This window comes from Natrinema salinisoli, assembly GCF_020405205.1.
Lineage (GTDB): Archaea > Halobacteriota > Halobacteria > Halobacteriales > Natrialbaceae > Natrinema > Natrinema salinisoli.
In genome coordinates this window covers 1,016,775-1,072,978 of record NZ_CP084469.1, presented here as the reverse complement: position 1 = coordinate 1,072,978, position 56,204 = coordinate 1,016,775, and the positions used below count along the sequence as shown (strand labels likewise).

Genomic DNA, 56,204 nt, shown 5'->3' with positions numbered 1-56,204 from the left:
TGGACGATGTCGGAGGCGTGATCGACGCGCCTGTCGATCTCCTCTTTGTCGAACTTCCGGAGTCGCAGCCCGAAGGAGATGTTGTCGTAGACGTCCATGTGCGGGAACAGCGCGATGTTCTGGAAGACCATCGCGACGCCCCGGTCCTTCGGCGGGAGTCTGGTGACGTCGGTGTCACCGATCGTGATCGTTCCCTCCGTCGGTTTGGTGAGGCCGGCGATGGTCTCCATCGTCGTCGACTTCCCGCAACCGGAGGGGCCGACGAGACAGACGAATTCGCCGTCCCTGATGTCGAGATCCATCTCGTCGACGGCGACGATGTCTTCGTAGCGTTTCGTGACGTTGTCGAGTTGTACTCGTGCCATAGTTATTCCTTGAGTGCGCCGTCAGTCAGTCCGCTGACGATTTTTTCCTGTGCGAAGATGACGATGATGAGCATGGGCAGGACACCGACGATGCTCGCCGCCGCCATCAGGTTGTAGTCCGTCGTATACTGCGTCTGATAGCTCAGAATGCCGCCCACCAGCGGAGACCACTGGGTGGGTTCGTTCTGTAGCGACATGATCGAGCTAAAGAAGTACTCGTTGTACACCGCGATGAACGTCAACACGGCCGCGGTCACGACGCCGGGTGCCGACAGCGGCATGATCACCCGGAACAGCGCGCCCAGCCGCGTCGTCCCCTCCACGCGAGCCGCGTCCTCGAGCCCGTCCGGGATCTGCGAGTAGAACGTGGTGAGGATGAAGATCGACAGCGGGAGGAACAGCGCGCTGAAGGGCATGATCATCGACGGCGGCGTGTTGACCAGCCGCGGCGGCGTGAACAACTCGATCCCCAGAAACGGCACCACTACCGGGTTCCCGAGGAACGCTTCGAACAGCGGGATCAGGAACGCCGCCGGCGGGAAGTACGAGATCGCCAGGATGCCGAGCATCATCACGCCGCGGCCCGGGAACTCGAGGCGACCGAAGACGTAACCCGCGAGACTCGCCAGGACGATGACGATGGCCGTCGTGGAGATCGCGAGCACGAAGCTGTTGAAGACGTAGAGGTGGAACGGCACCTGCTGAAAGACCTCCACGAACGCCGCGACGTTGAATCCCTGCGGCGTCGGGAACGGCACCTGGCCGAGTAGCGGAACGGCCACGTTCCAGCCACCGGACGTGATCTCGCCGCTCGGCGTCAGGGCGAGTACCAGGAGCCAGTAGAACGGGAACAACGTCGTCACGAGGAAGAACCCGGTGATGACGTAGAACAGTGCTCTGTACAGCCGCTTGCGCTTGTCGGGCTCGGTGACGACGCCGTTGACCCACCGCTCGAGTGGCCCCCTGGTCTCGTCGTCGCCCGATTCGGACGTGGTGTCGGTCGGTGGTGTCATTTCAGAATCCCTCCTTGTACTGTTGGTAGATCACGCCGAGCACGGCGATGGCGATGATCCCCGCGGTGACGAACGCGATCGCGGCCGCGAGGCCCCGGTTCGTGTTGAACGTCGTGACGACCATACACGACAGCGACGGGACGGTCGAACAGGTCGAAACCGAATCGATGAGGCCGTAGATCCGCATCGCCTGGATCGTCCGGAACAGGATCGCGATGCCGAGCGTCGGCAACACCAGCGGAAACGTGATCAGCTTGAACTGTTGCCACTTGGTGGCGCCGGCGACCTCCGCGACGTCGTAGAGGCTGCGGTCGATGCTCTGGAGCCCGGCGAGGATGAGCAACGCCATGAACGCCGTCGTCTTCCAGATGTCCGACACCATGATGATCAGCAGCGAACTGCCCGGATCGTTGAGGGTGTTCGTCGGTTCGACGATCCCCAAATTGGCCAGCGGTTCCGTCAGGAAGCCGGCGCTCGGGTGGAACATCAGGAAGAACATCATCCCCTGGACGACGATCGGGATGGCCCACGGGATGATGATCGCGGCGCGAACCCACCGGCGGCCGCGGAAGTCCTGGTCGAGTACCAGCGCCTGTCCGAAGCCGATGATCGTCTCGAAGAAGACGCTCACGACGGTGAAGACGAGCGTCACCGCGAGCGCGCTCCGCAAAACCCCACCGACGTGGATGAACGGGAACGTACCGTCGACGCTGATCGACGGCAGGAACGTCGTCGACCCCGGCAGTCGGGAGTCGGCCGCACCGGTAAACAGCTGCACGTAATTCTCGAGCCCGACGAACTCCGGGTCCGATAGGACGCCCTGATACATCGACAGCTCGAGCGTCCGCAACAGCGGATAGAGTGCGATCGTCGTCAGTAGTACGAACACCGGCGTCAACAGCAGATAGGCGAACCCCGTCTCGCCGAGGTTCTCCATCCACCGCGTGAACGCGACGATCGGCCCCGATCGATTCGATTCACGCGCGGGGCCGGGCGTTCGGTCTTCGGTGCTCATCGTTACTCCTGAGATTCGATGTCCTCGAGGCCGGTCTGGAGATCCGCGGCGGCGTCTTCCGGACTCTTGTCGCCGGCGACAGCCGCGTTGACTTCCTCGGCGATGAGGCTGGACTCGTTGGGCCAGACCGGCGTTACGGGCCGTGGCATCGCGTTCTCACCGGCGACGCGGAGCGTCTGCATGTAGTTCCCCATCGGCTCGACCGATTCGGCCTCCTCGGTCTCGAACAGGCTCGGCTTCGGGGGGATCCAGCCGTAGAGTTCGAACATGCCGAGGTTGAACTCGTCGGTCATCGTCGCGCGAATGACCTCGAGGGCCTGCTCCTTGTTCTGGGAGTTGGGGTTGAGGACGATATGCCAGCCGCCGAGCGCGGCCGTGGTGCCGCCGGTCCCGGGCTGGGCTGCTTCGTCTTCGCTCACGGCGTAGGGAATCGGCATGGCGCCGTAGTCCTCGACCGGGATCGGGTCCTCGGCACCGTCGGTGTTCAGGTTGATCGCGTAGGGCCAGTTTCGCTGCATGGCGGCCTCGCCGTCGAGAATGGCTTTACGAGCGTCTTCCTCCGCCCACGAGGTGATGTCCGGGGTGGCGATTCCGGTCGGGTACTCCTCGAGGGTGTGTTCGCCCTGCTCCTCGGCGACGAACGTTCGCATCATTTTCAGTCCCTCGATGAACTCCGGTTCGTCCGCGGTCACCGGACGATCACCGACCGGACCGAAGAGATTGTCGCGTCCGCCGAAGTAGGCGCCGCCGAACGACGACATGACTTCGTTCCACGTACAGCAAGACGTCCCCTCGTAGATGTCCCACTGAGTCGCCAGACCGTACTCCGCGTCGGAGGCGGCGACGATCTCCTCGGTGATCTCGGCCCACTCCTGCCAGGTCATCGGCTCGGTGGCCCACTGGTCGAAGTCGGACTCGTCGTAGCCGGCTTCCCGCGCGTAGTCCTTGCGGTACTGCATCGTCGGGTAGTCCGGGAAGATCGGCACGCCGAAGAGATCGCCCGATTCCGGATCGCGCGCCGTATCGGTAAACGCCTCGAAGTACTCGTCCTGGACCGTCGAGAGGTCGTCGTCCTCGAGTTCCTCACTGAGGTTGGCGATCTGGCCGCGCTGGATGAAGACGTTCACCCACCCGTTGTCCATCAGGAACAGGTCCGGCTGCGTCTCGCCGGCCTGCAGCAGGTTCGTGTACGTGTCGCGTCGCGCTCCCGTGTCCTCGTCGCCGGGCTGGAGCTCGATGTCGATCCCGTCCGCGCCGTTTTCCTGCAGGAGGGATACGATCTCGTCACCGACCGCCTCTTCGGCGTTCGGGTCGATACCCCAGACGACCGAATCCTCCGACGAGGACTCGCCACCGTAGATACAGCCGGCGAGGCTGGCCGTTGCCCCGCTCGCGCCCGCTGCTTTGACGAACGTTCGCCGCGAGACGCTCGATCCAGTGTCGTCACCATGAGAGTGTGTATCACTCATATACATCCGTATGATAGTCACTTATTATATAATTAATGGATGGCTTACAACAGGTGTTGTTAACAAAATAGCGACCATCGCTCGCCCCAGCGCGAGCCCCCATCGACGATCGCGTCGGGGCAGTCGCTACTGGATCAGAAATCCAAACGGCGGCAATTAGAGACGTCTAACGGCGGTTCCTCAGTCGACCGCCTCGATCGTGATCCGCGTCGCTTCGTAGTCCTCGAGCATCGCTCCCCAGCCCCCGACGGAGTACGTTCCGTCCTCGGTGGTAAGGGTCAGCGACGCTTTGCCGGCGAGTTGGTTGAGCGGCGTCGTCTTTCCATCGCTCGCAGAGACGCCAGCATAGGTGATATCGGTGACCGTTCCGCGGCACGACACTTCCCGTCCCGTCTCCGTCTCGAAGCCCTCGACGGTCGCTTCGATCGTTCGCCCGTCCTCGAGCAGTGGTTCGATATCGCGGAGACAGTGCCGAAGGTCGACGTACGTCATCGGCGGCTCGTCACTGCGCGCCGAGTACAGCACCTCGTGGACGTCCCAGAGACAGGTGAGGAAGTACCAGTTGAAGACGTAGGCGTGGGTCCGATCGTTGACGATCACGCCGTACTCGTTGGTCGACCCACCGTGCGGGGAGAAACAGGTCCAGGATCGGTCGACGAGTGCGACGAACGGCGACGGAACGTCGCGGTACCGCGCCTCCGAACACGCCCGGGAAAGCGCGTCCGTCGACGGAACCGGGGACTCGTCGCTCAGTATCGGAAAGAGACAGATCTTGATGTCGACGCCGTTCTCGTGGGCCTCTTCCAGCGCCGGCGAGAGATCGTCGAACTGCGGGGGAGTGAGTCCGATCTGGACCTGATTCGTCGCGGACCGAATCAGCTCGTCGGCTCGTGTCAGGACCGTATCGAGCCGCTTGACGATGCTCACCTTGTGTTCCTCGATGTCCGGGCGACTCCAGCGATCCTCGATCTCGTCCGCCGCCGTCTCGAAGCGGTTCGCTCGCGATCGGAGGTCGGCCAGCACGTCGGCCGGATCGTGCGCCCGGGCGTGGAGGCTGTCCTGTTCGTAGGTCTCGATGTACCCCTTCTCCTCGAGTCCCCGCAGGACGTCGTAGATTCGCGGATCCGGGACGTCGCTGGCCTGCGCGATGTCGGTCGCCGACGCCGATCCCAGCCCGAGCAACGTGACGAACGCGTCCGCCTGATACGGCGATAGTCCCGCGTCCTCGAGGATCTCGACCAGTTCGTCACCGTCCATCGGTTCTCACCTCGCGTGATCGTTCGATCGACGCCGACAGCGCGGACAGCCCGGTCAGCGCCTCACGTCGACCGGTCCGTCGCGTTCGATCGGAGCGGGGTACCAGTGTTCGAATAGCAGTTCCGCCTGTGTGCATCTCGACTGTATATAACACCCGTTGTAAAAAAGACTGGCTGTGGTGGCCATATTCAAGGTGACCGAATCGCAACTGGCCCGCTATGGACGACACGACGGAGCGGCTCCGGCGGCCGGAGTACACTGGCGACAATCGGTGCTGGCCGTGTACGGTTACGAACAGCGTTCTACTGACGATCGCCGTCGGGATACTGACGATCACCGGCCGCCGCCTCCTGGCCGCGCTACTCGCCGTCGTCGGTACCGTGGCGCTCTGGCTTCGCGGCTATCTGGTGCCGTACACCCCGAAATTCGCGCCGCAACTGGTTGCCGCGCTCCCGTTCGACGGCTTCGAGTACGGCACCCACACCGATCGCGACGCCGACTCGCTGTCGAAAACCGGCATCGCCACCGACGGGACCGCCGAGACGAATCCCCCATCCGGTGACGCAGTCGTCACCGCACTGCTCGAGACAGGTGTAGTCGTTCCCGACGGCGAGGAGCTTTCGCTCGAGGACTCGTTTCGTGACGACTGGCGCCACGAGATGGCCCAACTCCGCGGTCGCGGCCTCGACACACTCGCCGCCGAAGCCGACGAACTGACCGACCCCGCTATCGACGCCACGGTCGGGCTCGACTGGCGCGGCCGGGAGTCGACCATCCGTCTCGAGGGGAACGGAAGGCAGACCGGCACGCTCGACGAGGGAGTCGCGATCGCCGAACTCGCCGCCGCCCGCGCTCTCGAATCGCGAATCGACGACGAATCGGTGCGCCTCGCTGCCGGCCGGCCGTTGCGGTCGCTCCTCGAACGGTGTCCCCGCTGCGAGGGGGAACTGACGGTCTCGCGAGCGACCTGTTGCGGTGAAGTGACGCCCGCGGGGTCGACGCCGCAGGAAAAGCTGTTCTGCCCCGACTGCGACGTTCGACTGTTCACGTTCGACTAGCGGTGCATCGGCGGATCGGACGACGCTATTCGAACCCGGATCGACCGATAGCGCGTCGCGATGAATCAGTGAAATCCGTTCGTCTGCGAACACGTCTGTTCCGTGATCCACGATAACGTTTCACCCACTCGGGTCCTACGAGGAGGTACGAGGACCGAATGAGCATCCGAATCGACCCCGACGAGCACGAGAGTATCCGATTGAACGGCGTCGACATCCGGACCGAGCCACCGAACCGTCTCGAGTTCGCCATCGAAGGCACCCTGACGGTCGTTTCCGCCTTGCTTGCCGAATTCGAGGGAGCGACGCTGAATCCGGTTGGAGTCACGGTCTCAGCCGCGGAATCGGACCCCGTCTCGATCGACCTGACGGGGCCGGCATCGCTCCGCCTCGATGACGTCGACGTCGGCATCGCCAGGCCGGACGGGGAGGACATCGCGGACGATATTCGGGCGGCCCGTCCGTCGACTGACGACGCCGATTCGGTCGATTTGTCGTCCGGTGTGATCGCGTTTACCGTCGAGGGGACCATCCGAGGCCTGACTGCGACGACGTTCGAGCCGATCGCGGACGACGGACAGGCGATCGAGTCGATCGAGTTCGCCGTCGACGAACCGATCCGCGGCGACGGCGGGTCGGAGACCGACGTGATCTTCGAACTGACCCTGTTCGGCTACGGGATCACCGTTCGACGGGACGGCGCGATCGGCATCGGGACGGGCGGTCGATCGTTGGATGTCGATCCTCGCGACTGGGAGCACGGTCCCTGACGCCGTCCCATCGTCGCTCTCGAGGAGACGATACCCCGTTACGGGACCCGTTAACGGCCTGGATGGCCCCGATCCCGTTCTCGCCCGCGCCCGCGTTTCCCTCGTCGCTTCCGGCGCTTGAGTCGCCGGTAGAGGGCCATCACGTCCTCGAAGTCCTCTTCGCCGTCGCCGTCGATGTCGTACCGGCCGGGTACCGGTTCGGGGTCCGTGATCGACGCCTCGTTCTCGACGGTCAGCGTCGTCGTCTCGTCGCCGACCGAGAGTTCGTACTCGCCGGCTTCGACGACCTTCGCTCTGTCACCGGGCACGTCGCCGGGGACGACCTCGAGCGTCGCGAGGTCGAGTTCGACATCGACGGTCGCGGACTCGCCCGGCTCGAGGGCGACTCGCTCGAACCCCATCAGCCGACGGTGGGGCTGCAGGACGGACCCGTAGAACTCGGTGTTGTATACCTCCACGATGTGCTCGCCGGCCCGATCGCCGACGTTCTCGACGCCGACGGTCGCCGTGACGGTCGCGGTCGACGCGGGGTTTCTGATCGAGTTCGTCGACAGCGAGAGCCCCGAGTACTCCCACTCTGTGTACGAGAGGCCGTGTCCGAACTCGTACTGGATCATGCCGTCGGCCGCGCCGACGGATTGGCGCGGCGGATAGTCGTCGTAGAACAGCGGCACGTGACCGACGTTCGACTCCCAGGTGAACGGGAGCCGCCCCGAGGGATTGTAGTCGCCAAAGAGCGCGTCGGTTACCGCGACGCCGGTATCGCTGCCGGGCTGACCAGCGAACAGGATCGCGTCGAGATGATCGAACGTGTCAGCGGTTCCGCGCGGGCTGCCGGCGAGGATCACGCCGATGATGGGAACGTCGTCCGCGGTTTCCCCGTCGACCAGCGCCACGAGTTCTCGCTGCGCCTTCGGGAAGCCCATCTTATCGCGGTCCCCGAATCCCTCGTTGTGGGGCCCTTCGCCGAGAACGACGACGACGGCGTCGGCCGTCCCGGCGGCGTCGACGACCGCCGCCTCCTGTTCGTCGGTCACGTCGAAGAACCCGTTGTCGAAGTTCTCGTAGATACTTGTGTAGGGTGCGGCCTCGAACTCGGTCGGGACGTGCGTGAACCGCTCGTCGAGCCGGTCGGAGAGCTCGTCCGCGATGGTGTTCTGTCGCGGCCGCGGCCCCTCCTCGGTCAGGTCTCCGTCCTCGATCCCCTGCCAGCCGAGCGTCCAGCCCCCGTGTTGCATCAGGAACCGGTTCTCCGTTCCCGCCTCGATCCCCGGCCCGGTCAACAGCAATGATTCGGGACCCTCGAGCGGGAGCGCGTCGCCCTCGTTCGCCAGCAGAACCAGCGACTCCTTGGCGAGTCGCTCGGAGACCTCCTGCGCACCGCCGACGAGGTCGCCGATCTCGTCCTCCGGGACCGTCGGCTGCTCGAACAGACCGAGGTCGCGCTTCAGTTCGAGGATCCGACGGACCGATTCGTCGATTCGCTCTTCGGGGATTTCACCGCTTTCGACGAGATCGATCGTCGTCTCGATGAACTTCGTCGGCGGCGTCTCCCCGCCACACATGTGCATGTCGATCCCGGCCTCGAGTCCCTGCCTGACCGCCTCGCGCCAGCCCGCCTCCGTATCGGGCAGGTACTCGTGGTTCGAGAGCATCCGTTCGAAGTCGTCCCAGTCGGTCAGGACGACGCCGTCGAACCCGTACCGCTCCCGCAGCACCTGCGTCAGCAGCCACTGCGAGGCGTGGGCGGGCTTGCCGTTGACGGCCCCGCTGTTGACCATCACTGTCTCTGCCTCCTCGAGCGCTCGCGCGTAGGCCGGGAGTTGACGTGTGCGGAGATCCCGCATCGATGTCCGAGCGTGTGCGCGATCCTTGCCGGTATTGGGCGTTCCGTAGCCGGCGAAGTGTTTGACCGTCGCGGCGACGCGATCGCTTCGCTGGAACCCGCGCGCTCGCGCTCGCCCCAGTTCGCCCAGCAGCATCGAGTCCTCGCTGTGGCCCTCGAAGTACCGCCCCCAGCGCATGTCGCGGAGCACGTCGACCGTCGGACCGAAGATCCAGTGGCCGCCCATCGCCGCGATTTCGTTTCCGGTGTGTGTCGCCGCCGCCTCGACGAGTTCGACGTCGCGGGTCGCTCCCATGTTGAGCCGCTGGGGGAAGCTCGTGCAGCCGTCCAGCAAGGTGTTTCCGTGGAGGGCGTCCCCGCCCCAGAGGAAGGGGATCCCGTGATCGGTGTTCGTCACGGCGTACTCCTGAAGGCGGTTGAGTCCCGCGACGAACTCCTCCCCGTCCCACGTCGGGCCGGACGCGCCGCCGTTGAGGACCGATCCGACGTGGAGATCGGTAAACAGCTCGCCGAGCGTGTCGACGTCGTCGTGATCGTTGAACTCGGTGTCGGGACCGAACCCGTCGCCGAGGTCGTCGATCGCTACCTGCGTCATCTGGCCGACCTTCTGCTCGAGGCTCATCTCGCCGATTAGACCGCCGATGTCGTCGGCATCGCCCTCGGCAGCGGCTGTATTCGTTCCGACGCCAATCGTGGACGCTGCGGTCGCCACACCGGTCGTTTTCATAAACGTCCGTCGAGAGTCATCGATTGATTCCGAACCGTGTACCGATCGGTTATTATCTGACATGCGAGACAATACTGCAACTCGTATCTAAATAAATATTTTCTATGAAAAATGACAATCGTCAACAAGAGTACCGAACGGAAGAGGTATCACGGGATCAGTGAGGAGCGCGGACTCCCAACTTGGACCCGCGACTATCGGGCAAGACGATCGATTTGACGGAGAAACAGTACACGGAGCGGACTGTCGACTGCGTCGAAACGCCGGTCAGTCGTCTGCTGGCGTCGGCGCACCGCGTTCCACGTCGATCTCACCCGCGTCGAGATCCGCCTCGACGTTGCGAGCCGCCTGCACCATGTTCGCCATCTTGCCGTAGGCGACCTCGCGGGGCAGCAACTTCACGCCGCAGTCCGGCGAGACGACGAGCTGTTCCGGCGGGACGACCTCGAGGCCCTTCTTGATGTTCTCCTCGATCTGCTCGACGGACTCGACCTCGGCGACGTGGGCGTCGCAGACGCCGAGGGCGAGGTCCTTGCTGAACTCGGGGTCTTTGAACACGTCGAGCTGGTCGTAGTCGCCGTTCGCGAGTTCGAGGTCGAACTCGTCGACCGGGAACTCGAGGATCTCGGGGTAGATACGCGAGTAGTCGCCGTAACAGACGTGGAGGCCGATGCGGACGTCGTCGGGAATGTCGGCGACGATGTGCTCGAGCGCCTCGCCGACGATGGCGTGGTCGTCGGGCGTGGTCGCGAGCGCGGGCTCGTCGATCTGGATGTAGCGAGCGCCGGCGTCGACGAGCTTCTCGATCTCCTCGTTGACGAGGTCGGCGAGCTCTAAGGTGAGCTCGTCGTCGTCATCGTAGGCCTCGTTGAACGACCAGTTCGCGAGGGTGTAGGGGCCCGTGATGGGGACCTTGACCGGACGATCGCTCGCTTCGGCGGTGAACTCGTACTCGTCGACGAGCCAGCTTTCGTCGTACTCGACCTCGCTCACGACGCTGGGCTTGTCGAAGTAGTTGTGTCCCCAGACCTTGACGGGGCCGTTGAACTCGTAGCCCTCGATGCGGTGGGCGAAGAACTCGACCATCTCGTTGCGCCGCATCTCGCCGTCGACGACGACGTCGAGGCCGGCGCGCTCGTGTTCGTTCGTGATGAGCCGCGCCGCGTCGTCTTTGGCCTCCTGATAATCGTCCTCGTCGAAGCCGTGATCGTCGTCCTGGTAGAGCTCCTTCGCGCGGTTGAGCCACTTGGGCTTGGGGTAGGAGCCGACGACGGTCGTCAGCAGGAAGTGGTCGGACTCGTGATCGGGCCGTCGGAACTGGTCTTTGTTTTCGTTGCTCATGCTGCTTTCACCTCCGCGAGGTCCGCTGCTTCGGCAAGGACCTCGAGTTTCTCCACGTACTTGCCGTAGGGCAGGTAGAACGTCTCCGTGTTCGTCGTCAGGTAGACCGTCTCGAAGTCGGTGACGCCGAGCTGGCCTTCGACCCACTCGGTCCGGTCGCGGATCGCTTCGGGGTCCTCGACGAGCGTGTTCTGGCCGTCAGCCAGGCCCAGCGCGATGTCGTCGGGTGCGCCGTACTCCTGAATGTTGTAGAGGTTGTCGTCCTGGTTTGCGACGAAGTCGAAGCCGACCGCGTCGATATCGGCGTCGAGCAGGTGCGCGTAGACCTTCTCCTCGAGCGCGCCCCAGTAGGGCTGGACGACGACGTCGGCGTCCGTCGCGCTCGCGACGCGATCGATCGCCTCGCTGGCTCGCTCGTCCCGCCCGTCCTCGGGTGCACTCTCGACCAGCGAGGGCTCGAGCAGGAACAGCGTCTCGTGTGCGGGGAAGGCGTCGACCTCGCCCTCGAGGAACTCCGCGATGGCGCCGAGGAACTCCGCCTCGTCGCCGTAGTGTTCGTCGGTGGCGAGATCGGCGAGCGAGTACGGACCGGGGAGGACGGCCTGCAGATCGTCACCGTCGGCCAGTTCGGCTGCCGTCTCGAGTTCGTCGGCGACGTCGCCGGTGGGCTCGAGGTCGTCCTGTACGACCGGCTCTCGGTAGAAGTTGTTGTTGTCGTAGTAGCGGACGATCCCGCGCGTTTCGACGGCGTCGGCGACCGCCAGCGGGTGGGCGAGCATGTCGTCCCAGCGCAGCTGGCCTTCGACGATGCGGTCGAGACCGGCATCCTGCTGGACGCCGATCACTTCCTCGCGAGCCTCCTCGTAGGCCGTCGTAATTTCCTCGCCTTCATCGCCGCTGATGAGGTCGTGTTTCTGGTGCCCTTTCAGATCCGAAAGGTCGTCTTTCGCCCAGTCCGGGAGCGGATACAGCCCCGGCGTGGTCGAAACGTACTCAGTCATCGTGTCCCCGGCTAGGCTATACCGACGCTTAATATTTTCCATCCGTTCTAATACACAGCAGTAATTTGCCCGGGTTTCGGCCGATTCCGGGCCCGATTTCGAGACGTGCGTGAACAAGCGCCACACTCCTGCTACCCGACGAACGGCTGTCGGCCCGACACCGAGAGGGGCCGCTATCGGTGGGCGAGTCGATTCGGGTGTATCGGACTCCGCGAGGGGATCCGCAGTATCACTCCAGTGCCAGCAGGGCGTACGTCTCGTCATCGACCTGCGCCACGACGTAGATCGTGCCGTCGTCGAGGACCGGACCGGGGCCGACGCGGCCCGCGAACTCTCGCTCGAACCGGACTGCAGGGCCGCCGCCCGGACTGTCTCCAGGCGTCGGGTCCACTGCGTGAAGACGGTCGCCGCCGACGAAGACGGTGTCGCGACCGTACGCCGGCGCAGTGTGTCGCCAATCGCCGATGCCGTGTTTCCAGTGTCGATCACCGGATTCGGTATCGACGGCGTGAAGCCCCTGCCCGTTCGCGACGAGAACGAGACCGTCGGCCACGGCAATGCCGCGGTCGGCCCAGCCGGTATCGGCCGTCCAGTTCCGAGTCGGGTCCGATAACCCGTCGTCCATCAGCGCGTACGTGGTTCCGTCTCTGCAGTTGACGTAGACCGAGTCGGTGTCCGCGCTGGGCGGCGCCGTCGGCTCGGCGGGTAGTTGCCACCGTCGTCCACCCATTCCGTCCCTGTCCAGCAGATACACCATCCCGGCTCGAGTGGTGATGACGAACCAGTGGGCCTTGAAGACGGCTGGATGGTCCTGTATCTGTCCGAAGACCTCGCGGTCCCACCGAACCGTCCCGTCGTCGGGATCGAGTGCGACGACTCGTTCCCCTGCGCCACAGATGAGTTGCTCACCGGCGCGCGTCGCCGGCGCCGTTACCGCACCGGGCGTCTCGAATTCCCGTTCCCAAAGTTGCTCGCCCGTGTCGGCCTCGAGCGCGCGAATCGCATCCCCGGTCGAAACGTAGGCGACGTCGTTCCAGATCAGCGGCGCCCTCTCGACGCTCTCATCCGTCCAGAGTTCCGTCCCCTCGGCGGCGTCGAGGACCCGAAGCGTGTCCACGTCGGGTTGATAGACGCGTCCGCCGGCGACGACGGGTGCCTGATAGGTGAGTTGTGCGACTTCCACGCGCCAGCGCTCGGTGACGCCATCGACCGGTGCTTGACCGTCAGCAACCTCGCGGGTGTTGGCCGCATTACAACCGAACGTCGACCATTCGCCGTTCGCACCGCGGGCGCTATTCCCGGGATCCGGTAGCTCGTCGACACCGGACGGCGGCGGGTCGTCGGGGCCCCTGACTCGCGAGAGCAGCGAACAACCGGCGAATGCGACGCTCCCACCGGTCGCACCGACGGTCGTCAGCAGGGTTCGGCGGGTGGAGGGCATCACTCGAAACCTCTCACCCATCGGAAAAGAATCTTCGGATGACGTATTTTCGTTGCCAGCTTTTCGGCCGCTACCGGAGCAACTCGAGCACCGTCAGCGTCTCGAACGGGAACGACTCGTCGGCGACGGCGACCGCACTGAAGCCGGCCTCGCCGGCCCGCTCGACGACCCCGTCGACCCCGGTGAGGCTGCTGACGAGCAGGTAGACGACCCCATCGGGAGCGAGGACGCGGCCGACGTGTTCGAGGAAGGGATCGATGACGGCCCGGCCGTCCTCGCCGCCAGACAGGGCGTGTTCCATCCAGTCGTCCCACTCGTTCTCGGGGTCGGTCGGCAGGTAGGGAGGATTGAACACGACGGCATCGAACGTCTCGTCCCGAAACGGCGAGACGAGATCCGCCCGCACCGTCTCGACCCCCTCCCTACGGGCCTGTCGCACGGCGTGTGGGTTGAGATCCGACGCGATCACGCGAGCGCTCGTCTCGTCGGCGATCCGTCCGGCGACGTAGCCGGAGCCGGTTCCGACCTCGAGGACGAGTTCGCTCTCCGCGAGTCGTTCGCAGGCCGCCTCGGCGAGCAGCTCCGAGTCCTCCGCGGGCTGGTAGACGTCCGGTTCCCGATCGCGGCGCTCCTCGAGCCCCATCTACGTGTCCTCCGGTGACGTCATGCGGTGTTCCGTCCCGCGACTGTCTCGCTCGTCCGACGGCGGGTGTCGGTCCTCGTCGGCGATCCGGAGGCCGTCGGTTTCCGCACGGCCGGAGAGTTCGCGCTGCGGGAACGGAATCTTGACGTCCTCGTCCTCGAACGCGCGCTTGACGGCGTCGATAGCGGCGGTTCTGGCCTTCCAATAGCGTCTGGCACTCGGCTTGTCGATCCAGAACCGGACCCCCAGCACCACCTCCGAGTCGCCGAAGGACTTGCCGACGACCTGCGGCGACGGTGCGGTCATCGCCTCCTCGACGTCTTCGACCGCTTCCGCCGCGAGCTCTGCCGCTCGGTCGACGTCGGTGCCGTAGTCGACGCCGACCTCGATCTCGAGTCGTAGCCGGCCGCGCTTCGAGCGGTTGGTTACCATGCTCGAGGCGATGACGTCGTTGGGGATCATGATGTACTCGCCGTCGAACGACCGGATGCGGGTGTTGACGATCGAGATGTCGGTGACGATCCCCTCGTTGTCGTCGACCTCGATCCAGTCGCCGATCTCGAAGGGGCGTGCGAACATCAGGACGAATCCGGACAGCATCGTTCCGAGGGTCTGCCGGGCGGCCATCCCGAGAACGATCCCGAGGAACCCGGCCCCGACGAGCAGACTGCCGAGGTCCTCGATCCAGATCCCCAGGATGATGACGAGCGAAGCGGACCAGATGGTCACCTGCGAGAGCCGATGCGTGACCTGTCGCTGATGTTCCGTGACGGCCGCCGCCGAGTTCATCACCTCCTCGATGATCCGTCGGACGAACCGCGAGACGATGACGGTCGCGACGAGCAGGACGAAGGAAAACACGGCACGGGGAACGGTTTCGGTACTGAGATTGAGACCGGCAAAGAGTTGCTGAATCTCGTTCGTCCGACCCCACACGCCCGTCACGACGACGAGGCTCACCAGACAGCTTCCGATGAGCAGCGTCATCGAAAGCACGTCGGCGTACATCGGCCTCGTCCGGTCGGCCAGCCACGTGTGGTGCCGCCGATAGGAGACCAGCACGGCGATGACGAGTCCGACCGCTACGACCGACACCGCCAGTTTGAGGGGGGTCGTCGGAAACAGCTCCGACAACCAATCGGGCCCAGTCAGTAGTCCGGTCATGCGTTCGTCTCTCAGCCTCTCGTCAGTGCAGCTTTGAGTATCCGTTGGTTGGGGGTTCGGGTAGTCGCCGGCTCCGACGGGAGTCTTTCGCCCATCTTCGGCCGCGACGGGGATTAGCGATCGTCGGGCTCGCCGACATCCCACGCGAGTTGGGCCAGTGCGGCGAAATCCGCCGGCGCCATCGCACCGGCCCGCTTCTGGAGCACGTCGTCCTCGGCCGCGTCCACGACCGCCTCCGGCTCCTCGAGTCCGGAGATGTGAGCCGTATTCCGAATCCCGTTCCGGATGGTCTTTCGCCGCTGCGTGAACAGCGCCTTGACGAACCGCAGGAAGAACTCCTCGTTCTCGACCGCGTAGTCGGGCTCCCGCGGAACCGCTCGAATCACCGCGCTCTGGACCGCTGGCGGCGGCGAGAACGCCTCCTTCGGGATCGATTCGACGAGTTCGATATCCGCGTAGTGCTGGCTCGAGACGGACAGTCGCCCGTACTCCGACGTATCGGATTCGGCGACCATCCGCTCGGCGAACTCCTGTTGAAACATCAAGACCAGCGGCTTCTTTTCCGGAAAGAGTCGAAACGCGATCTCGCTCGAAACGCCGTAGGGGAGGTTCGAGACCGACGCGGTAAATTCGGGGAGCTCGACTTCCAGGGCGTCGCCCTCGATCACGGTCAGTTCGCCGGCGTCGATCTCGTCTGCGAACTCTTCGCGGAGGAACGCGGCGAGTTCGCGGTCCCGCTCGACGACCGTGACCTCGTCGCCGATCGCGAGCAGTCGATCCGTTAGCGCGCCCGTTCCGCCGCCGATCTCGAGGAGGTGGCTCGTGTCGGCGTCGATCTCTGTCAGATAGGTCGGCAGTCGGTCCAAAACGCGATCGTCGACGAGGAAGTGCTGATCGCGGTTCGGATCGCCGCGCACGCCCGCGCGGGCGATCAGTCCGTCAGGATCTCTCATTGCCGACGATTCGGCTGGGGGGCGTGTAAACGCACCGTCTCACACGTCCCTTTTTCCGCCTCGGGTTCGCTCGCTTCGCTCACGGTGGTTCGAGACGCCTGCGGCGTCTCGTCATCACGCGAAACCGTCGGTTTCGCGGACCTCGCGGATCGCAGATTCGCTCGGTCACGAGAGGTGCAAAGCGCCTCTCGAACGACTTCGCCGTTCGCACTTGACGCGGTTCTCGCTCACTCCGTTCGCCCCGAACCGCGCACCGCTCGCTCACCACTCGGCGCACAAATCTACGCTAAAACGGCCGCCTTCACGGGCGTCGCCCGTTCCGGCGGGAAACCGCTCGCTTCGCTCGCGGATGCTCGTCGCATTTGCACGTTCACTCGTACTCATCATCCGAAATTGCTATCAATTGTGGACGTCGCTCTCACCGGACTGCTCAAGCACTTCGTCCGGCGCAGCATTCCTCCATAACTTTCGGACGATCGAACTCGAGTCACGCCGTTCCGTCCAACCGATCGGTTCGAAGACTTCCAGCTGCACCTCCCTCAGTGTGGCCACGACTGTGTCTCTGCGCAACGACATCGGCGTGGAAAATCCGACTCGTCCTCGGCGGCCGCCGTTGGCCTACTGATTCTGTTCCTGTTCGCGCCGGCCCACGAACGTCTGGTACTTCAAATCGTCGTCGCGAAGCTCCTCGAGGATGCGGTCGACGAGGATCTGATCGGGATCGTGCAGCCCGGACACCCGCTCGGAGAGTTCCTCGAAACTCTCGAAGGGCTTGCGCTTTCGTTCGTCGAGGATGCTGTTGCGGAGTTTCTTCCCGATCCCCGGCAGCAGGTTCAGTTGGTGGAGTCGCAGCGTGATCGGCTGGGCGTCGTTGTAGAAGTCGACGAACCGTTCCTCGTGCTCTTCGACCAGATCTTGGACGACGTACTCGAGTTCCGACTGCGCGCCCGAGGAGAGGTCGTCGTACTCGACGCGGTGGCACTCGGTGACGATGTCCCGTTCACCCTGCGGTTCGACGACGACCTCGCTCCCGATGGTCAGGCGCTCGTCCTCGTCGAACGCGACCTGGTAGAGCTGGAAGTCTTCGATGCCGACAGCGTAGCCTGCCGGGGACTTCGCGTACTGGGGTCGGCCGTCGTCCGACAGCCCGTGTGCGAGGTAGTCCAACACGACCGCGCGCCGAACGTCCGTCTCGTCGCCATCGGCTTCGCTCATTGCGGTATGATACGGTGACGGCGTACTTAAAGAGTCGGCTCGCTCTCAGGCGTACTTGGCGACGACGTTGAGAATTTCGTCGAGTTCGTCCCCCGACAGCGAGTACCGCTGCTTTGCGTACACCGACCGGAGTTCGTCCCGGTCGCGCGGCAGGAGGTTGGCGATCTTGTAGGCCGTCGCTTCGTCGACCTTCTCGATGTCCTGCAGGTCGTCGACCAGCGCCTGTGCCTCCTCGGGCTCGAGGACGGCAAAGCGGTTGGCGTGTTCGATCGCTCGCGCGAGCTCGTAGCGCAGCTCGCGATCCTCGTCCATCGCGCGTTCGGCTTCGATGTCGGCGAGCAGCTCCTTCGTTTCCGAGACCGTCAGGAACTCCTCGTCGACGATCTCTTTGAAGATCGTCATCCCTGATCAGATCCGGTTCTTTTCCTGGTTCTGTGCGCGCATGTGGGCCGCGGTCACGAGCAGGGTCTTGTCCTTCCCGCCGTCGTTGATCGCGACCTTGAACGCGTCGCCCTGTTTGCCGACGACTTCACCGGTGCGACCGTCGAATCGCGGGTGGAAGCGACCGTCCGGGATACTTGGGTCGATCTTCAGGTGGACCTTCTCCCCTTCCTCGTACTCCTGAATCGCGCGCTGTGGCGGCGAGGTACCGCGGTCTCGAGGACTGTTCGCGAGCTTCTTCCGGGTTCCCTGACGAGGGCCATTAGATTTCGGCATAGTCGTACGACCGCTTTGTCCGGTGACGGTTATAAAACACACGTATTCCCACGCACCTTTTTCCTCCTCGGGATGCGCTCACTTCGTTCGCGCACCGCTCGGAGCAAAAATCTGCGCCAAAAAGGCCGCACTCGCTCCGCTCGCGCGGTACTACTGCTTGCAGCCGACCGCGAGCGCGGGCCAATCGTCCCAAACAGTCATCCGGCAGCGAATCGCCTATATCAGTATGGACGACGACTCCGACCACCGGATCGAGACCAGATCCATCCACGCGGGCCAGGAACCCGACGCCGACACCGGCGCGCTGATGACACCGATTCACGCGAACTCCACCTACGAGCAGGACGCCCCGGGAGACCACCGCGGCTACGAGTACTCGCGGACCGGTAACCCGACCCGAACCGACCTCGAGGCGAACCTCGCGAGCCTCGAGAACGCCGAGTACGGCCGCGCCTTTGCCAGCGGGATGGCCTCGATCAACACCGTGCTCAATCTGCTCGAGGCGGGGGATCACGTCGTCACCGGTAACGACGTCTACGGCGGTACGCATCGGATTTTCACGCAGGTCTACGAGGATTACGACCTCGAGTTCAGCTTCGTGGACATGACCGACCTCGACGAGATCGAGGCGGCGTTCCGGGAGGAGACGGCGCTGCTCTGGCTCGAGACGCCGACGAACCCGCTCATGTCGATCGTCGATATTTCGGGAGCGGCCGAGATCGCCCACGCTCACGACGCGCTCTGCGCGATCGACAACACGTTTGCGACGCCGTACCTGCAGCGGCCGCTCGATCTGGGTGCTGATATCGTCTCCCATTCGCTAACGAAGTACCTCGGCGGCCACTCCGACGTCGTGGGCGGGGCCCTACTCACGAACGACGGGGATCTGGACGAGCGACTGGGCTTCTACCAGAACTCCGTCGGCGCGACGCCCGGCCCCTTCGAGTCGTTCCTCGTCCTCCGTGGCACCAAGACGCTGCCCGTCCGGATGGACCGCCACTGCGAGAACGCCCGGCGGATCGCGGGCTGGCTCGACGACCACCCCGACGTCGACCGCGTCTACTACCCCGGGCTCGAGTCCCATCCCGGCCACGAGATCGCCGCCGAGCAGATGGACGACTTCGGCGGCATGCTGAGCTTCGAACTGGACGCGAGCCTCGAGGAGGCCAGCGAGGTCGTCTCGAACACCGAGGTGTTCACCCTCGCCGAGAGCCTCGGCGGCGTGGAGAGCTTGATCGAACAACCCGCGCCGATGACCCACGCCGCGATTCCGCGCGAAGAGCGGCTCGCGGCCGGCCTTTCGGACAGCCTGATCCGCGTCAGCGTCGGGATCGAGCACGTCGACGATCTGATCGCGGACCTCGAGGGCGCGATCGAAACGGCGCTCTCGTAGCTACTTCTTCCCTTCGCTGGCCATGTGGTAGCGCAGTATGGTTTCGAAGCCCTCGAGGTACGCATCGATGTCGACGCTCTCGATGTCGGGTTCGAACCGGCTGGCGTCTTCGTATTCGGTTCGCCAGCGATCGAGGAAGTAGTCCTCGACGCCGGAGTCGCTGATCGCGTCGACGACCGAATCGATCGATGCGTCGGTCGGCTGCTGCCGGATCGACTGCAGTTGGTCCTGGGAGATGATGCCGCTCTCGAGCGCGTGGACGACGACGCCGGAGCACCAGTCGCCCTCGTCGAGTTCGCGCTTCCAGGTCGAGAGCCAGTTGCCGATACGGGCCATCCGCTCCGTTCGATCGATGACCTGGCGCAGCGAGGAGAGTTCGCTCGAGTCGAACGACGACGCGTTCGCGAGGTCGATGTCGGCGTAGACGAACATCAGCATGTTGCGTGCGTCGTACCGCCAGAGCTCCTGCTCCGAAACGAGGCTGGGATGGCGATTCGCGAGATAGGAGTACTCGATCGCCTGGAGTGCCTGTCGAAGGTCGAACCGGAGCAGATCCGCGAACTCGGCCGCGCGCGGTCCCGCGTCGTACGCCGCTTCGAAGCGGTCCCAGAGATCCGTCAGGAATCGAACCACGTCGCCGTCGACGGCGGATCGATCCGGATCGGGACGGCGACCGTCGAACGGGATCGCCGCGAGTTCGTCGAACGTCGCCCGATCGGCGTGGCGTTCCGCGACGTCGTCCGCGACGACGATGTACATCGTCGCAATCAGCTTCGTGTCACGGACCATCCGACCCCGGTCGGCGTCGACGCACGACAGCCGAAACGACGGAAACAGGTGATAGAGCCAGCGCCAGAGGAATCGATCCCTGTCACCGACGATTTCCTCGTAGGTATCGATCAACGGAACGACCGTCTCGGGAAGTCCCTGCTGCCGAACGGCAGCGAGCTGCGCATCGTCGTCCTCAAGCAATGGCACCTGAACCTCGTTTTGCATCACGCTCGACTACATAGCCGATGGTAATAAAACAGTTGTAATTAAATATTTTACTGTGAAATAAATTTTTTTTCGGCGGCAACTCGAACGTGGTTGGCGTTCGCGGAGGGCCAAATCTATCGTACCGGCACCGAAAACCTCCTGTATGCAGAACGATGCTGGCGTTCATACGCTCCCGATCACGGTCGAATACGGCGACAGAGAAATTACGGTCACCCCGACGGCCGTCGAAACTGATCGCGGACTCGCGTTGCTCGACGTGGGTCCCCAGGGTGCCGTGGGCGGCCTCGAGACGCATCTGCGATCACTGGGATACGAGCTGACGGACGTCTGGCTGGTGATTTTGACTCATCACGACGCGGATCACGCCGGCGGTCTCGCGGCCCTGCTCGAGCGGGTCGATGCGATCGTCGCAACCCATCGCGACGAATCGGCGTACGTCTCGGGCGAGGAGGATCCGATCAAGGGTGACGGTGACCGATATCCGCCTGCCCACGTCGATATCGAACTGGCCGACGAGATCCGGTTCCCGACGCTCGCGGGGCCGATGGAGGTCGTCGCGACGCCCGGCCACTCGCCCGGGCACGTTTCGCTGTACTTCCCAGACGGGTCGTTGCTCGTCGCCGGCGATGCCCTCGTCGCGGACGGAGCGGAGCCGCTCGCCGGTCCGAAACCACACTTCACGCCCGACATGGACCGCGCCGTCGAGTCTCTCGGGACGCTGGCGCAACTCGAGATCGAGCACACCGTCTGCTATCACGGCGGGTACGCGGACCACGGAACCGAACGGATCCGGGAGATACGCGATCAGTTAGAGGAGTGACCCGAGGCCCCCGGATCACCGTCTCGGAGTTGCGACGGGTGAGCGCACGGTCGCGACGGGGCGAGTAGAAGCGGAATTCTCATCGGTATCCAACGCCAACGAACGTGTAATGCGAATCGAACTCCGCGTCTGTCAGCACTGTCTCAACGGTGAGCACGGCAACGAGCGTCGGACCGCCCTGCTCAACGACATGGTCGACTGCGCCGAGCAGATCAAAGAGTACAAGGAGGTAATCGACCTCGACGAGGTTCACATCCGCAAAGTCAGGGACGACGAGCCGGGGAAGCCCGCAGCCCTGCCGGTCGTCTCGGCGACGATTCAGAACGACCAGGTCGTCCTGAACGATACCCAGCTCGTCGCGGAGGGACAGGACGGGAACATGCTGGTCTACACCAGTCCCGACGACGTGGTGACGGTGCTCGCGGGGAACCTGGACGAAATCAGTAAAGCGGTTACCGAGGACGTGACCGTCGATCTCTCCCCCGTCGGGGCAGAGATCGTCTCGGAGGCCGATCTGGGAGCGAATCGGGATCGAGATCGATAACGCGGTTCCGAACCCCTCGCCGTGTCGGCGAACGGGATTCTCGAGCCGTTCGTCCCGTCGAAATACGCACCTCCGACGCGCTGGGAGCGCGCGTTCCCGATAGCCACTCTCCCGTCAGTATGCAGCTTTCGTCGATGACCACGCCAGCGGTTCGTCGCGATGACGGTCGACTCATCCCACCACTGAGACCAGCGTCGTCCCGAGTACGACGACGGTCGCAGCGGCAGTAACGCGCCACGTGACGCGCTCGAGTCGCCGCGGGAGAAAGAGTAGGGAGAGGACGACGACGAGCAGCGGCGTGAGCTGTAACAGCGGCATGACCACGACGACGGGAGCGACGGTGAGCGCCGCGAAATACGCGAGGAAGGCGACGGTAGTCGAGACGCCGCCTGCGACGTACCAGGCAGTGGACGCGCTGCGAAGCGGAACTCGGTCCAACGTACCGATCCAGGCGAGGTAGCCCGTAAAGCCGGCCGTTGCGACGGTCGCCATGACTGCGAGTCCGGGCAGAATCGGGGTCCCTTCGGCGAGCCCGGTTGACACGAAGATCGGTTCGATACCGATACAGACGGCGGCGGCTACCGGAAGCGCCAGCATCGTCCCGGTCTCCCGCACCGACCGGTCGGGACCCGTCGCGGTCGTTTCCCAGGAGACGACCGCGATCCCGGAGACGATCAGCACGATCCCCGCAAAGTGACTGGCGGTCAGCCGTTCCCCCAGCAAGACGACGGCGAAAATCGTCGCGAAGAGGACGTTCGAGGCGATCACGGGCGAGGTGATGCTCGCACCGAGCGCGTCGATACTCGTGAACATCAGTAGGCGGGCGACGAACATCCCGGCGATGCCGGCCGCAGCGAACGACACGGCCGAGAGCGGCGTGAACAGCGCCGAATACGGCGGCGAGTGCGAGAGGAACGCGGCCGGAACGACGATGGCGACGTTGCAGAGCAACACGACGAGAACCGCGTCGATGACCTCGCCGTCGTCGGTCCCGAGCCGAACGCAGAGAAACTGACCCGCGAACCCGACGGCAGCAACGCTCGCCAGACCCACACCGAGCAGCGAGTTCGACGCCTCGAGAACCATACACCCAGATCCCGCTCGCAACTCATAACGCCTCTGAAACCGCTTCGAAACCGTCGAGTCGGAAGTTCGATTCGATGTGATCAGATCGGTTATCGTAGCAACTGAAGCGAGTTACAACCAATCACAATGTCATCATGCGATTCGCCGCAACCGTGACTCACGGCTCTGGAACGTCGCTATCGGTCGAAGAAAATCAACGGTTTCGAAGATGTACCGTCACAGTGGTTGGGATCGAATCGGTTCGAGTGGCCAGTCGGCGTGATCGAGTCGTATCGTTTCTCCCACCTCTATGATAGTCGGTAGCACACCACACAACATTAAACATTGGTGTTGAGGCAGATCTGGCCCCGGTTTCGAGATCCGTCCGATCACTCGGTATCTCAAAACTGTCTCTCATCACACTATTCCGGAGTCTTTCTCACAGCGACGAGAGTTCTCTCCGACCGAGGTGTCCGGAAACCACGCCGGAGTCACGTCACGATCGGGGACCCACATCTGGGCTTCGCCGAGGGCGATATGGCCGTTAGTACACCCCAGAACGTCGATCTGATGTGGGTGGGAGGGCGACTGCCGATCCCGATCTTCGCGCGGAGACACGCCAGCGGGTCCTCGATGAGTTCGGAACTCGTCACCGGCGACAGGTCTCACGAATCGGTGGGGCCGTCTCGAGTGCGGCGGCGTCTCCACCGGTTCGATACGGCCGTCGCTATCGGGGAGCGACGAACGGCTGCAAAACGCGAGAACGGCGGCTTATATCCGACCGACGTTTTCGACGGCGACGCTCTCGACACCGTCGACGTCGGCGAAGCTCTCCTCGACGGTCTCCGTGCCGCCGGATCCGTCGGGAACGATCACGGTCGGATAGAGCGCGACGAGGCCGAACGCGACTTCGTCGCGTTCGACGCCGTTGATCTTCGCGCCCTCGGGGAGGGCGCTCTCGAGGCGCTCCTGGAGCGCGTCGAGGTCGATTTCGGGGCTGTCCGGCATGACCTTGATTTTGGCAGCGACTTTTCCCATTGTTATGGTCCGGTGAACCCGCAGTCGGGGCACTCGTAGAGGTTGCTCTGTTTGCGACACTTGGCACAGCGGTAGATCTGCTGGCCGCAGTCGGGACACTTGAACGCAGCGGCGTTCGTGCCCGCGATGTTGAGCCCGCAGGAGACGCACGAGCGCGTCTCTCGGTCGTCGGTCGTACTCATACGTCTCCTTTTCCGCCCGCCGTTTTTAACGGTTGTCTTTCGGCGGCCGTCCGAGCGACGATCGACGACCGACTGCATCACACCACCCGATGGTGTACTGCTGTTTGACTGTTTTCAGCCTCAGAGAATGCGCTGCTGGATATTTTATACACCGGATCGAACACGAGAGTGAGGTTCGGTCGCCCGCCGGACCTCTGCCTCTGACACGTTCGTGGTCGCCAGGTGGACGAAACCGGCGGCCCGAAACTCAACATTCAACACCGTGCCCTCCCTCTTTCGAGTGAATGCGCCTCGACGACTACATCGAGGACCTCGAGCCCGACGAGGAGGCCGAGCGTCGCCGCCTCGCCAAGGAGAAGTCCTACGCGATCACGGATCACCTGGCGGATTTCGAACGGAAATTCGACGACGCCCTGAGTGGCGACACGCTCGTCGGCTCGACCGCGCCGTCAATCTTCGTCGGCCGGTCGAACTACCCGGACATCCCAGTGGGACTACTCTCGCCGGTCGGGGACGAGGACGCCGCCGCGGAGTACGTCACCGACGGTGACTGGTACCAGCAGGGGTACGCGATCGACGACGTGCTCCAGCGCCGGACCGGACTCCTGAACTCGAGCAAGCGCGCGAACGTCGATTCGCCGAGCATCGCGAGCCGGATGACGCCCTCGGTCGACGACGTCTGGGACGGCTTCGTCGGCGTCCAGCGCGAGGTCGCCATCGCGGATCGTCCGGTCGACCTCGAGATCGGACTGGACGACAAACCCGACCTCGGACTGGACGCGGGCACGGACGTCGCCACGCCCCGCGGTCCACGCGCGAACGCCAGCAACGCGGAGCTGCGGGAGAATCCCTACGTCCCGCGACCGGTCAAGAAGACGCTCGAGGACGACGACTGGCAGGCTCAGGGGGCGATGACCTACCTCTACCGGCGCGGCTTCGACGTCTACGAGATCAACTCGATCCTCTCCGCAGGCGCGCTCGGGCAGACCAAACAGCGGCGGCTGGTCCCGACGCGCTGGTCGATTACCGCGGTCGACGACACCGTCGGCAAATTCCTTCGCGGCCGCATCCGGAACGCACCCAGCATCGACGAGGTGCAGGTCTGGGCCAACGAGTACGTCGGCAACCGCTACTGGATCGTCCTCGCGCCCGGCAACTGGGAGTTCGAACTCGTCGAAATGAAGGCACCGGGTAGCATCTGGAACCCCGACCCCGAGGACAACATCTGGATGGCGAGTGCCTCCGAGGGCTACGAGGGCCGCTCGAGCTACGTCGAGGAGACCGCCGGCGCCTACTACGCCGCTCGACTGGGCGTCCTCGAGCACCTCGAGTCGATCGGCCGGCAGGCGAAGTGTCTCGTCCTCCGGGAGGTGAGCGACGACTACTGGGCGCCGGTCGGCGTCTGGCAGGTTCGGGAAAGCGTTCGCAACGCCTTCGAGGGCGAGCACGGTGAAGCGGAAACCTTCCACGACGCGGTTTCGGGGGTCGCTAACCGATTACCGGTCTCCTACGCGCGACTGCGACGCAAATCCGAACTCGCGGCCGGGTTGCAGTCGAATCTGAGCGCCTTTTCCACCTCTGAGTGAGCGACCGGTATCTCACCCTGTAAAAGACAAAACAGGTAGCCGCCGGCGCTTCGAACCTGACGCCGCTCGGGGACTGTCGTAACTCCCGTCGCGTCACGGGCGCTATCGCCCGGGATCCCGGCCGCCTCGAGTTCGAGCTATTTCGACTGATTTAGAGACCTGACTGTCTCTCCGGCAGTAATATGTCCAGTGGTATCGCAAAACATACGTTTGGGTAATAAACCGTTCTACTTTTATGCCCCAAATGCATACTGCGGATGATGACATTCGACTTTACACCGACATCGATCGACGATCTCGACCCCGAGCGACGGCCGTCGTTCGGTCTCGCGCTCGTCCCAGTGCTTGCGGTGATCGTGTTTCTCGGCATCGGGTCGGCCCTGCTCGGGCTGGCCCCCCACGTGCCACTCCTCTGGAGTATCGTCTTCGTCGGCGCGTTCGGTCGCTACCTCGGCTATCGGTGGACCGACCTCTCCGAGGGAATCTCGAACGGCCTCCTGATGGGAATACAGGCCCTGTTGATCCTCTTCACGATTTACGCGCTGATCGCCACCTGGGTCGACGCCGGGACGATCCCGGCGATGATGTACTACGGCCTCGAGCTGTTGACCCCGACCGTGTTCCTGCCCGTCACAGCCGTTCTGGCGGCGGTCGTCGCGTTCTCGATCGGATCCTCGTGGACGACGGTCGGGACGCTGGGCGTCGCGTTCGTCGGGATCGGCGCGGGGCTCGGCGTCCCGGCTCCCATGACCGTCGGCGCGGTCATCTCGGGTGCCTACGCCGGCGACAAGCAGTCGCCGCTGTCGGACACCACTAACCTCGCGGCCGGCGTGACGAACACGCCGCTGTACGACCACATCTATCGCATGCGGACGGGCACAGCCATCGCGTTCGGCCTCGCAGTCGCAGGATTCGCCGCCCTCGGTTTGCGACGGAGCGGCGAGATCCCCGTCGGCCGCGTCGCCGATATTCAGACCGCGCTCGCGGGCACGTACGATCTCTCCGTCCTCGTCTTCCTGCCGCTCGTGGTCACGTTCGGCCTCGCGCTCTACGGCTACCCCGCGCTCCCGACGCTCGTGGCCGGCGTCTTCGCCGGCGTCTTCACCTCCATCCTGGTCCAGGGCACCGGCTTCGTCGCCGCCTGGGAGGTCTTCATGAGCGGCACCGCCCCCGAGACAGGGACCGACCTCGTGAACGACCTCCTCGCGACCGGCGGGCTCACCGGCTCCGCCTGGACGATCACCGTGGTCGTCGCGGCGCTCTCGCTGGGTGGCCTGCTCGAGCACACCGGCGTGCTGGCCGTCCTCGCAGATCGCCTCTCGCGGGGCGTCCGGAGCTCCGGCGGTCTGATCGCCGGCACCGGCGCGTCCGCCATCCTGATCAACGCGCTCACCGCCCAGCAGTACATGAGCATCGTCATGCCGGGACTGACCCTTCGAAACCTCTACGAGGAGTTCGGCCTCGACAGCGAAGAACTCTCACGGGCCGTCGAAGCCGCCGGGACGCCGACCGGCGCGCTCATTCCGTGGCACGCCGGCGGCGTCTTCATGGCCTCCGCGACCGGCGTTCCGACCCTCGAGTACGCGCCGTTCTACCTGTTCGGGCTGCTGTCGCCGCTCGTCCTGTTCGCGATGGCGCTGACCGGTCGCGGCGTGCCGACGACCGATCGAGCCGAGCGAGCGCAAACGGCCGACTGACCGACAGAAAAACCGGTTCGTATCCGGTCACTGCTCGGTTTCTGGCAGCGCTGGGTCGCGTTCGATACCGGCGTTGGAGTCGCCTGGAGCAGTCCACTCGAGCCGATCGACGACGGTCACGCAGGCTTTGAACGTCGCGAGGATAACCGGGCCGACGAACAGTCCGACGACTCCAAAGAGGTAGATCCCGCCGACGACGCCCAGCAGGACCGTCGGGGGATGCAGCCCCGATCCCCGATCGACGAGATACGCACGCAGGTAGTTATCCGTCACGGTGAGAACGGCGACTCCGTATCCCAACACGAGAGCCGCGCGCGCGGGACCGCTCGAGGCCGCGTGAGCGACCGTAACTGGACCCCAGACGAGCCAGACGCCGATCGTCGGCAGAAACGCCGCGACGACCAGAATCACCGCCAGCGTGGTCGCGTACGGGACGCCGAGCAATGCGAGTCCCAGCCCGCCGACGATCCCTTGTACGACCGCCACGAAGACGTGACTTCGCAGCACCGCCCGGGTTACGTTGTGGACCTCCGCGAACAGTTCGTCGAGTACTCGAGGATCGAGCGGTGTGACCTCTCGAACCCAGGCGACGAAGGTTGCACCGTCGACCAGCAGATAGTACACCAGGAAGACGAGGACGAGTATCCCGACCCCGACGTCCATGCTCGTCGTCGCAATATCGACAGTCCGACTCACCGTCAGCTCCGCAGCGCCCGGAATCGATCCCTCGAGTTCCGATCGGACCGCTGCTTCGAAGGCAGCGACCGACTCGTCGCTCATCCCAAGATCGTTCCGCGCGATATCGCGTCCGTGTGCGAGGATCCGATCAGTATCGACCGACTCGAGGGTCGAGACGGCGGTCCGAAGCACGACCACCGAAATGAGGACCAACGGGAGGATGCCGGCGACGACGGCGACACCGGTCAGCGCGAGCCCCGCCACCCGCGGGCCGATTCGCGGTGCCAGTCGCTCGTACGCGGGCTGGAGGACGACAGCGAACAGACAGGCCGCCAGCACGTACTCGACGAGAGGCAGGACCAACAGCGCGGCGAGTCCGCAGAGGACGCAAAGCAGGAGGGCGAAAAACGATGCACGGGCGTCCATAGTTCGACGTCACGGATCGTCACTATAAGTATTAATATTTCTGACTGTAAATTTGGCTAAGGTGACAACGTTCACCGAGAGACTGTCGCCGCAACGAGTCGCCCGACCGGAACCGGGACCTAGAGGTTCGCGTACGCCTCGTCGACCATCTCGCCGGTCGTGTCGACGATCTCCTGCCAGTTCTCGTCGTCGGGTGCAATGCCGAGCAAGCGCGCGATCTTCATGATCGAAACGTGGTAGACGACCTGTCGGCCGGGTTCCTCCTCCCAGACGACGACGTTACAGGGGAACAGCGCGCCCATCCGTTCCGTCACGTCCAGCACTCGGTCGGCCATCTCGGGATTGCAGGCGCCGAGCACGTAGTAGGGATCCCGATCCGCGTCGACCTTCTCGTTGAGCAACTCCGAGGGAGAGAACTCGGCCGGCACGCCGAAGCCGGCCTGGGTGAACACCTCGCGGGTGTGTTCGATGGCCTCCTCGTGGCCCATCTCGAGCACTGCGCGGTGTTCGCCGTAATCCTCCGGGTCGATCTTCGTCGGGTCGATGGGAAGCGTCATATCGGACTGTTGGCCGTCCAGTTTCTTATACTGGTCGCTGGGGACGCCTGGCAGACGGAACTGACCACATCATCGGCTACACTGGAATCGGCAGCCACTCGAGGAATCGCACCACGAGTATCGGATCGAACACCGGCTCGTGGAGGACCAGCCAGTCGAGGAGGACGAGACCGCCGCCGTGGGCGACGACAGAGGGGAGGATGGAGTCGGACTTGTAGTCGATTGCGCCGAACAGGACGTCCGTCGGCCCCGATAGCACGAACTCGATCGGGGGTTTCGAGGCGTGGTGGAGCATGTAGACGACGGGACTGATGAACACCGCGCCGAAGCCGATCTTCTTGACGCCGACACAGAGCAACCCGCGGTAGTAGGTCTCGGCGGCCAGCGCGAGAATGAACAACTTGATCGCGTGTGGGACGAACGCCGCCGGCGCGGCCGACGTCGGCCAGATCGGGTAGAACGCCCGGATCGTCGGTAACGTCGACCCGACGACGTAGAAGGGGAGGACGAACAGTGCGAGGAGGACGGTGTTTCGAACGGCGGTTCGATCGACGCGCCAGCCGATGCGGTTCCCGTGTGACAGCCCGAGCGCGAGCGGGCCGCCGATCAGGAGCACGCTGTCGACGACGACCCGGCGGGTCAGGTCGCTGGGGACGAATCGCATCCACAGTACCGTCAGTACGGCACCGAGCAGTAACGCCCGCTGGACCCAGGAGAGTTGCAGGCGGTCCCGGAGCCAGCGACCGCTGCCGCGACCTGACTCGGAGGCCACGGTGTTACTCGTCGGCGGTCGGGACGGGACCGGTCCCGATCACGTCGCGGACGTGGCCCTCGAACTCCTGATGGCGCTGGAAGTACGTCTCGTCGACGGCCTCGAGCACGCCGGATAGCTCCCGGGGGCCATCGGGCGTCCTGATGACGGCGTCCCCCTCGAGACGGTCGACCTCGCTCTTCTCTTTGGGCCAGGTCAGCCGCGAACTCACGCGGGCGAGGGGGGCGCCCTCGACGGGGGTGTGCTCTCCGAGCGAAACCGCCGGTTCCGCATCCTCGTCCTCGTCGCTCATGGGCGGTCGTTTGCGAGGGCGGCGATTCAAGCTTTCGTTTCCACGGGTCGCGATGAAGTGACTCCTTCGCCCCACGTATACGGCGTTAGGTGCCGCGACTCGGTCTGGCTGGCCGATCAACCGAATCAACTAGTTCCGGACCCCGACTGAATACACCTCCGAGAACCGAGATGTGTCTGACGTATCGTTTTGTGATGGGACGCCGAACGACCGGGTATGACAAGCCTGACCGAAGCCTACGATGGGACCGCACCGGGGGTGACGAGTCGCCGGTTGTACGCGGGGACGGCGCTCGTCTTCCTCGGCGCGCTTCTCGCCGTCGTGGCCGTACTGGTGGCGACGACCGATCTCTTCGGCGGGTACGCGGTCGACCTCTGGGGAGAGATGGCCGCCCGATTCGCGACCGTCCGGGCTGCGGGAATCCTGGCCGGGCTCAGCGTTCCGATCGTTCTGATCGGCGTCTTCGTCGTCTTGCCGGCCAGCCGTCGCATTCAGGCCACGGCCGCGATCAGCGCGAGCCTCTGCCTGCTCGGCGTCGTCCTCTTCTGGCACGCTTACCCCCACCACTGGCGCTACGGCGGCGACCAGCTCACGTTCGAGGTATCCGCGATCTACCTGCTCGGGCTCTTACCCGCGCTCTGGTGTCTGTTCGTCGCCGTCGCCACGTTCAAACGGCGCAACGACCCCGGCGGTCACCTCGAGATGAACGTCACCCGTCACAACAGGACGGTCCTCGAAGTCGACGAGTCTAACGAGTCGAGCGGACTCGGCGGCATCGGTTTCTTCGGCGGCACGCCGGACGGGGAAGTCGAGACGCAGACCAACGGGGACGACGATAGCGGGACGTCGCTCTCCTACGACGAGAACGCAGGGAGCCGATCCTCCCAGCGCACGTCTCAGTCTTCGCGAACTGGATCGACCCCCGGTCGGCCCGTCGGCGCTGCGACCAGCGACGGCGGCTCCGCGGCCTCGGATATTTCGTCGCCGCTCGATTCGAGCGGCGGTCACGACGCCGAGATCGTCGAGTCTCCGCCCGAAACTCCCGACGAGCCGGCGGATCGCTACTGCGGTAACTGCACGCATTTCGAGTACGTACGGTCCTCGGAGGGGATGGTTCCCTACTGCGCTCGCCACGAGACGGCGATGGACGACATGGACGCCTGCGAGGAGTGGACGGCGAACCGTCGATAGAATCGAGGCAGTCGTTTACGGGCCTTTTCTTCGAGAACGACATCCGAACGCGGTCTCTCGGCGAGGGGGATAGCCGCCGACGAGAGACGGCCGATTCGCCGTTCGACGGGAACGTGTCGCGTGCCGAGAACGGGTCCGGCGATCAGACGCCGAGCATCTGGCGGCTCATCTCGACGCCCTGCTGAGGGATCTCGAAGACGAACAGCGCGACGACCGCCAGTTCGGCGACGGTGACGATCACCATCATGATATCCGATCGCTTGCTGCTGACCGCGACGCCGATCGGCAGGCCGAACTCCTTCTTCCAGAGCGGGTAAAACAGCGCGATCCCGCGCTTGCTCCCCGCGATGTCGAGGACGTAGTGAGTCAAGATGCCGATCCAGACGTACTCGAGGTTCCCGAAGAAAATCGGAAACGCGTAGAACCCGGCCAGAATCGGGAGGTTGTGCAACGTCTTTCTATGTTTACCGAATTCGGTGTCGACGTCCGGAAAGAGCGCACCCAGCGTCACCGGGATACCGACGACGAGGATCGTTCGAAACGTCTCCAGACTTCCCGACGGTTCGAGGATATACCCCAGCCCGAGGCTCAACAGGACGGCGTTCAGCACGTGTCCTTTCTTGTTCATCTACTCGCATCTGGAAGTGGGCATGGGAATAGTTTTCTCTCGAGACTGTCCGCCGTTCGTCTCTTTCACTGGAGATGGAGATTACCCAAGCTCTGGAATACCGTTACGATTCGTCGATTGACGGTTTCAGCCCGTCTCGACTTCTTCGAGCAGATCCTCGAGCGCCCGTTCGACGGTTTTCGCGCGAACCGCTGCCCGATCGCCGTCGAAGACGTACCGGGAGACGGTCGCGTAGGACTCCTCGCTTCCCCACGGCGCGCCGTAGGAAATCCCGATGTAGACGGTTCCGACCGGGTTCTCCTCGGTCCCGCCGGTCGGACCGGCGATCCCGGTCGTCGAGAGGCCCCACGTCACGTCCGTGACGTCTCGAACGCCCTGTGCCATCTCACGGGCCACGGGTTCGGAGACGGCACCGTGCTCGTCGAGCGCTTCGCGACTGACGCCGAGGTGACGGCGTTTGGCGTCGTAGGCGTAGGTCGTCAACCCCGTATCGAAGTAGTCGCTGGCACCCGGAACGGCGGTGATCGCGGCGCCGATCAGACCGCCGGTACAGGATTCGGCGACCGCCAGCGTCTCGTCCGTTTCCCGAAGCGCGTCGCCGACGGCCATCGGCAGATCGCGATCGATATCGTCGTTCATACTCGACGCCACGTGGGGCTCCGTTGTGAAAGCGAGGGTCACAGTATAGTAGCCACTGCAACTATAGTATCCGCGAATCCGACTCGAGCGGTCGGGTCGACAGCGAGCGTCCGGAGCGCCGCCGCGTTCGACCCGGAAACGGAAAGAAAAACGAGGCCTGGCTCTCGAGTACCGGCTATGAATTACGAGACCCCGCTGTTCTTCCGCGTGATGAAGTACGCGAACGCGGCGGACCGCGACGTCGTCGACATGGTCAGCGGGAATCCCGACTGGGAGCCCCCGGAGGCGCTTCGAGAGGGGCTGCGCGAGTACGCCGATCTCGAGCCCGATCGGTTCCAGTATCCGCCCAGCGAAGGGCTGTTCGAGCTGCGCGAGGAGATCGCCGCGCGTCGCGGCGTCGATGCCGACCAGATCGTCGTCACGAACGGGGCCGGCGAGGCGAACTACCTCGCGATGGCGCGGGCCCTGGAGCGCGATAGCGGCGACGAGATCCTGCTCACGGATCCCGTCTATCCGTACTATCCCGGGAAGACGACGATGCTCGGGGGGACCCAATCGTACGTCGCGACGGACGACGAGGGACAACTCGACCCGGAGGACGTCCGCGCGGCCGCGAGCGAGGAGACGGCCGCGATCGTGGTGAACACGCCGAACAACCCGACCGGTGCAGTCTATCCCGCCGAAACCATGCGGGAACTCGTCGCCATCGCGGAGTCCTACGACGCGATCCTGATCAGCGACGAGGTGTACGACCACTATGACCTCTCGGGACGGTTCGCGAGCGCGCTCGAGACAGAGTCAACCCACCGGATCGTCACCAACGCCTTTTCGAAATCGATGGCGATCACCGGCGTCAGAGTGGGCTATGCGATCTTCCCGTCGGAGCTCGTCGCGAACGCCAAGAGTCGGCACATGCTGGTCAACGTCGCCACCACTCGTCCGGGACAGTACGCGGTCCTGAAAGCGTTGCGCGAGACGGGGCCCGACTACTACGAGCGGAATCGCAACCGACTCCGCGAGCGCGTCGAGACGTTCACCGACGCGCTCGACGCCGCCGGAGCGGCGTACACGCGACCCGACGGCTCGTTTTACGTGATGGCCCGCTTCGACGGCTATCCCGGCACGCTCGAGAACGTCGAGCGGCTGATCGACGAGGCCGGCGTCGCCGGAATGCCGGGCGAGGCCTTCGGGAGTTCGCGAACGGAGTGGCTGCGGTTCGCGCTCGTCACGCAGCGCGTCGAGGAAGCCGCCGACCGACTGGCGGCGTTCTTCGACTAGGCGGGGCTCAACCCCGTTCGTCTGCCCTCCCGTCACTCACCGGCTTCCCACCTCGCTCGGCCACAATACCGATACGGAGCCGGACCGTCCGGTCGACGAGTGATGGTGTTCGAGGCCGTCCTCGCCGCGTTCGTCCTGACGCAGGTCGGGTACCTCGCGGTCAACTGCGGACTCGCAGCACTGTTCGTCCGCCGACCGGTCGATGCGGTCGACGAACGGACGCTGGGTCGGGTCCTCGACGCGGCGGAGACCGATCCCGAGCCGGACACACAGCGGAGGCGAGTCGACGGCAGTCGGCGCGATGCGGCGCGGGCGTCACCGGCCGTCGGTCACGGGCCGGGACCCCACTGTCGCCTGCCAGCGCGTCTCCGGCGACGGATCCGCGTCCTCGTACCCGTTGCTGGCACCCGGTGGGACTTACTCGATGAGACGCTCGCGTCCGTCGCGACACAGAGCTATCCGGTCGACCGCCTCAGCGTCGCCGTCGTCTACGATACCGACGATCCCGGAGCCTCAGCGCTGGGCGATATCATCGAGTCGGGCCGAAAGAACGGTCTGAACGTGCTCCCGGTCGCGGTCGACGGCGAGGGCTTCCCGACCGACCGACCAGGCGATGAGACACGGAGTACCTGCGGCGATTCCCAGGCCGAGTCAGCGATGCTGTCCGAGGCGATCACGAGGCTCTCGGTCGCCGACGACGAGGTCGTCACCGTCTTCCGGCCGGGCACGCGGCTCCCCGTCGACACGCTCGAACTCGCCGTCGCCGGCCTGCAGGAGTACGATATCGTTCAAGCCAAACGAACGGCCGGAAATATTGACGACGGATTCCTTCCGCTGCTCGAGTCGGCGGGCGGTGCGATACGATCCGAGCTGTCGACCGCGACCGCCAGCAGCGGGCCGTTCCGACTGCTCGACGAGGGATACTTCCTGACGGGCCGCGTGCTGGACGACCTCGAGAACCGCAACCCCGATCCGATGATCGCGGGACGGAATCTCGGCGTCGCGGCGTCCCGCCGAGGATACGCCCTCGGCGTCCTGGACCGGTACCTCCTGACCCGGTGTCCCGCTACCCTCGATGCGTGGATCGACGAAAAGCGACGGGAAGTCCGCGAGTCGAATCGGTGGTGTCACGGACCTTCCCAGTCTCCCGTCGATCGATTCCGGTACAATGCGGGAACCACGTTGACACGCCTGCTCGCAGGAACGAACGTCGTCGGGATTCCGGCAGGGGTGTTGGTCGTCCTGTCGCTCGCGGTCGGATGGGTCTCGCTCGCCGGTCCCCTGCTCGCGCTCGTCGTCTGTAATGCGATCGGCTGGGCGTACTACAGCGTCCGAGCGCATCGCGCGGCCCGGAGCGCAATTCCCCTCGAGAGCAGAAGCGCGAGGCTCCACTATTCGCTGCTCTCGAACTCAGTTGCTCACGCGCTGTACCTGACGCTCTGGACCGTCCCGATCGCGCTGGCGCTCCGCGATGCGGTCAGCGGCAACGAGTCGTCGATTCGGGGGACGCTACCCGAGTGACGCGGGCGATCGGTTCCGCGACCGGTGATCGAGACCGACGAATACTCGTGTCCGGACCGGGAATCACGGCGTATGAGCGGCATCGACGCCGAGTCAGTCGACGAGGACGAGGACGCAGCGAGGGACAGCGACGGCGGCGGACACACCATCGAGGTGACGCCGACCGATTCCGTCGACGACGCGGAGCCGGACGAGCGCGAGACGATCGACGTCGAGCCGTCCGACGAGCCGATCGACGGGCCGGACTACGTCCTCTACGGCGGCAAGGGCGGCGTCGGAAAAACGACGATGGCGGCCGCGACCGCGCTCGACAGCGCCCGTGGCGGCACCCGGACGCTAGTCGTTTCGACCGATCCGGCTCACTCGCTGTCGGACACGTTCGAAACCGACGTGCCGGCCGAACCGGGACGGATCCGCGACGACATCCCGCTCTACGCGGCCGAGATCGATCCCGAAGTCGCGCTCGAGCGCGGGGACACCCCCTTCGGCGGCGCAGGCGCGGGAACGGGTGACGAATCTCCGTTCGCCGGCGGCGGGGAGAGCGAGTCCCCGTTCTCAGGCGAAGACGGAAGCGGATCTCCGTTCCCCGGCGCAGAGGGCGGCGGAGCCGGCCCCCTCGGCGGCCTCGGAGATATGCTCGGCGGCGAGTCGCCGATGGACGCCCTCTTCGGTGGTGCGATGCCCGGAGCCGACGAGGCGGCCGCGATGCAACTGCTGCTCGAGTACATGGACGACGAGCGCTTCGAGCGCGTCGTCGTCGATACGGCACCGACGGGCCACACCCTGCGCCTGCTGCAGTTGCCCGAGATCATGGACACGATGATGGGCCGACTCGTGAAGTTCCGCCAGCGCATCGGCGGAATGATCGACGGGGTCAAGGGGATGTTCGGCGGCGGGGCCCCCGACGACGGAGCGGATCTCGAGGACCTGGAGGAACTGCGCGAGCGAATCGAGCGCTTGCGAGCCGTACTACGCGATCCGGCGCGGACCGACTTCCGGATCGTGATGGTCCCTGAGGAGATGAGCGTCTTCGAATCGAAGCGCCTGCGTCGGCAACTCGAGGAGTTCGAAATCCCCGTCGGAACCGTCGTCGTCAACCGGGTGATGGAGCCGCTGTCGAACGTTACCGACGACGTACAGGGCGAGTTCCTCCAGCCGAACCTCGACGACTGCGAGTTCTGTCAACGGCGCTGGGACGTCCAGCAGTCTGCCTTGGCGGAAGCACAGGATCTCTTCCGCGGAACCGACGTTCGACGCGTCCCGCTGTTCGCTGACGAAGTACGCGGCGAGGGGATGCTCGAGGTCGTCGCAGCCTGTCTGCGGTAGTCGCGGTCTTCCCGGCGCCGATACTCGACGAACCGGTGTCGTGTCGCGCGTTATTCGTTTTCCGCGGGGACCAGGGTCACCGGCCGCTCACTGTCGAGAACGACGGCCTGTGCGACGCTCCCGAACAGCACCTTGCCGACCGGGGATCGGTTGCGGACGCCGACAACGATCACGTCGCTGTCGTACTCCCCGGCCGCCGCGAGGATCGTCGCCGCGGGATCGCCCGTCGCTTGCCGAACCGTCCACTCGATGTCACCCGCCTCGAGCGCGTTTACTGCCGTTTCGACCGATTTGGGGAGGGTATCGTCCTCGGTCACCCGCTCCATCTCGGCGGCGTACTCGTCCGCGAACCCGCCCGCTGCCCACTCGGCGTCACCCGCCGTTCCCGTCTCGCGGACGTGGAGTAGGTCGACCGACACGTCGGTCGCAGCGCCCGGGAATCCGCGGACGGCCGCCGCCTGCGCCCGCGCTCGCGATTCGTCGTCGTCGATCGGACACAGCACGCGGTACATACGAGCACGTTCGGGAGCGAGACGGATAGTGGTTTCAGCGGGGGCTCTCGGACCGGTTCCAACGACTCGAATCGATGCGCTCCGGCCGCCGACTGCGGACTCGAGGCTCACTCGGACGCGTCGTCGTCGCCGTTCCACTCGCCGCCGACGCGGTCGACGCCCATCATCGCCTCGCCGGGATGTTCGGTGAAGACGGCCTTCATGTTCTCGTCGGGAACGTCGAAGGTATCCCCGGCGTACGCCATGGTAGCGAGCGCGAACGACCGTTTTCGCTCGAACGAGCGGCCGCGACGGATCTCCGCGTCGAGAAAGAGCAGCGGCCCCTCGACGGCGCGCCCGAGGTGGAGGTCTGCCCCGTCGCGCTCGCGGATCGTGACGGCGACGTGCCCCGCCGTCGTCGCCATCTCTGACGTGTACAGGTCCGTTACTCGCTCGGCGAACGCCGTCTTCTCCGCGTCCGATAGCGAGAGCGTCGTGTCGAACTGTAACAGCGGCATACCGCGACTCGTCCGGCCATCGGCTTGTTCGTTCCGCCGACCGACATCCGATCCGTGTAAGCGATAACTATTTATTGGCGTGCTCGTGGGAGGGTCGTCCGTATGGTGGGCGAACGCGAGCGGACCGCTCGAGCGGTTTCGCGGCGGCTGTGGCGATATCTCTGGGTCGCTAACGCACGGACGAAGGCGTATCTCACGCTCGATGCACCGGGCATGATCGCTGATCTGGACGAGCTCACCGCCGAAGAACGACGCCTCGCGCGACGAGTATTTCCCGACGGCGGGCGCGACGGAAACCGGAGCGGCGGAACCGGGCCGAGAAACGAGGGCGATTCCGGTGGCGGTTCGCCTGGTGGTGGGGACGGGGGAAGCCGCGGCGACGATTCGCCGTTCGACGTCGGCGGGACGTACGGTCTTCGACAGCAGATCGGCTTCGTTCTCGGACCGATCCTGTTCGGTCTCATCTTCCTGTCCCCGACGCCGGACGGGCTGTCGGCCGCGGGGAAGGCGGTCGCCGCCGTCACCGCGTGGGTCGCCGTCTGGTGGATGTCCGAAGCGATCCCGATCCCCGCGACGTCGCTGCTGCCGATCGTCCTGTTCCCGCTGACCGGTGCGCTTCCCGTCGCGGACACGACGCCGTCGTACGGTCACCCGCTAATATTCCTGTTCATGGGCGGGTTCTTCCTCGCGATGGCGATGCAACGGTGGGGACTCCACCGGCGGATCGCGCTCCGCACGATCAAGGCCGTCGGCACCGAGCCCTCGAGGCTCATTCTCGGCTTCATGCTCGCGACGGCGTTCCTCTCGATGTGGGTGTCCAACAGCGCGACCGTCATGATGATGACGCCCATCGCGCTGGCGGTCATCTATCAGACCGCGGACCTGATCGACGAGACCGAGTTGGCGATCGACACGAGCGAAGGGCGTTTCTCCTTCGGGATCGCGCTGATGCTCTGTATCGCCTACGGCGCGTCCGTCGGCGGCGTCGCGACGCTCATTGGCACGCCGCCGAACGTCCTCTTCGCCGGGCAGGCGGACGCACTCTTCGACCAGTCGGTCTCCTTCGCCGAGTGGATGCTCTACGGCGTTCCGATCTCGCTGATCGGTCTCGTTGCCGTCTACACGTACGTTACGCGCGCTGTATCGCCGCAGTTCGACGAACTCCCCGCCGGCGCGGACACTATCGACCGCGAACTCGAGCGACTCGGGCCGATGAAGCGACAGGAGAAACTGGTCGCCGTCGTCTTCGCCGGGATGGCCGCGGCGTGGATCGGCTCGAGCCTGCTCGATCCGCTGCTCGGGATTACGCCGCCGGACGACGCCGATACGATCGTCGCGATCGGCGGCGCGATGGTCCTGTTTACGTTCCCCACGAGAACCCCGGACGGCGACAGAACATTTCTGCTCGACTGGACGAACGCCGTCGACATCCCGTGGGGCGTCATCCTCCTGTTCGGCGGCGGCCTCGCGATCGCCACCGGCTTCGGCGACACCGGCCTCGCGGAGTGGATCGGCGAAGGGCTCGGGCTCCTCGAAGGCGTGCCGATGATCGTCATCCTGTTCGCCGTGGTCGTGATGACGATCTTCCTGACGGAGGTCACGTCGAACACGGCGACGACGGCGATGCTCATGCCGATCCTCGCCGGCGTCGCCGTCGGAATCAGTGTCCACCCGTTCGGCCTGATGATCGCGGGCGCGACTGCCGCTTCCTTCGCGTTCATGCTGCCGGTCGCGACGCCGCCGAACGCGATCGTTTTCGGTAGCGGCTACATCACCCTCCCGCAGATGGCCAAAATCGGCGTCGGCCTCAATTTGATCGGTATCGTCCTCATTACGCTGGTCGCGATCGGCTGGCTCCCGATCGCCTGGGGAATCGAAGTGGGAACCTTACCGACCGAGTTCGCGGAGGCGTTCCAGGGGTAACAGGGAAAGGGACGGCGATTGACTCCGGTTCTCGAGCCCTGGTCTCTCTCGGGTACCCGATTCGAAGCGGGGAGAGGGGAAGGGTGCTGAGTACCGAGATCGGTGTGGTCTTGTGGGTCCCGCGAGTAGGCCCGTATATGCCCGTCCCGAAATCCGAGTTCGAAGAACTCCCGCCGTGTGACTTCTACACGCCGGCGGAGCTCTTCGAGGACGACCAGATGTACACCGTCTACGAGATCGCTCGCATGCTGCAGGGAGTCGAACCCGACGCCGAACTCGACCCCGAGACCGAAGACATCCTGCTCGACTGGGCCATTCCGTGGGTCATGGCCAACGCCGACGACCTCGTCGTCGCCGAGCCGCGAGACGAGGACGAGCCCGGCTACTACGGCCTGAAAGAATGATCCTCCTCGTGGTCGGTGGCGATCGGGTCGACGCGGGCAAGACAACGTTCTCGGCCGGCTTGCTCGAGCGAACCGGCGCGGTCGGCTACAAACCCCGCGCTGGGAACGACTTCTGGTTCGACCACGACGACTGCCGGCGCGCGCTCGCGGACGGCCGGCTCTACGGCAAGGACGCGGCCCGCCTCTCGGCGGCGGACGGTCGGGACCGGCCGCCAGAGCGGCTCAACCCCGTCCACCGACTGTGGCGGCCCGCCCCCGGCGGTGGGACCGGATTGCTCGGGCGGGCGGACAGGGAGTTCGTCGTCGATCGGGTCGGCCGGACCACCGACGACCCGCTGTTCGTCCGCAACGCGACCGCTGACGTCCCGGACGCGGTCGCCGAGGCGCTCCCGCTCGAGGACGCCATCACCGTCGAGACCGTCGACGAGTTCAACGACCTCGCGGAACGGGAGTACGTCCCCGCCTTCGACCGAGTCGCGACCGAGATCGAGGAGACGGACGTCGCCGTCGTCGAATCCTACAGCGACATCGCACAGCCCCTCGAGGGGCTCCCGCCGTCGTCGGTCGCCGCGGTCGCGGTCGTCGAGCCCGGACGCGCGCGGATCTATCCCGGCGATCGCTACTGTCGGGCCTGCGACATCGCCAGCTCCAGTCCCAGAGACGGGGCCATCGAGAAGCGCGTTCCCGACGTCCTGGACTATCTCGACCCGCTCGAGCGCGTTCCGCTTCCGGCCCTCGAGAGCAGTCAGCGGGACGATCCCGCCAGAATCGCGACCGCGTACGCCGATGGGTACGACGCGTTGCTCGACGCGGCCGGGCAGGTCTAACCGCTTCGAGGGCGATCGACCTCAGGCCTGTCGTGCCATCCGTGCCGACAGTTCGACGTGATCGTACGGATCTGTCGTGACGCTCGGTCCGTGGCCCGTGTGCATCGCCTCGAGGCCGGAATCGATCCGCCCGAGCAGGCGGTCGATGCTCTCGATCAGGGCCTCGCGGTCGCCTTCCTCGAGATCCGTGCGGCCGAAACTGCCGTTCTGGAAGACGAGATCGCCCGCGAACAGCACGCTCGCGGCCTCGGAATAGAAACAGAGGTGGTCGTTCTTGTGCCCGGGCGTGTGGAGCGCGACGTACTCGTGATCGCCCAGCCGGACGGGTTCCTCGTCCGCGATGGCGTGGTCGACGCCCTCGATCGAGGTGTCGTACCCCCACGCGTCGACGTCGAAGGCGTCTTTGACGGCCGCGAGGTTGCCGACGTGATCCCGATGCGTGTGGGTCAGGATCACCGCATCGAGGTCGTCGACCTCCGAGCGGACGGCAGCGACGGCGTCGAAATTCGCCCCCGTATCGACGAGTACGGTTCGGTCGCCGGATACGAGGAAGACGTTGCTGGTGAACGCCTGTACCTCCTGCGCGAGGTTAGTGATCATGAGGCCCGATAGTGGGTCGACCGATTTGTGCGTGTCGACACGTGTTCACGAATCGAAACCGACCCGGGTCTGCAATCAGACCGATCACAAACGGGCTGAGGGACCGATACCGGATCTGAAGACGGAACGACCGAGTCGATCCCAACTATTCACAAGGATTTTTAGCTGCGGCACGTAGTGGTAGACGAATGATTCGGCCGGTCTCCGTCGGACTCGTCGTTCTCGTGATCTGTGCGTCCGTCGCCGGCATCAGCGGATCGGTCGCCCTCGCGACTACCGGACCGGCCGTCCCGTCGATGGCAGAGCCCGGTCCCACGGCGGGAGATTCCGCAGCGACGATCGATCCCGCGGACTCGAGCCCGTTCGTCTCGCAAGAAACGCAGAATTTCGACAATACGACGTTCGAAATTACGATTCACGAAAACGGAAGCGCGACGTGGACGTTCCGTCACGAACTATGGTTCTCGAACGAGGACAACGAAACGGCGGCGAAAGAAAACTTCAGAACGTTCGTCGAGGAGTTCGAGGCGAACGAAACTGGGCTGTACGATCGGTTTATCAACCAGTCGCGCCTCCTGACGCAGACCGGCGCACAAGAGACCGGGCGGGAAATGGAGGCGACGAATTTCCGGCGGTCCGCACGGATCGAGGAGTGGCCGACCGAGCGGGGGGTCGTCGAGATGACGTTCACGTGGAACGGATTCGCCGCCGTCAACGACGAGACGATCGTCGCGGGTGACGTTTTTCAGGATATCTACCTCTCGTCCGATCAGGCGATCGTTTTCGAGGCCGGTGGCGATCTCGCGTTCCGGTCCGTCGAGCCCGATGCGGAGTACGCGGGGACTTCCCTCGAAGAGACGGGATCGGTCCAGTGGAACGGGCAACGGGAGTTCGTCGATGGTCGTCCTCGTGCGGTTCTCACCCGACCCGACGGTGCCGCCGCTGGCGGTGGGAACGCCGGATTGATCGCAACGATGGCCGGCACTGACATCGTCTGGTATCTGGTCGGTGGGCTCCTCGTTGCTGGGGCCGTAGTCGCAGCCGCCGTCTGGTACCGCCGGCACGGATCCGCAACCGACGAGGCAAGTGGGCCGACGGGCGACGGAGCAGCCGAGTCGACGACAGCAGCGGCTGACAGGGACGGTCACGGATCGAACGAAGGGAAACCGACGAACTCGGACGACGCAAACGGGACCGCTGCCCTCTCGGACGAAGAGCTCATGACCGACGAGGATCGGGTCGTCAAACTGATCGAGGAGAACGGCGGTCGGATGAAACAGGTCAACATCGTCGACGAAACCGGCTGGTCGAAATCCAAAGTCAGTATGCTACTCTCGGAAATGGAAGACGACGGGATCATCAGCAAACTTCGGGTCGGACGCGAGAATATAATCAGCCTCGATGGGTTCGAACCGGAGGCGACGAAGTCGCCGTTCGAGGAATGAGGGATCCGGCGACCGATCACCGACTGGTTCTCCCGTGAGACAGTCCGACACTCTCGGAACGAAACGGAATGCTTAAACATCGTACTCCGCTACGATTGGGTGTAGACGACGCCCGCTCCGGTGGTGTAGTCCGGCCAATCATATTGCCCTCTCACGGCAATGACCTGGGTTCGAATCCCAGCCGGAGCATCTCGATTTTCGAGAATTTTTCCTGACTCAGAGACGGGGCAGTACTCTATCTCTCTCGAGAGCAGCCCCCAATTAGCGACGAGGAAGCGAGTGAGATAGTTGGGGTGAGTCTTGCCTGCGAGCATCGGATTACGATAGCTATCGATGAATCGAGTGATATCGGAGACGGTAGGTACATACTCGCCGTTCACATTCAGCATAATCACAAGGTCCGTATGAGTCACCCACCTATGAGGGACAATGCCGGAGTGTGAGTACTGTGATGCGTCGTTCGAGGATGAGGAGCGGTACGACACGCACCTCGGAAGGGTGCATTACGACGAGCTCGGGCCGATCGATCGGCGGCGAATCGGTGCCGAAACCGATGACGAGGACGGCGACCGTCCGATCGGTCTCATCGTTCTCGGCGTCTTTCTCGTGGTCGCCATCGGCGTCGGTGTCTTCATGTTCCTGTCGTCCGGCAACGGCTCGTCGACCGAGTTCGAGGCCGAACAGCAACCGTCTAACGTCGGAAGCGTTCACACTCACGGAACGATAGAGGTGACCATCGACGGCCAGCAGATCGATTTCAGCCAGGAGCAGTACCAACTGCAGGCGGACGCGTTCCACTTCGAGAACGGTGAGGGAACTCGCTGGCACGTCCACGCCCAGGGCGTGACCCTCGAGTACGCGATGGCGACGCTCGGAATCGACGTCACGGAATCGACGGTGACCTTTCAGGAGACCACGTATCGGGATAGCGACGCGAATACGAGCGTCACCATTACCGTGAACGGTGAGTCGGTCACCCCGAGCGAATACGTTCTCCAAGAGGGTGACCAGATCCGAATCATCGCCGAACGATCGTGACGTACCCAATACATGTGAACTGAGTTGGGCGTACTGACGCCTTCTGGATACCATCTCTCAGTTACGGTGGTTTGGGCTACCGGTCGAAACGACGGTTTCCTTCGTCGGACGAAATAGTGCTCTCCCGACAAACTTCGGAGAGCGACCCGCCTCGCGGAAACTGCAGCCACTGCCGCCACCCTCTTCTCGCTGGTCACTGATCCACTGGTATGGACCTTCCGCGACTCGGTCTCGGGACGATGGGGATCGACGACCCCGCTACCATCGGGACAGCTATCGATCACGGATACCGCCACCTCGACACCGCACAGATATACGACAACGAGGCCGTCGTCGGCGAGGGCATCGAGCGTGCATCGATCGATCGCGAGGAACTGACCGTTGGGACGAAGCTCTGGGTCGACCAGCTCGGTGCCGACGCGGTGTCCGAAAGCGTCGAGGCGAGCCTCGAGCGACTCGGCCTCGACCGCGTCGAACTGCTGTACGTCCACCGTCCTCGCGGCGACTACGATCCCGAGGAGACTCTTCCGGCGCTGGAGAAGGTCCGCGAGGACGGCCTCGTCGGCGGCGTCAGCGTCAGTAACTTCGAAGTGAGCCAGCTGGAACGGTTCCGAGACGTACTGGGACGGCCACCGGCCGCCAACCAGGTCGAGTACCACCCGCTCTACCAGCCCGAAGATCGGCTGGAACACGCCCGCGAGCACGGCTATCCGCTGGTGGCGTACTCGCCGCTGTCCGGCGGACGGGTCGGCGACGTCGAGGCGGTCGTCACGGTTGCCGAAAAACACGACATCTCGCCGGAACAGGCCAGCCTCGCCTGGCTACTGGCGAAGGACATCTATCCCATTCCGAAGGCGTCCAGTCGCACGCACCTCGAAGCGAACCGCGCGGCGCTGGATATCGCGCTGGACGACGAGGACGTCGCCCGCATCGACGGCGTCGAACGCGAGGAGGAGCTGTATCCCGAGTAACACACCGATGGCGGTCGTTTTCGCGACATCACATTCGCGTCGCGCTCAATTCTGCTTGTACCGATTCGGGACGTACTCGTCGACCGATTCGGGAACGGAGCCGAAGACGACTGGGGCGATATTCGCGAGTCGGCGTCGAAGAAGTCCGTAGACGCTGCCGACCACGAGTGCCACCCCGACGAGCCACTGGAACGGCTCCCCGAGCACGACCAACAGCGGAAGCCCGACGAGGAGCGAGAGAACGAGGTCTTCGGGTGCGCCGTCGTATCGGACCCAGCGTTTCGGTGCACGCCAGCGGCTCCGAACGTGATCGTAGACGGCTCGATCGGAGGTCCCCTCCCACGGCCGGAGCTCGAGGCCGCCGCCGTATCGGTCCATCCGACAGTGGAGCGCGGCCCCGAGGAATAGGAATGTGAGAGCGACGAGCCACGGCGTCACGAAGAGCGCCGTTGCGATCGCGACCGGAACGGCAGCGATTACGTACAGCGTGGGATAATGGAGGGTTCGCCGATGTCCTGCGTAGAGATCGAGATCCGGCAACAGACCGCCGACGAACGCGCCGACGAGCGCCGCCGACGCGAAGTCGGGGGCGACCACGACGAGCGGTGCCGCGATCGCGAGTCCCATCAGCGCGTGCGTCGGAAGCATCATATATCGTCTGAAAGGTGTGGGATCGAGATAAGCCCACCGGCGGATTTATGCCTCGATAGTGTTTGGACCCTCAAAATGGCTCGGACCGACAGAGATTCCTCCACGGCAGACGGTTCGGACGCGGTGGAGGACGTCTTCGAACGACTGTTTCGGGACAGTCGAACGAACGCCCTCCTCGCGTGGGTCGTGGTCGGCGTCCTCGTGATGGTCTTCGTCGAGAGCGCGCTCGATTTCGACCGGCAGTGGCTCGCTTTCGTTACCATCGTCGGCGCGATCGTCGTGATTCCGCCCGTGGCCTACCGCGAATGGCGGGCCATGCTGCCCTGGGAATTACTCGTCCTTGCGACGTTACCGATCCTCGTCAGAGGCGTGTTCGACGGCAGCGTCGGTACGTTTGCCGCCTATCTCGCCGTGGCCGGTCTCGCCCTGATCATCACGGCGGAGCTGCATATGTTCACGTCGCTGCAGGTGAGCCACTGGTTCGCCATCGTCCTCGTCGTGTTGACGACGTTGGCGTCCGTCGCGGCCTGGACCGTGCTGCGGTGGAACCTGGATCGGCGGTTCGGTACCTCGTATCTCTCGACGAACGACGCGCTGATGGCCGAGTGGCTCTCCGTGACCATCGCGGGGCTGGCAGCGGGCGTGCTGTTCGACGCCTACTTCAGGCGCCGCGATCGGCAGCTTCGACGGGCGCTCAGACGGGTGGTTAGCCGATGACGCGTCTCCCGCGACCCTCGATGCGAACCCAGCGCCGCCTCACGCGGCTCATGCAACTCGTTCTCGTCGGCCTCGTCGCCTACGGCCTCGTCGACGGCCAGCCGAAAGCGATCGTCAACGGCAGCGTCGCGCTCCTCATCACGTTCTTCCCGGCCCTGCTGGAACGGAACTACGACCTGCCGCTGGATCCCTGGCTCGGTCTCTGGATCACCGCCGCCGTGTTCCTCCACACGCTCGGGTCGGCCGGCCTGTACGGCCAGATCGACTGGTGGGACCACCTCACGCACGCGCTGTCGGCGTCGCTCGTCGCCGGCGTGGGCTACACGGCCGCCAGAGCGGTCGACCTCCACGCGGACGACATCCACATCCCGAGTCGGATCGCGTTCGTCTACATCTTCGTGCTCGTGATGGCCTTCGGCGTCATCTGGGAACTGTTCGAGTTCGCGCTCGACATCATCGCGGCGTCGACCGGCGTCACTATGCCGCTTGCTCAACACGGACTCGACGACACGGTTCGTGATCTCATGTACAACTCCCTCGGCGCGCTCCTCGTCGGTACCTTCGGACAGGTTTACCTCACCGACGTCGCCGAAACGGTTCGCGAGCGCCTGCTATCGGTCGAATCCTGACTCAGGCAACGGCAGCCCGCTCCGCGACGGCGTTCGTAATCGACTGACCGCTTCCCCTGACCGTTGTCAGCGTCGTCGTCACTGTGTGCAGGTCGCGATACTCCTCGAGCGAGTCTCCCACCCCGACCAGCCCACTGACGTCCGTGGGGACTCACTCCTCGTCGGGATTTCGACGCGCGATCATACCGTGGGCGATCCAGGAGATGACGACGTCGCCGTCCTGGGTAACTCCCTCGAGCCGGCTGTCGACGTAGCCCCGTCTCGGGTCGCTCTCCGAAACCTGCTTGTCCAGGATTTCCGTACGAATCGAGAGCGTGTCGCCGGGTCTGACCGGCTGTTTCCACCGGAGTTCGTCGACGCCGCGGGCACCCATGCTGGCGCGATCCTGAATGGGCCCGTCGACGAGCAGCCGCATGCACATCGACGCGGTGTGCCAGCCCGACGCGACGAGTTCGCCGAAGGCGGAGTCCTCGGCCGCGTCTTCGTCGACGTGGAACGGCTGCGGGTCGTACCGTTCGGCGAAGTCGATGATTTCCTCCTTCGTAACGTGATACTCGCCAAACTCTTGGGTTTCGCCGACCTCGAGATCCTCGTAGTAGCGCATGCCCGTGAGGTGTGGTACGTACCGGCAAGAACCTGTGGGCCGAGGCAGAATGGGGTCGGGAAGCGGGATCGGTCGACTCGGTAGCTGATTCCGACGGTCTCGGAACCGACGCGGTTGTGGTCAACTCGCCGGCTGTTCGACGTCGGTCTCGGATTCGATAGGACGGTCGTTGCGCGTCCTGACGTGGAGCGCGATTGCGCAGATTGCGGCGATCAGTCCGGAAACCGTCGCAATGGCGAACGCGACCCGGTACCCGAATTCAGTGTAGACGCGGGTGCCGTTGACCGTCTCACCGGTCCAGTAGGCGTCGAGTGCAGCGCCGAGGAGGACCGGGAAGACGGCTGCGCCGATCCACCCCATCGTGTTGATCAGTCCGATTACGGTGCCGCTCGCACCCTCGGGATGGCGTTCCTTGATCACGGTAAAGGCGAGCGGAATCCCGCCGCGCAGGACGCGAGAGAAGAGGAATATCGCCCCGACGAGCGCCAGCGGAACGACGCCGAAGACGGCGAAGATCGCCCAGCTCAACCCGAAAACCACCGTCGAGAGGACGATGAGGCCCGTTCGGTTTCCCGACCGATCCGAGAGCCAGCCGAACAGCGTCGGGCCGATCATGCCGCCGACGTTTCCAACGAGGAGATAGACGGACGCCTCTGTCACGGAGATGTCGTGCGTCTGGACGAGATACGGGATTCCCCACAGGCCGAAGATCGTGATGCCGATTCCGGTCATGAAAAAGAGCATGATCCCCAGCAGCCACGTTTCGGGCTCCCGGACCGCGTCCGCAACGTATCGCTTGAGCGTCGCTGCGGAGGTCACGTCCGGTCGTTCCGGGACGTTTTCGATGGGTGGCAGGCCGGCGTCGGCCGGTGAATCGTGCGAAAACAGGACGATACCGATCCCGGCCGCGAGACCGAACAGTCCGAGACCGATCATCGATGGCCGCCATCCCGCGTTCGAGACGGCGATCGCCAGCGGCGTCGTCGCCGCCAATCCGCCCAGAATGCCGACGCTGAACGTCACCCCCGTCATCGTCCCGAACTCGTCGGGACGGAACCAGTTCGCACAGAACCGAAGCGTCGCGACGAATAGGACGCTCGCACCGAATCCGACAAGGAGTCGACCGGTGAAGGCGAGGGCGTACGTGGGTGCGAGGCCAAAGACGATCGACCCGACGCTCATCAGAGCGGTTCCGATTGCGGCGATCGACCGCGCCCCGTAGCGGTCCGTCAACAGGCCAGCCGGGACCTGAAACGCCGCGTAGAGGTAGAAAAACGACGAGTGCAACAGCCCGAGACTCGTCCCGGTCGTGTCGAACGATCGCATCAAGGCTTCCGAGAGGACCCCGGTCGACGACCGGTGGAGACTGACGAGAAAGAACGCTGAAACGAGCAATCCCCACCCGATCCACCGTCGTCGATACGGGTCGGCCAGTAGTGTCACCTGTGAGCGTTTGACAGGGTTTTTATTAAATCTGTGTGCAAATTCGAGCTTCGAGACGGGTGCTCGAGACCCCGCCATCGTTCGCGTTCGAACGTCGTCCGTGCTCGGGTCTTCAAAACATCTATGCGTTGCCGAATGGGGGTTTCCGGTATGACTCTCGAGGACCAATCCGTTCTCGTCACCGGCGGTGCGGGATTCATCGGATCGAATCTGGCGAACGAACTCGCGGAAACGAACGACGTCACGGTTGTCGACGACTGTTATCTGGGAACACCGGAAAACCTCACCGAAGACGTCGAATTCGTGAAGGCAAGCGTGCTAGAGGACGACCTGCCGACGGACGTCGACGTGGTGTTTCACCTGGCGGCGCTGTCCTCGTACGCGATGCACGAGGACGACCCGACGACGGGTGCGAGAGTGAACGTCGAGGGATTCGTCAACGTGGTCGAGCAGGCTCGGCAGGACGGCTGCGAGACCGTCGTCTACGCCTCGACGTCGTCGATCTACGGGAGCCGGACGGAACCCTCGCCCGAGGACATGGAGGTGAGCGTGAACACCGGGTACGAAGCGTCGAAGCTGGCCAGAGAACGCTACGGCGAGTACTTCTCGAACCACTACGACATGTCGATGGCCGGGATGCGCTTCTTCTCGGTCTATCAGGGGTACGGCGGCGCGGAGGAACACAAAGGCGAGTACGCCAACGTGATCGCCCAGTTCGCCGACGACATCGCCAACGGCGAGTCACCAGTCCTGTACGGCGACGGCACGCAGACGCGGGACTTCACACACGTTTCCGATATCGTCCGCGGCCTCAGTCAGGCCGCGGCAGCCGAACTCGACGGGATCTACAATCTGGGGACGGGCGAGGCCTACGACTTCAATACGGTCGTGGAGATGCTCAACGACGAGCTCGGAACCGACGTGGACCCCGAGTACGTCGAAAATCCGATCCCCGACTCGGTCTACGTTCACGATACCTGTGCCGACTCTGCAAAGATTCGCGAGGAGACCGGCTGGGAGCCCCAGATCGACTTCGAGGAAGGGATTCGACGGGTCTGTGCCCAGTACACGGACAGGTGAACTCGATCACGGGGTGTCTCGATCCGTATCGGACCGCTCGAAACTCGTCCGGTAGTTACTGATAGTTGGAGGGGGAAATCGGGGTTTCACGAGAATAATTTATGATTGTAGTGAATTCTCGATTTAGTGTGACGGAGTAACTAGTGATGGGCGCTGTGTGCGAACGTATGTCTCAATAACTGCTCACCTCACGAAGCCGCTCGACGAAATCCTTCACGGAAAACGATGTATAAGCCAGTTAGCGCACCTGCTAGGGGTTTTTATCGTGGCACCCACATCCTCACGATATGCGACTCCATAACAGAAACGTTCGACAGGACGTCCGGGAGCTCGGTGCGTTGCTCGGCGACGTCCTCGAGGAACAGACGTCTCGCAAAGCCTTCGAGACGGTCGAATCGTGCCGGCGAGCCGCGATCGATTACCGGTCCGGGGAGCTCGAGTCTCGCGAGCCCCTCGTCACGGAGCTCGAGAACCTCTCGCCCCATCAACAGCGGATCGTCGCTCGCGGGTTCACGACCTACTTCGAACTGATCAACCTCGCCGAGGAGCGCGAACGGGTCCGGACGATCCGGACAGAATCCCACGAGGGGACCCTCGACGATAGCCTCGAAACGGCCGCCGAAGAGCTCGGCGAGGCCGACGTCGAGACCGTCCGCCAGATCCTCGACGACGTACTGATCGAGCCGACCTTTACCGCGCACCCGACGGAGGCGCGCCGCAAGACGGTCAAGTCCAAACTGCGCGATATCTCGACGGACCTCGAGACGCTGGACGAGCGGCTGCTGACCGACAAGGAGGAGAGCCAGCTCTGGCGGGACATCGACGCTGAGGTCACGAGCCTCTGGCAGACCCCGCAGGTCCGCAATCGGCAGCCCGAGCCCGAAGACGAGGCGCGCAACGTCCAGTGGTACCTCGAGAACACCCTCTTCGACGTCGTCGGCGAGATCTACGACGAACTCGACGACGCGATCGACGAGGAAGTCCCCGGCAACCTCGAGATTCCGAAGCTCTTCGAGTTCCGCTCGTGGGCCGGGAGCGATCGCGACGGCAACCCGTACGTGACCCCCGACGTGACCGCGAACACCCTCGAGCGCCAGCGGTCGGTCGTCCTCGAGCAGTACCGCGAGCAGCTCAAGCGACTCTCGGGCGTACTGAGCCAGGACGGCAGCCGGATCGATGCCGGCTCCGCGTTCCAGGCCTCGCTCGAGCGGGACCGCGAACGACTCCCCGGCAGCGCTCGCACCGCCGAGGAGCGCTATCCGGGCGAGCCCTACCGGCAGAAACTCAAGCTCATGCGCGAGCGGATCCGCCGCGTCGGCGACGTCCGCCCTGGCGGCTACGACGACGTCGACGCCCTCCTCGACGATCTCGAGGTCATCGCGAAGAGCCTGCGGAACAACGGTGCGGAGAGCGTCGTCGACGCGCACGTCGACCCGATCCGCCGGCAGGTCGCGACGTTCGGCTTCTCGCTCGCCAGCCTCGATCTCCGAGAGCACCAGGCGAAACACACCGATGCCATCGCCGAAGCCCTCGAGGCCGAAGGGATCGATTACCACGGCTTCTCCGAGGACGAACGCGTCGAGTTCCTGACCGAGGCCGTGTTGCAGGACGAGCCCGTGATCGACCTCGGCGACACCGAGGAGCTCTCCGACGACTCGGGGCGGGTCCTCCGGCTGTTCGACAGCCTTGCCGACTGGCAGACCGAGTATGGCAGCCACGCCATCGACACCTACGCCATCTCGATGACCGACGAGCCGAGCCACGTCCTCGAGGTGCTCTTCCTGGCCGATCAGGCCGGCGTCGTCTCCCTGCCCGAACACTCCGGGATCGACATCGTTCCCCTGCTCGAGACCGAGTACGCCCTCTCCGGCGCGCGCCGGATCATGGGCACGCTGTTCGAAAACGAGGCCTACGCGCAGGCCCTCGAAGCTCGCGGGCAGACCCAGGAGATCATGCTCGGGTACTCGGACTCGAACAAGGAGAACGGGTTCCTCGCAGCGAACTGGTCGCTGTACAAGAACCAGCGCCGGCTCGGCGAGATCTGCGACGACTACGACGTGACGATGCGGCTGTTCCACGGCCGCGGCGGCTCGATCTCGCGCGGCGGCGGCCCGATGAACGAGGCGCTGCTCGCGCTGCCGAACTCGACCGTCACGGGACAGGTCAAGTTCACCGAGCAGGGCGAGGCGATCGCCGAGAAGTACGCCAACCCGCGCATCGCCGAGCGCAACATCGAACAGATGCTCAACGCCCAGCTCCGGGCGCGCAAGCAGTCCATGGACCAGCCCGAAGAGGAGGTCCACGACGAGTGGGTCGAGGCCATGGAAACCATGGCCGACGCGGCCCGCCGGGAGTACCGCGATCTCCTCGAGAGCGACGGGTTCGTCCAGTACTTCGAGCAGGCGACGCCGATCACCGTCATCGAAAACCTCGATCTGGGGTCGCGGCCGGCCTCCCGATCGGGCGAGCGCACCGTCGAGGACCTGCGGGCGATCCCGTGGGTGTTTTCCTGGACCCAGTCGCGGTGTATCCTGCCGGGCTGGTACGCGATCGCGACCGGCGTCGAGGCCTACCTCGACGACGGTGGCTCGATGGAAACTTTACAGGAGATGTACGAGGAGTGGCCGTTCTTCCGAACCACCCTCGATAACGCGGCCCTCTCGCTGTCGCGAACCGAACTCGAGATCGCCGAGCGGTACGCGAACATGGCCGAGGAAGACCTTCGCGAACAGTTCTTCCCCCGCGTCTCCGACGAGTACGAGCGAACGGCCGATCTGATCACCGAGATCGGTCAGCGAGACCGCCTGCACACCCGCGATTGGCTCGGCGAGAACCTCGAGCGACGGAACCCCTACGTGGACCCGCTGAACATGCTGCAGGTGTACCTGCTCAATCGGACCCACCGGACGGACATCGAGGAGCGAACCCTGCGACTGACAGTGAAGGGGATCGCAGCCGGAATGAAGAATACGGGCTGATCGGACGCGTCGTCGTCCGTTCGGAACGGTCTGCCATTCGCGACTCGAGCGGTCCATCCCTCTCCCTCGTCGGTGAGACAATCAATCTCAGGGGGAGCGAAGAATCGAAACGGGTAAAAACGTCACTCGGGTACGTATGAGTGAGCCGAGATAGCCTAGCCCGGCCAAGGCGGTAGATTCGAAATCTACTGTCCTCACGGACTCGGGAGTTCAAATCTCCCTCTCGGCGCTTTTCCAACGACAAACCGTTGAGCGCCGCGTAGCGACGCGATGTAAACCGTTGCTGGAAAACGACTTCGGAGATTTGAATGAGAGAAGACGCAGCATCCGACCGATGCGAGGACGACCGTTTTCATGCCGTTCAAATTTCCCTCTCGCGCTTCGCAACAACTCGATGAGCACTGCCTAGCGGCACGAATCAACCCGTTGCACTGATTTTCGAGTATTGCGGCGAGGTCAGTACCTTCGACACGTATCTGGAGGCGGCATAGAACGAGACCACCGAGACAGCCGTCGGGCCCATCACTCGCAAGCAGGGTCACTATGCGAAGACTTGGAATATGTGTGGTGACACGAGCCACAATGATCGCCACTCGAGAGACAGCAACTCGACCGCGGTGGGGACGATGAGTGCGGACGACGAGTCGCCGGACGAAGAGACCTTTCACCCGCTCGGTGAGTCGTGGCAGGACGACCTCGAGGAGTTGCTCGACGACACGGAGTACGATACGGAACTCGGGATGGAGATGGGGCGGGACGCCATGCGGGTCACGAAAGGGGAGCTCTCGGAGGAGGAGTTTCACGAGCGGTATCACGAGGACGTGATGGCGGAGTTCGGAGAGGACGAGCGACCGATCGCCAGGCCGGACGACGCTGACGGCGAGGAGGAGGGTATCGGGTCGACGCTCTTGCAACTCGCCGACGGCGACGAGTCACGTCGGGAGATGCTCAAAAAGGCGGGGGCCGGTCTGGGATTCGCGAGCCTCGGCTGGGGTGCGGTCGATCAGCAAGAGCCGGAGCCGGAACCCGCAGTCGAGGACGCGGGGGAAGTCGAGGACGCAGACGAGGGGACCCAGTGGGGGATGACGATCGATCTCGAGCACTGCGACGGCTGTCTCGCCTGCGTGACCGCCTGTAATCAGGAACACGGATGGGACCAGGGGGCCAACTGGATGTACGTTCTCGCCTACGAGGACGGCCAGGTCGAGTCACCGGATCCCGACAGCGTCGACGTCGAGCCCGGAGAATGCTCGCAGACCGATGCCGTTCACGAGTTTAACTACCTCGTCCGCCCGTGTCAGCACTGTACCGACGCGCCCTGCGAGAAGGTGTGCCCGACGACGGCTCGCCACACGCGCGACGAAGGCGGGCTGGTGCTGACCGACTACGAAGTCTGTATCGGCTGTCGCTACTGTCAAGTGGCCTGCCCGTACGGCGTCAACTACTTCCAGTGGGACGATCCCGACACCGACCGGGAGGAACTCGATCCGGAGAGAATCTACGACGAGCGCGGCCGACCGGTCAGTCGTCGCGCTCCCCGCGGCGTCATGTCGAAGTGCGTCTTCGATCCGACTCGGCAGGACGGCAACGCGGGCGAGGAACTGATCGGAACGACCGCCTGTGAGCAGGCCTGTCCGCCGAACGTGATCCAGTTCGGCGACAAAAACAACCCCGCGAGCGACCCGGAACGGTACGCGGAAAACCCGGCTAGGTCGCGAACGATCATCAATCTGTTCACGCAGCTGCCGTCCCCGAACTCGGTCGAATCGTCGCTCGAGGGCGTCGACGGGAATCTCGACGCCGTCGTCGATGCCGTCGACGAACTTACCGTCGGGATGATCGCACTCGCGAAAGGAGTCGATCTCACTCAGGAGGAGTACGAGGAGGAACCGCCACCGGGCGATTCCCTGCCGGACAAGGAGCAGACGGTGCTGGACGTCGTGACCGCGATCGAAGACACCGGACTCGACCTCGAGAGCGAGGAGGGGATCAGAGAGATCGGACTGTCGCCGGACCAGTTCGAGGGCCCGACTCAAGACGTTCAGGTCGCCAGTCCGGAGGAAGCCGCCTACGAACTGTTCGAGGACTACGTCGACGCACCGGAGGTGGAGTTCGAACTGCTGGCGGATATCGGAACGAACCCGAACGTCACCTATCTCGGCCACCAACCGGGGCCCGAAGCGCATCAGGTTCCAGGACCGGTTTCGTACGACGAGGTCGGGTTGCTCGACAAACGACAGAACGCCCTCGACGACGAAACTGTCGGGCTCGGCTTTCGAGACGCGTAACGCGAACGATAGTAGTCGTTGAAACGTTTTACTCACCGCTCGCACTCGAGCGGCCAGCACGAACGGTGCTGGCCGCTGATTCGCGAGCGGGAGTGCAATGGCGTTCAGCGACTACTATAGCAACTCGTCAGGCAGACTCCGTTTCTTGCCGGAGGGAGCCGCGGGCGCTGTCAGTGAGGTCCCCGGTGGCGACCTGTTCGAAACCACACGTATTCAAGCGACTCGAGACGCACCATCGGGTATGGACCGTCGAAAGCGACTGATCGTCGGGAGCCTCTGGATCGGGGTCGCGGTGGTGATGGCGACGACCCTCGACGTCGGGATTCCGTCGTCGGCGAACGGCGTCGCTCGCCTGTTCGTCGTCGTTCTCGCTCTGTTTCTCGCGAGTGTGTACCTGCTCGATCCCTGGAACGTCGTGAGCGATCCCTTCCGACAGGGGTAGCGCGGACACGTCCGACTGACAGCACGGGATCGCCCTTCCGAAAAACGAGTCGTCGCGATTGTCGACCGTCGACGTCAGTCGTCTGCCGGCGCGAGCGGTTGCTGATCGGCCGCGAGCAGCCGATCGAGGGCGTCAACCATCGCCGTGACGCTCGCGCGAGTGATATCGGCCTCGCTGCGGGCGACCGTCACCGAGCGATCGTTTCGAGCCATCGTCACCTCGACGGTAACGACGGCGTCGGTACCGCCCGTCACCGCGTCCACGTGGTAGGACTCGAGTTCGGCGTCGGCCATCGGGCCCAGCGCCTCGCGGACGGCGGAGACGGCGGCGTCGACGGGGCCGGAGCCGGTGCCGCTGGCGACGCGCTCCTCGCCGTCGACGTCCAGTCTGACGCTCGCAGTCGGCACGGCACCGCCGCTGGTGGCGGTGACGTCGAGCAGATCGACGACGCGCTCGCGATCCTCCCCGGTGACGTCCTCGGCGATCGCCAGCAGATCGGCGTCCGTCACCCTGCGGCCGCGGTCACCG

55 protein-coding genes and 2 tRNA genes (2 of these 57 cut by a window edge) are annotated in these 56,204 nt (G+C 64.4%); 25 read left to right on the top strand and 32 right to left on the bottom strand.

The annotated features are described in order from the left end of the window. The 5 genes from LDB05_RS05325 to LDB05_RS05305 form a co-directional block, all read right to left on the bottom strand. Positions 1-365, bottom strand: the start of a protein-coding gene (locus tag LDB05_RS05325; RefSeq protein ID WP_226006888.1) for an ABC transporter ATP-binding protein. 856 nt of this gene lie to the left of the window's left edge; only the first 365 of its 1,221 coding nucleotides appear in the window; the start codon lies at positions 363-365; its stop codon lies off the left edge, out of view. A 2-nt stretch (positions 366-367) separates the two neighbouring features. After that, positions 368-1,378 (bottom strand): carbohydrate ABC transporter permease, encoded by a 1,011-nt coding sequence (locus LDB05_RS05320; protein ID WP_226006887.1) that lies wholly within the window; start codon positions 1,376-1,378, stop codon positions 368-370. Between the two features lies 1 nt (position 1,379). Further along, on the bottom strand, positions 1,380-2,393 hold the full coding sequence (locus LDB05_RS05315) for a carbohydrate ABC transporter permease (RefSeq protein WP_226006886.1): 1,014 nt from the start codon (positions 2,391-2,393) through the stop codon (positions 1,380-1,382). A 2-nt stretch (positions 2,394-2,395) separates the two neighbouring features. Continuing rightward, positions 2,396-3,862, bottom strand: coding sequence for an extracellular solute-binding protein (locus tag LDB05_RS05310; RefSeq protein WP_226006885.1), 1,467 nt, complete (start codon positions 3,860-3,862; stop codon positions 2,396-2,398). Between the two features lie 180 nt (positions 3,863-4,042). Further along, complete coding sequence (locus LDB05_RS05305) at positions 4,043-5,119, bottom strand: TrmB family transcriptional regulator (protein ID WP_226006884.1); 1,077 nt, start codon at positions 5,117-5,119, stop codon at positions 4,043-4,045. Positions 5,120-5,337: 218 nt separating this feature from the next. Between LDB05_RS05305 and LDB05_RS05300 the strand changes: the two genes are divergently transcribed. Next, entirely contained in the window at positions 5,338-6,177 is an 840-nt protein-coding gene (locus LDB05_RS05300) for a DUF8054 domain-containing protein (protein ID WP_226006883.1), read from the top strand. A 158-nt stretch (positions 6,178-6,335) separates the two neighbouring features. Then, positions 6,336-6,947, top strand: coding sequence for a hypothetical protein (locus tag LDB05_RS05295; RefSeq protein ID WP_226006882.1), 612 nt, complete (start codon positions 6,336-6,338; stop codon positions 6,945-6,947). Positions 6,948-6,997: 50 nt separating this feature from the next. Here the strand turns inward: LDB05_RS05295 and LDB05_RS05290 are convergent, their stop codons facing one another. The 10 genes from LDB05_RS05290 to LDB05_RS05245 all read right to left on the bottom strand — a co-directional run bounded on the left by LDB05_RS05290 (position 6,998) and on the right by LDB05_RS05245 (position 17,995). Beyond that, positions 6,998-9,520: a glycoside hydrolase family 3 protein gene (locus LDB05_RS05290; RefSeq protein ID WP_226006881.1), complete on the bottom strand. Its 2,523-nt coding sequence runs from the start codon at positions 9,518-9,520 to the stop codon at positions 6,998-7,000. Between the two features lie 267 nt (positions 9,521-9,787). Then, on the bottom strand, positions 9,788-10,861 hold the full coding sequence (locus tag LDB05_RS05285; RefSeq protein ID WP_226006880.1) for a methionine synthase: 1,074 nt from the start codon (positions 10,859-10,861) through the stop codon (positions 9,788-9,790). Continuing rightward, positions 10,858-11,862 carry a 5-methyltetrahydropteroyltriglutamate--homocysteine methyltransferase gene (locus tag LDB05_RS05280; RefSeq protein WP_226006879.1) on the bottom strand — a complete coding sequence of 335 codons (1,005 nt, stop codon included), beginning with the start codon at positions 11,860-11,862 and terminating at the stop codon, positions 10,858-10,860. The genes LDB05_RS05285 and LDB05_RS05280 overlap by 4 nt, the downstream gene beginning before the upstream one ends. Before the next feature lie 229 nt (positions 11,863-12,091). Further along, positions 12,092-13,303: an outer membrane protein assembly factor BamB family protein gene (locus LDB05_RS05275; protein ID WP_226006878.1), complete on the bottom strand. Its 1,212-nt coding sequence runs from the start codon at positions 13,301-13,303 to the stop codon at positions 12,092-12,094. A gap of 70 nt (positions 13,304-13,373) precedes the next feature. Beyond that, positions 13,374-13,946, bottom strand: a complete 573-nt coding sequence (locus tag LDB05_RS05270; protein ID WP_226006877.1) for a HemK2/MTQ2 family protein methyltransferase — start codon at positions 13,944-13,946, stop codon at positions 13,374-13,376. After that, positions 13,947-15,110, bottom strand: a complete 1,164-nt coding sequence (locus LDB05_RS05265; protein WP_226006876.1) for a mechanosensitive ion channel family protein — start codon at positions 15,108-15,110, stop codon at positions 13,947-13,949. 113 nt (positions 15,111-15,223) lie between these two features. Then, on the bottom strand, positions 15,224-16,063 hold the full coding sequence (locus tag LDB05_RS05260; RefSeq protein WP_226006875.1) for a 16S ribosomal RNA methyltransferase A: 840 nt from the start codon (positions 16,061-16,063) through the stop codon (positions 15,224-15,226). Positions 16,064-16,681: 618 nt separating this feature from the next. Beyond that, entirely contained in the window at positions 16,682-17,278 is a 597-nt protein-coding gene (locus LDB05_RS05255) for a DUF655 domain-containing protein (RefSeq protein WP_226006874.1), read from the bottom strand. 45 nt (positions 17,279-17,323) lie between these two features. After that, entirely contained in the window at positions 17,324-17,680 is a 357-nt protein-coding gene (locus LDB05_RS05250; protein ID WP_226006873.1) for an RNA polymerase Rpb4 family protein, read from the bottom strand. A gap of 6 nt (positions 17,681-17,686) precedes the next feature. Beyond that, positions 17,687-17,995: a 50S ribosomal protein L21e gene (locus tag LDB05_RS05245; protein ID WP_226006872.1), complete on the bottom strand. Its 309-nt coding sequence runs from the start codon at positions 17,993-17,995 to the stop codon at positions 17,687-17,689. Positions 17,996-18,221: 226 nt separating this feature from the next. On the opposite strand from LDB05_RS05245, the gene LDB05_RS05240 reads away from it, so the two are divergent. Then, on the top strand, positions 18,222-19,388 hold the full coding sequence (locus LDB05_RS05240) for a cystathionine gamma-synthase (RefSeq protein WP_226006871.1): 1,167 nt from the start codon (positions 18,222-18,224) through the stop codon (positions 19,386-19,388). Here LDB05_RS05240 and LDB05_RS05235 read toward each other — a convergent pair whose 3' ends face one another. After that, positions 19,389-20,384 carry a terpene synthase family protein gene (locus tag LDB05_RS05235; protein ID WP_226006870.1) on the bottom strand — a complete coding sequence of 332 codons (996 nt, stop codon included), beginning with the start codon at positions 20,382-20,384 and terminating at the stop codon, positions 19,389-19,391. Positions 20,385-20,529: 145 nt separating this feature from the next. Here LDB05_RS05235 and LDB05_RS05230 point away from each other — a divergent pair, with 145 nt between their 5' ends. Both LDB05_RS05230 and LDB05_RS05225 read left to right on the top strand, forming a co-directional pair. Beyond that, a complete protein-coding gene (locus LDB05_RS05230) occupies positions 20,530-21,207 on the top strand; it encodes an MBL fold metallo-hydrolase (RefSeq protein WP_226006869.1) in 678 nt (225 codons plus the stop codon). Positions 21,208-21,316: 109 nt separating this feature from the next. Further along, a complete protein-coding gene (locus LDB05_RS05225) occupies positions 21,317-21,751 on the top strand; it encodes a hypothetical protein (RefSeq protein ID WP_226006868.1) in 435 nt (144 codons plus the stop codon). A 171-nt stretch (positions 21,752-21,922) separates the two neighbouring features. Here LDB05_RS05225 and LDB05_RS05220 read toward each other — a convergent pair whose 3' ends face one another. From LDB05_RS05220 to LDB05_RS05210, 3 genes are all read right to left on the bottom strand, one after another. Continuing rightward, positions 21,923-22,837 carry a DMT family transporter gene (locus LDB05_RS05220; protein WP_226006867.1) on the bottom strand — a complete coding sequence of 305 codons (915 nt, stop codon included), beginning with the start codon at positions 22,835-22,837 and terminating at the stop codon, positions 21,923-21,925. Positions 22,838-23,587: 750 nt separating this feature from the next. Then, complete coding sequence (locus LDB05_RS05215) at positions 23,588-23,854, bottom strand: elongation factor 1-beta (protein ID WP_226006866.1); 267 nt, start codon at positions 23,852-23,854, stop codon at positions 23,588-23,590. Positions 23,855-23,856: 2 nt separating this feature from the next. Further along, positions 23,857-24,036: an HVO_2753 family zinc finger protein gene (locus tag LDB05_RS05210; RefSeq protein ID WP_006184530.1), complete on the bottom strand. Its 180-nt coding sequence runs from the start codon at positions 24,034-24,036 to the stop codon at positions 23,857-23,859. 284 nt (positions 24,037-24,320) lie between these two features. On the opposite strand from LDB05_RS05210, the gene nreA reads away from it, so the two are divergent. Together nreA and arcD are read left to right on the top strand one after the other, a co-directional pair. After that, positions 24,321-25,622 (top strand): DNA repair protein NreA, encoded by a 1,302-nt coding sequence (nreA, locus tag LDB05_RS05205; RefSeq protein WP_226006865.1) that lies wholly within the window; start codon positions 24,321-24,323, stop codon positions 25,620-25,622. A gap of 260 nt (positions 25,623-25,882) precedes the next feature. Next, a complete protein-coding gene (arcD, locus tag LDB05_RS05200) occupies positions 25,883-27,319 on the top strand; it encodes an arginine/ornithine antiporter ArcD (RefSeq protein ID WP_226006864.1) in 1,437 nt (478 codons plus the stop codon). Between the two features lie 27 nt (positions 27,320-27,346). On the opposite strand, the gene LDB05_RS05195 is transcribed toward arcD, so the two are convergent. The 4 genes from LDB05_RS05195 to LDB05_RS05180 all read right to left on the bottom strand — a co-directional run bounded on the left by LDB05_RS05195 (position 27,347) and on the right by LDB05_RS05180 (position 30,044). After that, positions 27,347-28,423, bottom strand: a complete 1,077-nt coding sequence (locus LDB05_RS05195) for an AI-2E family transporter (RefSeq protein ID WP_226006863.1) — start codon at positions 28,421-28,423, stop codon at positions 27,347-27,349. Between the two features lie 119 nt (positions 28,424-28,542). Beyond that, entirely contained in the window at positions 28,543-28,980 is a 438-nt protein-coding gene (locus LDB05_RS05190; protein WP_226006862.1) for a DUF302 domain-containing protein, read from the bottom strand. Between the two features lie 76 nt (positions 28,981-29,056). Continuing rightward, complete coding sequence (locus tag LDB05_RS05185; RefSeq protein WP_226006861.1) at positions 29,057-29,752, bottom strand: CPBP family glutamic-type intramembrane protease; 696 nt, start codon at positions 29,750-29,752, stop codon at positions 29,057-29,059. A 4-nt stretch (positions 29,753-29,756) separates the two neighbouring features. Then, positions 29,757-30,044 carry a DUF5789 family protein gene (locus tag LDB05_RS05180; protein ID WP_226006860.1) on the bottom strand — a complete coding sequence of 96 codons (288 nt, stop codon included), beginning with the start codon at positions 30,042-30,044 and terminating at the stop codon, positions 29,757-29,759. A 216-nt stretch (positions 30,045-30,260) separates the two neighbouring features. Here LDB05_RS05180 and LDB05_RS05175 point away from each other — a divergent pair, with 216 nt between their 5' ends. Next, positions 30,261-31,235 carry a cell division protein CdpA domain-containing protein gene (locus LDB05_RS05175; RefSeq protein ID WP_226006859.1) on the top strand — a complete coding sequence of 325 codons (975 nt, stop codon included), beginning with the start codon at positions 30,261-30,263 and terminating at the stop codon, positions 31,233-31,235. Between the two features lie 142 nt (positions 31,236-31,377). Here the strand turns inward: LDB05_RS05175 and LDB05_RS05170 are convergent, their stop codons facing one another. Both LDB05_RS05170 and LDB05_RS05165 read right to left on the bottom strand, forming a co-directional pair. Next, entirely contained in the window at positions 31,378-31,863 is a 486-nt protein-coding gene (locus LDB05_RS05170) for a metal-dependent hydrolase (protein WP_226006858.1), read from the bottom strand. A 126-nt stretch (positions 31,864-31,989) separates the two neighbouring features. Beyond that, positions 31,990-32,502 (bottom strand): CinA family protein, encoded by a 513-nt coding sequence (locus tag LDB05_RS05165; RefSeq protein WP_226006857.1) that lies wholly within the window; start codon positions 32,500-32,502, stop codon positions 31,990-31,992. A 177-nt stretch (positions 32,503-32,679) separates the two neighbouring features. Between LDB05_RS05165 and LDB05_RS05160 the strand changes: the two genes are divergently transcribed. From LDB05_RS05160 to LDB05_RS05150, 3 genes are all read left to right on the top strand, one after another. Further along, complete coding sequence (locus LDB05_RS05160; protein WP_226006856.1) at positions 32,680-33,780, top strand: pyridoxal phosphate-dependent aminotransferase; 1,101 nt, start codon at positions 32,680-32,682, stop codon at positions 33,778-33,780. 102 nt (positions 33,781-33,882) lie between these two features. Continuing rightward, entirely contained in the window at positions 33,883-35,301 is a 1,419-nt protein-coding gene (locus LDB05_RS05155) for a glycosyltransferase family 2 protein (RefSeq protein WP_226006855.1), read from the top strand. A gap of 72 nt (positions 35,302-35,373) precedes the next feature. Beyond that, complete coding sequence (locus LDB05_RS05150; protein WP_226006854.1) at positions 35,374-36,627, top strand: ArsA family ATPase; 1,254 nt, start codon at positions 35,374-35,376, stop codon at positions 36,625-36,627. A gap of 50 nt (positions 36,628-36,677) precedes the next feature. Here the strand turns inward: LDB05_RS05150 and LDB05_RS05145 are convergent, their stop codons facing one another. Both LDB05_RS05145 and LDB05_RS05140 read right to left on the bottom strand, forming a co-directional pair. Further along, complete coding sequence (locus LDB05_RS05145) at positions 36,678-37,139, bottom strand: universal stress protein (protein ID WP_226006853.1); 462 nt, start codon at positions 37,137-37,139, stop codon at positions 36,678-36,680. A 107-nt stretch (positions 37,140-37,246) separates the two neighbouring features. Next, entirely contained in the window at positions 37,247-37,636 is a 390-nt protein-coding gene (locus LDB05_RS05140; protein WP_226006852.1) for a tautomerase family protein, read from the bottom strand. Between the two features lie 102 nt (positions 37,637-37,738). On the opposite strand from LDB05_RS05140, the gene LDB05_RS05135 reads away from it, so the two are divergent. The 3 genes from LDB05_RS05135 (at position 37,739) to LDB05_RS05125 (ending at position 40,790) form a co-directional block, all read left to right on the top strand. Continuing rightward, positions 37,739-39,559, top strand: coding sequence for an SLC13 family permease (locus LDB05_RS05135; protein ID WP_226006851.1), 1,821 nt, complete (start codon positions 37,739-37,741; stop codon positions 39,557-39,559). 137 nt (positions 39,560-39,696) lie between these two features. Beyond that, on the top strand, positions 39,697-39,963 hold the full coding sequence (locus tag LDB05_RS05130; protein WP_226006850.1) for a DUF5827 family protein: 267 nt from the start codon (positions 39,697-39,699) through the stop codon (positions 39,961-39,963). Next, a complete protein-coding gene (locus LDB05_RS05125) occupies positions 39,960-40,790 on the top strand; it encodes an ATPase (protein WP_226006849.1) in 831 nt (276 codons plus the stop codon). The genes LDB05_RS05130 and LDB05_RS05125 overlap by 4 nt, the downstream gene beginning before the upstream one ends. A 21-nt stretch (positions 40,791-40,811) precedes the next feature. Here LDB05_RS05125 and LDB05_RS05120 read toward each other — a convergent pair whose 3' ends face one another. Continuing rightward, positions 40,812-41,390 carry an MBL fold metallo-hydrolase gene (locus LDB05_RS05120; protein ID WP_226006848.1) on the bottom strand — a complete coding sequence of 193 codons (579 nt, stop codon included), beginning with the start codon at positions 41,388-41,390 and terminating at the stop codon, positions 40,812-40,814. A 188-nt stretch (positions 41,391-41,578) separates the two neighbouring features. Here LDB05_RS05120 and LDB05_RS05115 point away from each other — a divergent pair, with 188 nt between their 5' ends. The 4 genes from LDB05_RS05115 (at position 41,579) to LDB05_RS05100 (ending at position 44,844) form a co-directional block, all read left to right on the top strand. Continuing rightward, complete coding sequence (locus LDB05_RS05115) at positions 41,579-42,835, top strand: DUF7343 domain-containing protein (RefSeq protein WP_226006847.1); 1,257 nt, start codon at positions 41,579-41,581, stop codon at positions 42,833-42,835. 114 nt (positions 42,836-42,949) lie between these two features. Further along, positions 42,950-43,024: transfer RNA gene (locus tag LDB05_RS05110), tRNA-Glu, on the top strand. 240 nt (positions 43,025-43,264) lie between these two features. After that, positions 43,265-43,873 carry a hypothetical protein gene (locus LDB05_RS05105; protein WP_226006846.1) on the top strand — a complete coding sequence of 203 codons (609 nt, stop codon included), beginning with the start codon at positions 43,265-43,267 and terminating at the stop codon, positions 43,871-43,873. A gap of 209 nt (positions 43,874-44,082) precedes the next feature. Then, positions 44,083-44,844: an aldo/keto reductase gene (locus tag LDB05_RS05100; RefSeq protein ID WP_226006845.1), complete on the top strand. Its 762-nt coding sequence runs from the start codon at positions 44,083-44,085 to the stop codon at positions 44,842-44,844. A gap of 45 nt (positions 44,845-44,889) precedes the next feature. Here the strand turns inward: LDB05_RS05100 and LDB05_RS05095 are convergent, their stop codons facing one another. Further along, positions 44,890-45,495, bottom strand: coding sequence for a metal-dependent hydrolase (locus tag LDB05_RS05095; protein WP_226006844.1), 606 nt, complete (start codon positions 45,493-45,495; stop codon positions 44,890-44,892). 75 nt (positions 45,496-45,570) lie between these two features. Here LDB05_RS05095 and LDB05_RS05090 point away from each other — a divergent pair, with 75 nt between their 5' ends. Both LDB05_RS05090 and LDB05_RS05085 read left to right on the top strand, forming a co-directional pair. Continuing rightward, the gene (locus LDB05_RS05090) at positions 45,571-46,212 is read left to right on the top strand and encodes a hypothetical protein (RefSeq protein ID WP_226006843.1); all 642 of its coding nucleotides are present in this window, start codon (positions 45,571-45,573) and stop codon (positions 46,210-46,212) included. Between the two features lie 20 nt (positions 46,213-46,232). After that, a complete protein-coding gene (locus LDB05_RS05085; RefSeq protein ID WP_226007872.1) occupies positions 46,233-46,841 on the top strand; it encodes a DUF2238 domain-containing protein in 609 nt (202 codons plus the stop codon). 151 nt (positions 46,842-46,992) lie between these two features. Here LDB05_RS05085 and LDB05_RS05080 read toward each other — a convergent pair whose 3' ends face one another. Both LDB05_RS05080 and LDB05_RS05075 read right to left on the bottom strand, forming a co-directional pair. Beyond that, positions 46,993-47,445: a MaoC family dehydratase gene (locus tag LDB05_RS05080; protein WP_226006842.1), complete on the bottom strand. Its 453-nt coding sequence runs from the start codon at positions 47,443-47,445 to the stop codon at positions 46,993-46,995. Between the two features lie 120 nt (positions 47,446-47,565). Further along, positions 47,566-48,888, bottom strand: a complete 1,323-nt coding sequence (locus tag LDB05_RS05075; RefSeq protein WP_226006841.1) for an MFS transporter — start codon at positions 48,886-48,888, stop codon at positions 47,566-47,568. A 150-nt stretch (positions 48,889-49,038) separates the two neighbouring features. Here LDB05_RS05075 and LDB05_RS05070 point away from each other — a divergent pair, with 150 nt between their 5' ends. The 5 genes from LDB05_RS05070 (at position 49,039) to LDB05_RS05050 (ending at position 55,676) form a co-directional block, all read left to right on the top strand. Continuing rightward, positions 49,039-49,968 carry an NAD-dependent epimerase/dehydratase family protein gene (locus LDB05_RS05070; protein ID WP_226006840.1) on the top strand — a complete coding sequence of 310 codons (930 nt, stop codon included), beginning with the start codon at positions 49,039-49,041 and terminating at the stop codon, positions 49,966-49,968. A 287-nt stretch (positions 49,969-50,255) separates the two neighbouring features. Further along, complete coding sequence (ppc, locus tag LDB05_RS05065; RefSeq protein WP_226006839.1) at positions 50,256-52,946, top strand: phosphoenolpyruvate carboxylase; 2,691 nt, start codon at positions 50,256-50,258, stop codon at positions 52,944-52,946. Between the two features lie 144 nt (positions 52,947-53,090). Further along, positions 53,091-53,175 (top strand) — tRNA-Ser (locus LDB05_RS05060). A gap of 397 nt (positions 53,176-53,572) precedes the next feature. Next, positions 53,573-55,234, top strand: coding sequence for a 4Fe-4S ferredoxin N-terminal domain-containing protein (locus LDB05_RS05055; protein ID WP_226006838.1), 1,662 nt, complete (start codon positions 53,573-53,575; stop codon positions 55,232-55,234). Positions 55,235-55,475: 241 nt separating this feature from the next. After that, positions 55,476-55,676, top strand: coding sequence for a hypothetical protein (locus LDB05_RS05050; RefSeq protein ID WP_226006837.1), 201 nt, complete (start codon positions 55,476-55,478; stop codon positions 55,674-55,676). A gap of 74 nt (positions 55,677-55,750) precedes the next feature. Here LDB05_RS05050 and LDB05_RS05045 read toward each other — a convergent pair whose 3' ends face one another. After that, positions 55,751-56,204: the 3' end of a 2-isopropylmalate synthase gene (locus LDB05_RS05045; RefSeq protein ID WP_226006836.1), read on the bottom strand. It continues 1,079 nt past the right edge of the window; 454 of the gene's 1,533 nt are visible here — the last part of the coding sequence; its start codon lies beyond the right edge, outside the window — the gene reads right to left on this strand; it ends in the stop codon at positions 55,751-55,753.

Bases quoted from the DNA above. Each gene is read 5' to 3' on its own strand.
- LDB05_RS05320 (WP_226006887.1), bottom strand. From the start codon at position 1,378: ATGACACCACCGACCGACACCACGTCCGAATCGGGCGACGACGAGACC.
- LDB05_RS05315 (WP_226006886.1), bottom strand. From the start codon at position 2,393: ATGAGCACCGAAGACCGAACGCCCGGCCCCGCGCGTGAATCGAATCGA.
- LDB05_RS05310 (WP_226006885.1), bottom strand. From the start codon at position 3,862: ATGAGTGATACACACTCTCATGGTGACGACACTGGATCGAGCGTCTCG.
- LDB05_RS05305 (WP_226006884.1), bottom strand. From the start codon at position 5,119: ATGGACGGTGACGAACTGGTCGAGATCCTCGAGGACGCGGGACTATCG.
- LDB05_RS05300 (WP_226006883.1), top strand. From the start codon at position 5,338: ATGGACGACACGACGGAGCGGCTCCGGCGGCCGGAGTACACTGGCGAC.
- LDB05_RS05295 (WP_226006882.1), top strand. From the start codon at position 6,336: ATGAGCATCCGAATCGACCCCGACGAGCACGAGAGTATCCGATTGAAC.
- LDB05_RS05290 (WP_226006881.1), bottom strand. From the start codon at position 9,520: ATGAAAACGACCGGTGTGGCGACCGCAGCGTCCACGATTGGCGTCGGA.
- LDB05_RS05285 (WP_226006880.1), bottom strand. From the start codon at position 10,861: ATGAGCAACGAAAACAAAGACCAGTTCCGACGGCCCGATCACGAGTCC.
- LDB05_RS05280 (WP_226006879.1), bottom strand. From the start codon at position 11,862: ATGACTGAGTACGTTTCGACCACGCCGGGGCTGTATCCGCTCCCGGAC.
- LDB05_RS05275 (WP_226006878.1), bottom strand. From the start codon at position 13,303: ATGCCCTCCACCCGCCGAACCCTGCTGACGACCGTCGGTGCGACCGGT.
- LDB05_RS05270 (WP_226006877.1), bottom strand. From the start codon at position 13,946: ATGGGGCTCGAGGAGCGCCGCGATCGGGAACCGGACGTCTACCAGCCC.
- LDB05_RS05265 (WP_226006876.1), bottom strand. From the start codon at position 15,110: ATGACCGGACTACTGACTGGGCCCGATTGGTTGTCGGAGCTGTTTCCG.
- LDB05_RS05260 (WP_226006875.1), bottom strand. From the start codon at position 16,063: ATGAGAGATCCTGACGGACTGATCGCCCGCGCGGGCGTGCGCGGCGAT.
- LDB05_RS05255 (WP_226006874.1), bottom strand. From the start codon at position 17,278: ATGAGCGAAGCCGATGGCGACGAGACGGACGTTCGGCGCGCGGTCGTG.
- LDB05_RS05250 (WP_226006873.1), bottom strand. From the start codon at position 17,680: ATGACGATCTTCAAAGAGATCGTCGACGAGGAGTTCCTGACGGTCTCG.
- LDB05_RS05245 (WP_226006872.1), bottom strand. From the start codon at position 17,995: ATGCCGAAATCTAATGGCCCTCGTCAGGGAACCCGGAAGAAGCTCGCG.
- LDB05_RS05240 (WP_226006871.1), top strand. From the start codon at position 18,222: ATGGACGACGACTCCGACCACCGGATCGAGACCAGATCCATCCACGCG.
- LDB05_RS05235 (WP_226006870.1), bottom strand. From the start codon at position 20,384: ATGCAAAACGAGGTTCAGGTGCCATTGCTTGAGGACGACGATGCGCAG.
- LDB05_RS05230 (WP_226006869.1), top strand. From the start codon at position 20,530: ATGCAGAACGATGCTGGCGTTCATACGCTCCCGATCACGGTCGAATAC.
- LDB05_RS05225 (WP_226006868.1), top strand. From the start codon at position 21,317: ATGCGAATCGAACTCCGCGTCTGTCAGCACTGTCTCAACGGTGAGCAC.
- LDB05_RS05220 (WP_226006867.1), bottom strand. From the start codon at position 22,837: ATGGTTCTCGAGGCGTCGAACTCGCTGCTCGGTGTGGGTCTGGCGAGC.
- LDB05_RS05215 (WP_226006866.1), bottom strand. From the start codon at position 23,854: ATGGGAAAAGTCGCTGCCAAAATCAAGGTCATGCCGGACAGCCCCGAA.
- LDB05_RS05210 (WP_006184530.1), bottom strand. From the start codon at position 24,036: ATGAGTACGACCGACGACCGAGAGACGCGCTCGTGCGTCTCCTGCGGG.
- nreA (WP_226006865.1), top strand. From the start codon at position 24,321: ATGCGCCTCGACGACTACATCGAGGACCTCGAGCCCGACGAGGAGGCC.
- arcD (WP_226006864.1), top strand. From the start codon at position 25,883: ATGACATTCGACTTTACACCGACATCGATCGACGATCTCGACCCCGAG.
- LDB05_RS05195 (WP_226006863.1), bottom strand. From the start codon at position 28,423: ATGGACGCCCGTGCATCGTTTTTCGCCCTCCTGCTTTGCGTCCTCTGC.
- LDB05_RS05190 (WP_226006862.1), bottom strand. From the start codon at position 28,980: ATGACGCTTCCCATCGACCCGACGAAGATCGACCCGGAGGATTACGGC.
- LDB05_RS05180 (WP_226006860.1), bottom strand. From the start codon at position 30,044: ATGAGCGACGAGGACGAGGATGCGGAACCGGCGGTTTCGCTCGGAGAG.
- LDB05_RS05175 (WP_226006859.1), top strand. From the start codon at position 30,261: ATGACAAGCCTGACCGAAGCCTACGATGGGACCGCACCGGGGGTGACG.
- LDB05_RS05170 (WP_226006858.1), bottom strand. From the start codon at position 31,863: ATGAACAAGAAAGGACACGTGCTGAACGCCGTCCTGTTGAGCCTCGGG.
- LDB05_RS05165 (WP_226006857.1), bottom strand. From the start codon at position 32,502: ATGAACGACGATATCGATCGCGATCTGCCGATGGCCGTCGGCGACGCG.
- LDB05_RS05160 (WP_226006856.1), top strand. From the start codon at position 32,680: ATGAATTACGAGACCCCGCTGTTCTTCCGCGTGATGAAGTACGCGAAC.
- LDB05_RS05155 (WP_226006855.1), top strand. From the start codon at position 33,883: ATGGTGTTCGAGGCCGTCCTCGCCGCGTTCGTCCTGACGCAGGTCGGG.
- LDB05_RS05150 (WP_226006854.1), top strand. From the start codon at position 35,374: ATGAGCGGCATCGACGCCGAGTCAGTCGACGAGGACGAGGACGCAGCG.
- LDB05_RS05145 (WP_226006853.1), bottom strand. From the start codon at position 37,139: ATGTACCGCGTGCTGTGTCCGATCGACGACGACGAATCGCGAGCGCGG.
- LDB05_RS05140 (WP_226006852.1), bottom strand. From the start codon at position 37,636: ATGCCGCTGTTACAGTTCGACACGACGCTCTCGCTATCGGACGCGGAG.
- LDB05_RS05135 (WP_226006851.1), top strand. From the start codon at position 37,739: ATGGTGGGCGAACGCGAGCGGACCGCTCGAGCGGTTTCGCGGCGGCTG.
- LDB05_RS05130 (WP_226006850.1), top strand. From the start codon at position 39,697: ATGCCCGTCCCGAAATCCGAGTTCGAAGAACTCCCGCCGTGTGACTTC.
- LDB05_RS05125 (WP_226006849.1), top strand. From the start codon at position 39,960: ATGATCCTCCTCGTGGTCGGTGGCGATCGGGTCGACGCGGGCAAGACA.
- LDB05_RS05120 (WP_226006848.1), bottom strand. From the start codon at position 41,390: ATGATCACTAACCTCGCGCAGGAGGTACAGGCGTTCACCAGCAACGTC.
- LDB05_RS05115 (WP_226006847.1), top strand. From the start codon at position 41,579: ATGATTCGGCCGGTCTCCGTCGGACTCGTCGTTCTCGTGATCTGTGCG.
- LDB05_RS05105 (WP_226006846.1), top strand. From the start codon at position 43,265: ATGCCGGAGTGTGAGTACTGTGATGCGTCGTTCGAGGATGAGGAGCGG.
- LDB05_RS05100 (WP_226006845.1), top strand. From the start codon at position 44,083: ATGGACCTTCCGCGACTCGGTCTCGGGACGATGGGGATCGACGACCCC.
- LDB05_RS05095 (WP_226006844.1), bottom strand. From the start codon at position 45,495: ATGATGCTTCCGACGCACGCGCTGATGGGACTCGCGATCGCGGCACCG.
- LDB05_RS05090 (WP_226006843.1), top strand. From the start codon at position 45,571: ATGGCTCGGACCGACAGAGATTCCTCCACGGCAGACGGTTCGGACGCG.
- LDB05_RS05085 (WP_226007872.1), top strand. From the start codon at position 46,233: ATGCGAACCCAGCGCCGCCTCACGCGGCTCATGCAACTCGTTCTCGTC.
- LDB05_RS05080 (WP_226006842.1), bottom strand. From the start codon at position 47,445: ATGCGCTACTACGAGGATCTCGAGGTCGGCGAAACCCAAGAGTTTGGC.
- LDB05_RS05070 (WP_226006840.1), top strand. From the start codon at position 49,039: ATGACTCTCGAGGACCAATCCGTTCTCGTCACCGGCGGTGCGGGATTC.
- ppc (WP_226006839.1), top strand. From the start codon at position 50,256: ATGCGACTCCATAACAGAAACGTTCGACAGGACGTCCGGGAGCTCGGT.
- LDB05_RS05055 (WP_226006838.1), top strand. From the start codon at position 53,573: ATGAGTGCGGACGACGAGTCGCCGGACGAAGAGACCTTTCACCCGCTC.
- LDB05_RS05050 (WP_226006837.1), top strand. From the start codon at position 55,476: ATGGACCGTCGAAAGCGACTGATCGTCGGGAGCCTCTGGATCGGGGTC.